Genomic DNA, 56,646 nt, shown 5'->3' with positions numbered 1-56,646 from the left:
AGCAAAGACCGCCTGCAGGAAGAGCGTGACGACGCGGAGTCTGATCGACCTGTGGATTGATTACAAGATCCCGCGCAATCGATTAAGGGCTCAGGCCTATTGGGTCGCTTGAGTTCTCGGTAGCACGATCGGTACGACGAACTCCTCGAGCATCGCGCGCTCGTCGTCCGCGTCGTGTCCGGGGAACAGCATCAGTGACGTCATCACCCGCACCAGCCAGCGGGCCCGGTGCGCGACCAATTCGGGGTCGTCGGGCCCGAGCGAGATGACGAATGCCTCCGTCAGCGCCTTGATTACCTCGGACTCTTCGGCCATCTCAGCGCCGATCGGCCGCTGCGCGGTCGAGAACCACGATGCCAGGGCGGGGCTTTCGCGCACGTTGCGCAACGACGCGAGCATGCCCTCAATTAGGCGCTCGCGCGGATCGACCAACGAGCTGATCTGCTCGGTCATATCACGGTAGAGGCGGTAGCTCTCCCGGTGTACGTAAGCGGTGTACAGGGCTTCGCGGTTCTCGAAGTACCGATACAGCGTGGCGCGCGAACATCCTGCGGCCGAGGCGATTTCGTGCATGCCGACGGTGGCCGCTTCCTGCTGGGCGAACAACTCGCCCGCAGCGTCCAGGATTCTGTCGGCGGCCACCTCGGTGCGCCGCGCGGCCAGCCAGTCGCCGGGCATCAGGAGCTCACCCGGAACGGCACCGACAGCGGCCGCCGTACGTAACTGCCACCGGCCCAGACGATTCCGGACTCATCGACCTCGAAGTCCGGACACCGCGCCAGCAACTCGGTCAACGCGACGCGCGACTGCATGCGGGCCGCCGCGGCGCCCAGGCAGAAATGCGCGCCATGGCTGAACGTCATGATGTTGCGTGGCCGCCGCTGCACGTCGAGTTCGGCTGCGTCGTCGCCGAATTCACGCTCGTCGCGGTTGGCTGACCCGTAGAGCAGCAGCACCTTACGGTCGGCGGGAATCGTAGTGTCGCCGATCGTGACGTCGCGCGTGGTGGTGCGTGCCAGGCCCTGCACCGGCGACGTCAGCCGAAGGAACTCGTCGATCGCGTCAGGAATCAATCCCCGCTGCGAGACCAGCAGTCGCCGTTGATCCGGCCGCTGATGAAGCAATTGCGCTGTGCCGCCGAGCATTCCGGTCGTCGTGTCGTTGCCGCCGGTGACCATCGTGAACGTGAACGCCAGGATCGACAGCACGCCCGAGACGTCGCCGTCGGCGCCGACGCCTGCGGCCACCAGATGCGAAACGGTGTCGTCCTCGGGTTCGGAGCGACGCCGTTCGATCAGCGACGTGAAGTAGGCCATCATCTCGCCGAGCGCGTCGCCGAGTCCGCCCAGTGCTCCCGCGACGCCGCCGGAGGCGGTGTTCGCCGCGACGATCGCCTCGGTCCAGCCGTCGAATTGGTTGCGATCCTCCTCGGGCACCCCGAGATAGTGTGCGACCACCATCGAGGGCAGCGGCTTGAACAACTCGGCGACGATGTCGCCACCGCCGTTCGCACGCAACCGTTCAATCCGCTCGACGACGAAGTCGCGAACCTTCGGTTCGACGGCCTCGACCTGCCGCGGCGTGAAGCCACGCGACACCAGCTTGCGGAACTCGGTGTGCACCGGCGGGTCCTGCATCACGAACGGCGGATTGTCCTGCAGACCGATCAGTTCGAGTTCGCCGTAGTTGACGGTCAGGCCCTGCGCCGAGGAGAACGTCTCGTTGTCGCGGGCCGCCTCCCACACGTCGGCGTGCCGCGACAGCACCCAGTAGTCGCGGTCGGGCTGCTCGGCCGGAACGACGTGGTGAACGGGGTCGTTGTCGCGCAGCGCCTTGTACATCGGCCACGGGTTGGGCCAGGTGTCAGCGTCAGCGAGCTGGAAGCGGACCGGCGAGCCGTGAGACAGAGTGGCTGTCATGTCTCATTGGTACGACAGCGCCCCTAAGTGTGTCAATAGGCAAAGCGGGCGAGCAGACGCAAAAGGCCCCGACACGCCGCGAAAATGGGGCACTTTGCGTCTGCTCGCGCGGCCTAGATTGCCGCGCCCGGGTTGAGGATGCCGTCGGGATCGAGCGCCCGCTTGATCCGCTGGTTGAGTTCCATCGCCTCCGGGCCGAGTTGGCCCGCCAGCCACGGGCGCTTCAGCCGACCGACGCCGTGTTCGCCGGTGATCGTCCCGCCGAGCCCAACGGCCAGATCCATGATTTCGCCGAACGCCTTCTGCGCGCGCTCAGCCATCGCGGTATCGGCGGGGTCGTACACGATCAGCGGATGCGTGTTCCCATCGCCGGCATGCGCGATCACCGAGATCATCAGGTCGTGGTTTGCGGCGATCTTGGACACGCCGCCGACCAGGTCAGCCAGCGCGGGCAGCGGAACGCCGACGTCCTCGAGCAACAGTGAGCCCTTGGCCTCCACCGCGGGGATCGCGAAGCGGCGGGCAGCCACGAACGCCTCACCCTCTTCCGGGTCGGACGTCGAAAACACTTCCTTCGCACCATGTTCGGTGAACACATCGGCCATGAATCCGGCATCCTCGATGCCCGACGGCCCGCGGTCGTCGGTGGCCGCAACCATCATCGCGGCGGCGTTTCGGTCCAGGCCCATCCGCAGCTTGTCCTCGACGGCGTTGATCGCCGCCGCGTCCATGAACTCCAGCATCGACGGCCGGATCTTGCCGGTGATCGTGACGACAGCGGCCGCCGCCGATTCCACAGAGTCGAAGGTCGCGACGACCGTCGAAGCCACGTGTTGCGGCGGCAGCAGCCGCAGCGTCACCTCGGTGATGATCCCGAGCGTGCCCTCGCTGCCGACGAACAGCTTGGTCAGCGACAGCCCCGCGACATCCTTCAGCCGCGGGCCGCCCAGGCGTACCGCGGTCCCGTCGGCCAGCACTACCTGAAGGCCCAGCACGTAGTCGGTCGTCACGCCGTATTTCACGCAGCACAGCCCGCCTGCGTTGGTGGCGATGTTTCCGCCGATGCTGCAGATCTCGAACGACGACGGATCCGGCGGATACCACAGCCCGTACTCGGCGACAGTCTTCTTCACCTCGGCGTTCAGCAGCCCGGGCTGTGCGACGGCGGTGCGTGTCACTGGGTCGACGGTGATATCGCGCATCTTCTCCGTGCTGAGCACGATGCCGCCGTTCAGGGCCGTCGCTCCGCCGGACAACCCGGTGCCCATGCCGCGCGCCACCACGGCAATGCGATGCCGCGACGCCCACCGCATCACGGTCTGCACTTCTTCGGTGCGACGCGGCCGCACGACGGCCAGCGCCGTGCCCGCACTCGGGTCGAAGGCACGGTCCTGGCGATAGGACGCCAGGATGTCGGGGTCGGTGACGACGACGCCGTCGGGCAGTTCAGCGATCAGACTCGCCACAGCCTCACTCATGCCTCGATGCTACGAGCCTCTTCCACCGTCCCGGTCGGGGAACACCATCCTGATCAGTTCGTCCCGGTTCGCCGCGCCCGTTTTCGTCATCGCCCGGTACACGTGACCTTCGACGGTGCGCGCCGAGACGCACAAGCGGTCGGCAACCTCGCGCGTCGTGGACCCGGAGCCGAGCAGGCTGACGATCTCACGCTCACGCCCGGTGAGCGGCAACGGTTCGCTGACCTCGCGCAGCGCGGGCGTGCTGACGCCACCGCAGCGCTGCGCCAGCGCCTCGGCCCGCGACGAACACCAGAGCGCCGATCCCCGCAGATCGCCCTGTCGGAACGCAAGACACGCATGGGCGGCCGCGTCGACGGCGGCGATGAGATCGCCCATCTTCTCGAATTCTTCTGATACCGCACTCAATTCGGAGCCATCTGCGTCAGCGAGTGCAGCCGCGAATCGGGCCACGAGCGGTGCCCGAGGCCCTTCAACCATCGACGCGAGCTCATTCAGTCGCGACACCGCAGAGTGATCCCCCAACTGGGTCGCGGTCTGCAGGCACAACACCTCGGCGGCGAATTGGCCTTTGTCCGCTGCCGTTTCGGCCGCCGATAGCATCGTGGCGATCGCTTCGGTGACAGCGCCCTGCGCGGCCGCCAGCCATGCGCGGGCCAGTCTGCGCTCGTAGTCCAGGCTGCGAAATGGGCGCCGCGTCTTCTCGAGCGTTGCGAGCACCGCTGCGGCCTGGTCCTTCTCACCCCGCATCGCCAAGGCGATCGCGTACGGGATGTGATAGCGGTAGCCCCAGCCCATTTCGTTTCCCGACGCGGAGAACCCCGGCGCCGCGGTGCCTAACAACGCACACGCTTCGTCCAGCCGGCCCGCGAACAGCGCGGCACGACCCGCGATCGCAATGCCGACCAGTTGAGTGGCCCCTGGCATTTCGGCCCCTTGCTGGCGCACGCGCTGCGCCTCCGCCAGCCCGTCGCCGAACTCGCCCGCCAACAGCAGGGCGCTGACGTGCGCGTCGGCGATGTTGAACCGCATCTGGGGCGAATCGAAGAAGCGTGAAGCAATGGCATATCCGGCGTTGGCTGCGGCTACGGCCTCGGCCGTCTGTCCGGCTTCCGCGAGTATCACCGCAAGAGCCCACGCCGTCTCCGTGCCCGCGACGGCCGGCAGCTCTTCCAACACAAGGTTTTTCGACGTCTTCAATGCTTCCTGGGGCTGGTCGAGCGCAAACCAGTACACAGTGAGGAAGGCATCGACCCATAGTCGCGGCGAAGTACCACGTGCGGCTTCGTCGATGATTTCTTTCGCACGTGCGGCATCGCCCGACGCCCACAGCATGTTGAGGCCGCGCATGTAGGCGAGTCGGCCGCGGTCATCGTCGGTCAGCTCCATGTCGGCCAATTCCGCCAGCACAGCCTCGGCCTCCTCGCCTGCGGGGAACCATGACAACGCATGCGCGCGAAGGAAATACGCGCGCGGCGAGCCCCGAGCGCGGATCGCTGCCTTGGCGAGTCGATCGGCCAACCGGAGATCACCCGCCCATACCGCGCCACCTGCCGCCTTGAGCAGCAGATCGGCGTCGGGCGACAGGTCGGAGTCGAGGATCAACGACGCCCGCCGCACCACGGCGCCCATCTCGTCACTGCCCGGCGCCGACGCGAGTTCGGCGGCGACCTGTCCGCGAAGTCGACGCAACCTGGTTTCCGGCGATCGGGACCGCCGCACCTCCCCGTAGAGCGGATGCGCCAGCCGCACTTCGAGCTCACTGTCGAGTTCGTCGACGGTGATCAGGCCGCGGACTTGAGCTTCCTCGATGGCCTCGAGATCGACGATCCGCCGCAGTGTCTTCATCTCGAGCGGCTCTCCGACAGCCAGCGTGTCGATCACTTCACCAACGGGATGCGACAGTCCGCTGAACCGGGACTCGATCAGTTCGACCAAACCCCTCGGCATTGTCGGTTCGCCGATCCACTGCCAGTACCCGTTCTGCTGCTGAATCCGGCCGTCTGCGATTTCCTGCTCGACGATGTTGCGCAGATACAACGCATTGCCCCGAGTCAACTTCCACAGCCGGGTTGCGGCCTCGGGATCCACCGGCCCGCCCAACGACGCCGCCAACAGCGCGCCCACGTCGTCGGCCGAAAGCGGTTGCAGGTCCAGTCGGTCGAATTGGCCGCCGCGCCATATCTCGTATATCTCGGTCGGAACGCGTTCGCCCTCACGCACCGTCAGCACCACCTTGGCGGCCTCGCGCTGCACGATCTGGTGCACCACGAACGTCGACAGTTCATCCAGCAGATGCACATCGTCGACACCGAGGACAACCGTCTTACCGGCGGGCGCGTCGGTTACGGAGTCGATCACGCCGCGGACCAGCTGTAGGCGGTCGGTGCTCGCCGCGCCCGTCCACGGCGTAAACGCACCGAGGGGAAGCTTGCGTGCCGACATCGTGCCGACCGCCCAGCGCGGTTCGAAGCCCTTCGCCGCGACCGACGCCAAGCCTTCACGCACGATCCGGCTCTTACCGACGCCCGCGGGCCCGCTCACCAGGATTCCGGCCAGCCCAGGCTCCGTTATCGCGGCGACGATGGTTTGCATCTCTTCCGAGCGACCGATCAATGGCCACGTCCCCCGCACAGAAAGAGGGTAGAACGCCGAAACGGCTCGTCAGGGCAAACCCGCCCGATCCAATTCCTGCAGCGCTGGCAAAAAAACGGCAACCAGGCCGAGTACCAGCATCGGCAGCGACAACGCCAGGAATGTCGCGTGCAATCCGGCGGCGTCGGCTAGCGGTCCTGCCAGGATCAGGCCGAGCGGTCCCGCGGCGTACGCCAGTGACCCCATGACGCCGACGACTCGGCCGCGCAGGTGTTGCGGCGCGCGCGTCTGCATCACGTAGTTGTAGATCGGCGCGATCGGCCCGTAGACGAACCCGACCACCGCGCACAGCACGAGGATCACCGGCAGCGGCGGCAGGAAGGCGATGATCGTCATCGCCACACCAAGGGTGATCACCGCTGTCAGCATCACGGTGCGTCTGCGCGAATACTTCGACAGCACCGCATAACTCAGCGCACCGATGAGACCGCCGACGCTCAACGCCATCAGCACCCAGCCCAGCTGAGCCGGTTCGTTGCGGTCCGTGAAGTATTTCGGAAAGAGCACCGACTCCATCGGCATGTACAGACCCGTTGCCGTCAGGTCGACGATGGCAAGCGTGCGCAGCACCTTGTTGTGCCACACGAACTTCAGCCCCTCGACAATGCCCGGCAAGACGCCTTGCTTCAGAGCGGTGCGGTCGGGTTTGCCGGCGCCCTCCAGTCGAAGCGCCGAAATGGCGACGATCGAGAACCCGAATGCCGCCGCCGTCACCCACATGGTGTTGATGCCGCCCAACGTGGCGATCAGCAGGCCGCCGATGCCGGGGCCGACGATGTAGGCCAGGTTGAAAATCGCCTCGTACACGCTGTTGGCGTGGTCAAGCGTCCAACTGGCGCGGGTGGCCGCCTCGGGCAGCATCGTCTCGCGGGCTGTCATTCCGGCCGGGTCGAAGAACGCGCCAAGCGCGGCCAGCCCTGCCAGCACGGCGACGTTGATGGCGTGTGCCCCGAACGTGAGTGCCAGCACCGGGACCGCGGCCACCGACACTGCCGACAACGCGTCGGACATCATGGCGACCCGTCTGCGGCCGAGGTAGTCGACGGCGGCACCGGCGATCAAGGTGGCGGCCAGCAGCGGCAAAGTGCCCGCCATCGCCACAATCGAGGCGTACAGCGCAGAGCCGTTGCGCTGCAACACAAGCCAGGGAAACGCGACGAGTGAGATGCCGTTTCCGGCGCCAGCCATCAGCGCGGCGAACAGGATCAGCACCAGAGGGCCGCGCTTGGAATTGGTCATGGGTATCGCGGCCGAATCTAACAGCGGCCGAGCCCGCGCGGCTACGCATTTGCCGGGCCCGCGCGGCGTCGAGTTCGGCCCGCGTGCACAGTGGTGGGATGAAGCTGGCCCATCCGCGAACCGGCGAATTGTTCGATTCGCCCGTGCCTCCCGGCGTCGGCTGGCCGGGTGATCCGGCCACCTCGCGCACAGCGGTGGCGGAGACTCCAGCGCAGGTCACCGCTATGGCGGAGGCGGTCAAAACCATCGATGAACTTGACGCGGAGGTGTCGGTGTGCCGCGCTTGCCCGCGGCTGGTCGAGTGGCGCGAAGAGGTCGCCGTCGTCAAGCGCAAGTCCTTCGCCGATCAGCCTTATTGGGGACGGCCGATTCCGGGTTGGGGGTCGGCGCGGCCGCGCATCGTGATCGTGGGGCTGGCACCCGCCGCGCACGGCGGCAACCGAACCGGCCGGGTTTTCACCGGCGACCGGTCCGGCGACTTTCTGTTCGCCGCATTACATCGCGCGGGGCTGGCGAACCAGGCCGAGTGTCTCGATGCCGCGGATGGGTTGGCGCTCAACGACACTCGAGTGGCCGCGGCGGTGCGCTGCGCGCCGCCGGGCAATGCGCCGACACCGGCAGAGCGTGCTACGTGTGCGCCGTGGTTGGATGCCGAGTGGCGCCTGATCAGTTCCCACGTTCGGGTGATCATTGCGCTCGGGGCGTTCGCGTGGCGGGCGGCGCTGCAGATGATCGGCAGCGTCCCGACTCCCGCGCCGAAGTTCGGGCACGGCGCGGCGGCCACCCTGGACAATGTGACGTTGATCGGCTGCTATCACCCCAGCCAGCAGAACACGTTCACCGGCAAGCTGACGCCGCAGATGCTCGACGACGTCTTCCAGCTCGCGCGGGAACGCGCGGGGGAGAAGAGGCGTTGACGTAGCCATGCGACTTTCCGTTCTCGACCTGGTGCCGGTGCGCACCGACCAGACGACGTCCGATGCGCTGGCGGCGACGACGCACCTCGCGCAGACGGCCGATCGCCTCGGCTACACCCGCTACTGGCTGGCCGAACACCACAACATGCCGGCGGTGGCGGCCACCAGCCCGCCGGTGCTGATCGCGCATCTGGCCGCGCAGACGTCGCAGCTGCGGCTGGGTTCTGGCGGCGTGATGCTGCCCAATCACGCGCCGCTGGCCGTCGCCGAGCAGTTCGCGCTGCTGGAGGCCGCGCACCCAGGCCGCATCGACCTCGGCATCGGCCGCGCGCCGGGCTCCGACCCGGTGACGTCTCTTGCACTGCGCGGAGCCGCCGGTCGCGACGACCGCGACATCGAGGCGTTCCCGCAGTACCTCGACGACGTGGTGGCGCTGATGAGCGCGCGCGGGGTGCGTGTGCCGTTGCCGCGGGATCTGATGCGGGAGAATTACATCCTCAAGGCGACCCCGTCGGCGACGACGGAGCCGAAGATGTGGCTGCTGGGCTCATCGATGTACTCCGCGCACCTGGCCGCGGCCAAGGGCTTGCCGTATGTGTTCGCGCATCACTTCTCGGGTCAGGGCACCGCCGAGGCGCTGGACGTGTATCGCTCAGAGTTCCGGCCCAGCGACCTCGCTTCTGAACCGTTGACGTTCCTGACGGTCAACGCCGTCGTTGCCGAAACCCGTCACGAGGCAATGGCATTGCTGCTGCCTAACCTGCAGATGATGGGGCGGCTGCGCACGGGTCAGCCGCTTGGCGCGCTCGATCTGGTCGAGGATGCCGAACTTCAGGAGATGACCCCGCAGGCGCAGCGGGTGGTCGAGGGCGCGCTGCGGCGGGCGGTCGTCGGCACCCCGGCGGAGGCGGCCGATCAGGTGCGCGCGCTTGCCGAGGAATTCGGTGTCGACGAGGTGATGGTCAACCCGGTAGCTTCGGCGCGCCGCGGCACGGATCCGGCGACGGCCCCCGCCCGCGACACGACGTTGGAACTGCTTGCCAAGGAACTGTTTTAGTCGCTGGCGCGCAGGACGACCACCGGAATCGGTCGCGACGTCCGTTTCTGGTAGTTCGCGTACCGGTTGGCGTTGTTCTTGTTGACGATTTCCCACAGTCGCGCGTAGTCGGCGTCATCGGGCAGCACAGGCCGGGCTACCACTCCGAATCTCTTTGGCCCGACATTGATTTCGACCTTCGGGTTGGCCTTGAGGTTGTGATACCAGCCCGGTGCCTTGGGATCACCGCCCTTAGACGCGACGATCAGGTAGGAGTCTCCGTCTTTGGCGTACGTCAGTGAATTGGTCCGCTGGATGCCGGTCTTGGCGCCGACGGTGTGCAGCAGCAGGTTGGGCGGTGTGCCGGGCAGGATGCGGTGCCCGATCCGGCCGTTGGTGCCCTTGTAGATCTTGTCATGCAGCATCAGCAACGGAAGGCCGATGTACTTCTCCCACGCAGGCATTCCACTCATGAGGCTCAGTCTTGCGTAGCCGAGTCCAGTTCCGCTAGGGCCTCGCGCAGCAGCCGGCCCGACTTCTCGCGGTCCGGGTCTTTGCGCAGCAGCATGCCCTTGGCGAACGACAGCTTGTCGCCGCTCTGACGCGGCAGTACGTGCAGGTGGATGTGGAAAACGGACTGGAAGGCGGCCTTGCCGTCGTTGATGACGACGTTGTTGCCGTCGGCGTGCAGTCCCGACTGACGGGCGGCCCTGGCGATGCGCTGGCCGATGCGCACCATCTCGGCGACCGTGTCCGACGGCGTGTCGGTCAGGTCGACTGTGTGGCGCTTGGGGATGACAAGGGTGTGGCCGCGGGTGAACGGCCGGATGTCGAGAATGGCCAGGTAGTCGTCGTCCTCGTAGATCCGGATAGCCGGGGCCTCACCGGCGACGACGGCGCAGAAAACACAGGACATTCCGCCACGTTAGCTACCGACATTCTCCTTGGCCCACTCGGCCATGCGGCGGTCGCGTTCCTCTGGCGAGACGTCCTCGACGCGGGTCATCACGGTCCAGCGCTGGCCGAAGGGGTCAAGGATCGACGCGAACCGGTCGCCGGTGACGAAGGTCTGGGCCGGTTCACGGATGGTGGCGCCTGCCTGCTCGGCCTTGGCCACCACCGCGTCGACGTCCTTGCAGTAGAACCCGACGGAGTGGGTGGCTGGGGCTTTCGGATCGGGCGCGGCGATCTGATAGGCCTCGGCGGGATCACCGAGTTGCAGGCGGCCATTGCCGAAGTCCAGCTCGGCGTGTGCCACCGTGCCGTCGGGACCGTCCATTCGGTCGACGAGTTCGGCGCCGAACACCGAAACGTAGAAGTCGATCGCGGCTGCAGCGCCGTCGATGCACAGGAACGGGGTCAGGCTGGTGTAGCCCTCCGGAATTGGTTTCGCACTCATGTCCACCACTGTTGCTGGTTGCCTGAAGCACGTATTGGAGAAACGCGTCAGCCCGGAACCACCGGTCCCGGCTTCGGTTTCAGGATCACGCTGAAGATCAGTGCGACGATGCCGATCGCGACACACGTCCACAGCGCAGTCTGAAAGCTCGCGACAGTACCGGTACCGACAACCGGTCCGGCCCAAGCGAATCCGGCCGCGCCGCCAATGCCGAACGCGACGCCGTTGATGCCGGGCAGCGAGCCCGGTTCGTCGTCGGGAGCCTGGACGACGGCCAATGTGCTGACGGCGGTCAACAGCACGCCGGTGCAGGTGAACCCGAACACGATCATCAGCGTGACGATCATGCTCAAGTTCTGGACGAAGAGCGCAAGAAGCGCCGTGACGACGATGGAGGACGCGACGCCCGCGCGCAGCACCGTCACGAAGCCAATCCGCACCGCGAGCCTGCCTGCCAAAGGGGCAGTGATCAATTGGACCACCGCGGCGGGGGTCAATAGCAGCAATGCCGTCGTCGTGCCGTCGAGGGCGAAGCCGGAGTCGTCGTCCTCGCCGATCGACGGGACGATGAACGTGAGCACGGTCATGAACGACGCGATGCACAATGTCGTCGCGACGATAAGCGGCCACGCCTCACGCGAGCGCAGGTGCTCGATTGCCACCAACGGGTGGTGCAGCCTGCTGTCGACAACGACGAGCGCAACCAAAGCCGCGGTTGCCGTGACGATCCAGCCGAGCGCAAGCGGGGACAGCCAGCCCTCGCGTGCGCCATGGGTCAGAAACAGATTGGCTCCAATAGCAGTCAGCGACAACAGGATTGCGCCCCACCAGTCCATTCGGTCTCCGCCCACCGGTAACCGATGATCGGCAGGGACGGCTTTCCACGCGAAGGCAAGTGCTGCGATGCCGACGGTCAGGCTCAGTACGAAGATGGACCGATATCCCAACCGATCGACCATCACGCCACCAAGAAGGGAGTCGAATCCGGCGACGCCGCCGTTGATCGCGGTGACAAGCCCGCAGCACGTGCCGAACGCCGGACCGCTGAGGTGTTCGCGCATGATCAAAAACGCGAGTCCGAACGTGATCACACTGCCACCCTGCAGAATTCGGCCAACGACCATGAGTCCCAATGTCGTGCTCACGATGCACAGCACGGTGCCCACGCACATGACGACCATGACGCCGAGCAGCACGCGTTTGCGGCCGACGTAGTCGCTCCACCGGATGAGCACGACGCTGGAGACCGCGCCGGCCAGTGAGAAGTACGTGGACATCGTCGCGAACGCGTCGCCGCCGAACTCCTCGTTGATGGTGTGGATCGCGGGGATCAGCATCGTGGTGTTGAGCTGAAACGCGACCACGGACACGATCAGCGCCGACACCATGAGGGCGGTCTGGCTTCGTGACAGGACTGCATGGGTCACCGCGATCGCCCCCTGCCGTCACGCTGTCGGCATCGTATGCCGTCTGGCCGCATGGTTAGGCTGATCCGCGTGTCCGACTACCTAGACCTTGACGATGACCTGGCCGACGAGACCGACGACGACGGGACAGAAGAGGACGAAAACGGTCACACGCTCTCGATTCGTCGCACCAACGGGGAAGAGGTGCTCAGCATCTTTTCGCCGAGCGAGGAGTGGAGCGTCTACCTGGCGCCCGGCGGCGGAATGACGAATGCATTCATCGGTACCCCTGGCGACCCGGTTGTCTGGGTGAATGCGACCGATCGGCCGGTTGAGCGCGACGTAGATGGCACGTACATCATCCGGATCGACTAACAGTTTCGTAGCCTGACTTCCATGGGCGCTCGTCACACCGCGACACAAGCCGCGCCCATTCGCGGCGTGGTCGGTCGGGCCGGTAGCGCCGACGCGTTCGATCTCGATCGGTGGGCGCCCTCGGACGCGACTGCGCGGTTCGTCGAGCACTTCTGGTCGGTCAGCTGGGACCTGCGCGAACAGGGGCCGTTCGACAGCACCGTCATCACCTTTCCGTCGGTGCACCTGACCCACGAGTGGGGCGATGACGGTCCGCGCCACGGTTTTCCGTTGCCCAACACATTGCTGCACGGTGTGGTGCAGCGCGTGTTCCACACGACGATCAGTGAGCGCGGCAAGGTGGTCGGTGCGCGGTTCCGGCCGGGCGGCTTCACCGCGCGGTTCGACCGCAACGCAGCTGAGCTGACCGGGCGTATCCAGCCGATGGACGACGAATTGTTCGGCCGCGCAATTCATCTCGATGACGACGTGGATGCCGCATCGAGCCGCATGGATGCACTCATCGCTGACTACCCGGGTGAACTGGACCCCACGTTTGTGGCACTTACGCACCTTGTCGACCGGATCCGCGACGACGATCGACTGCACCGCGTCGAGCAGGTGATGCAGCATTCGCCGTGGAGCGCGCGCACCACACAGCGGGTGTTTCGCCGCTACGTCGGGGTACCGGTCAAGTGGGTGCTGTGCCGCTACCGGCTGCAGCAGGCGGCTTTGGAAATCGAGAGCCAGCCTGGGGTGGATCACGCCGACCTCGCCGTCCGGCTCGGCTGGTATGACCAAGCGCACTTCATCAACGACTTCCGCGACATGCTGGGCACCACACCGGGCGAATACGCCTCGGCCCACGGAAGTTAGGAGATTGCGTGGACACCCGTGAGCTCGTATTCGCCGGAGCCGCCGCGCAGGCCCGGATGCTTGCCGACGGCGTCATCACAGCGCCTGCGCTGCTCGACGCCTACCTGGAGCGCATCGGCCGCGTCGACCCCGAACTGAGGTCGTATCGGGTGGTGCTGGCCGACAGTGCGCGGCAGGAGGCCGCCGCCGCGCAGGCCCGATTGGATGCGGGGCAGCGGCTGCCGCTGTTGGGTGTGCCGTTCGCCATCAAGGACGACGTCGATGTGGCGGGCGAGTTGACGACGTATGGCAGCGCGGCGCACGGGCCGGCCTGTACGCAGGACGCAGAGGCGGTGCGGCGACTGCGTGATGCCGGAGCAATCATCCTCGGCAAGACCGCCGTGCCCGAAATGATGCTGTGGCCGTTCACCGAGACGCTCGCGTTCGGGGCAACGCGCAACCCGTGGAACACCGATTACACACCCGGCGGGAGCAGCGGGGGCAGTGGTGCGGCAGTGGCAGCGGGTTTGGCGTCCATGGCTTTGGGATCCGATGGCATGGGATCGATCCGGATTCCGTCGACGTGGTGTGGGTTGTTCGGTGTCAAGCCGCAGCGCGACCGGGTGCCGCTGGCACCGCACGACGATGCGTGGTGCGGGTTGAGTGTGAACGGCCCGATGGCGCGGACGGTGGAGGATGCCGCGTTGTTCCTGGATGTGACGGCGCCGGGCAATGGGTTCGTCGCTGCAGCCAAACAAGAACCAGGACGGTTGCGAATCGCGTTGAGCACCAAGGTGCCTCCGCCATTCAAGGCTCGCATCGGCAAGGCGCAACGGGCCGCGGTCGAGGAGGCAGGTGCGCTGCTGCGCGAGTTGGGCCACGAGGTGGTTAGGCGTGACCCGGACTATCCGGCCGCCGGGATGTATGGGCAGGCGCTGCCACGCTACTTCCGCGGCGTATACGACGACGTGAAGACGTTGCCGCACCCGGAGCGGCTTGAGCGTCGCACCCGCGCCTTCGCGCGGATCGGCGGCCTGCTCCCGGAGAGTCGGATGAATGCGATCAGAGGGTCGGAAAGCGAAGTGGCCGAACGTATCCAGTCGATCTACGACGATGTCGACGTGGTGATCACACCCGGGACCGCGATCGGCCCGTCGAAGGTCGGGGCCTACCAGCGGCGCGGGGCGATCGCGACGCTGGCCTTGGTTGCTCAGCGGGTGCCGTTCCAGGCGATGTTCAACGTGACGGGCCAGCCTGCGGCTGTGGTGCCATGGGATCTGGACAGCAATGGCCTGCCGACGTCAATCCAATTGGTGGGCAAACCATTCGACGAGGCTACGTTGCTGTCGTTGGGAGCACAGATCGAGCAGGCTCGGCCATGGGCGCAGCGCCGCCCGCCGGTGTCATGATTCGCCGATGACGCGCCAGGCGGTCAGCTTGTCCTCGTAGCGCATGGTCTGTGCCGGGCTGGTCGACGGCAGTCGTCGGTAGGCGAAATCCGGTGCGACGCGGACCAGGCGGTTGAAGTTCTTCTCCGCGGCGGCGCCGTTGAAGTACACGCGCGAAATGTCGGGATACTGCTCGAATAGCCCGCCAAAGTCGTTGGCCACCATGCTGTCTGGTTCAACGGCCGAATCCAGGCTGCCGACGCGGCGACATGACCGCAGCACGTCCCACACTGCGATGCGATTTGCAATCAGCACCGCCGTCCGCACCTCATAGGGTGCGTCCGCATCGAACCCGAAGATCGCGCCGATGATGCTCCAGAACGCGTTGCGCGGGTTCGCGTAGTACTGCTGCGCACCCAGCGACATCACGCTTGGCATGTTGCCGAGGATCAGTGTCTTGGCGCCGTCGCCGACGATCGGCGGAAAACCGTGGAGCACCTCGGAAGCCATGTATCCGCATATTGCCCTACCTCGGCGGTATACGTTGTGGCCGTGGCCGAAGACTTCGATCTCGAAGCGTCCGGGCTGCTCGACGGCCTCGAGGGCAGGGCGCGCGACGAGCGTGCCGAACTGATCCCGTGGCTGCTCGAGCGCGGCGTCACCGTCGAGCAGATCCGGACCGGTTTCATGCCGGCGCTGCTCGCCTCGCGTCGGCTACTCGGTGACGACGGCGTTTACGTCTCAGCCCGGGAGACCAGCGAAAAGACGGGCATCGACCTGGAACTGCTCCAGCGCCTGCAGCGCGCCATGGGGCTGCCGCGCGTCGACGATCCCGACGCGGCGGTGTATCTGCGCGCCGACGCGGAAGCCGCAGCGTATGCGAAGAAGTCGCTCGATCTGGGCATCGAACCCGACCAGGTCGTGCAGATCACAAGGACGCTGGCCGAGGGCTTGTCGCGCGCAGCCGAGGTGATGCGATACGCCGCGCTCGCCTCGATTCTGGACCCATCCGGTTCGGAGCTGCAGCTCGCGAAGAACGCCGAAGCGTTGGTGCGTGAGATCGCTCCCATGCTCGGCCCGATGATTCAGGAAATGCTGCGCCTGCAGTTGCGGCACCTGATGGAGACAGAGGCGGTCACAGCAAGCGAAAGGGCCGAGGGGCAACGCCTGCCCGGCGCTCGCCTGGTCACCATCGCGTTCGCTGATCTCGTCGGCTTCACCCGTCTCGGCGAAGTCGTGCCGCCCGAAGACCTGGAGCGGCTGTCTCACCGGCTGGCCGACCTCGCCCGCGATGTGGCTGTTGCGCCGGTGCGGTTCATCAAGACGATCGGCGACGAGGTGATGTTGATCAGCCCGGAACCGGTTGCACTTCTGCAGGCCGTTCTGGACCTGGTCGACGCGACCGAGGGTGACGATGACCTCCCCCGTCTGCGCGCGGGTATCGCCACCGGGATGGCGGTGAGCCGGGCCGGGGACTGGTTCGGCAGTCCGGTGAACCTCGCCAGCCGTGTCACGGGCGCGGCGCGGCCCGGTTCGGTGTTGGTTTCCGAGCAGACCTACGAGGCGATCGCTGACGACGAACGGTTCACCTTTTCATTCGCGGGAGCGCGGCACCTGAAGGGCATCAAATCCGATGTCAAGCTGTTCCGTGCGCGAAGGGCCACAGCCGACAGCGACTGATTTCTAACCCCCTCCCACTCTCAATCTATAGCGCATGGGGGGGCTTGCGGCAAGACCCCGGTATTGCCGCAAAATCGCTGCCCGAAGCCAAAACTCGTGGAAATGGGGCAGCGAAAATGCGTGTGTTGTTGTCGACGTGGGGATCACGCGGAGACGTCGAACCGGTGCTGGCGCTCGCGGTGCGACTGCAGGAGCTTGGTGCGAAGGCCCGGGTTTGCGCGCCACCGGACTTCGCCGAACAATCGGCCCGCCTCGGCGTCGAGATGGTGCCAGCCGGTCAGTCGGTACGCGCGTTGGTGCACGGGAACAGCGGAAAGAAACCGTCGACCCCGGCGGACGCGCCACGGGTCGCGGCCGAGTTGGTCGCGGGGCATTTCGAGACGGTGGGCGCGGCGGCCGAGGGCTGTGACGTGGTGGTGGCGACGGGCTTGATGCCTGCCGGTGTCCGGTCGGTGGCCGAGAAGGTCGGCGCGCGCTATGTCTTGGTGGCATTCCATTCGGGTTCGTTTCCGTCACCGAATCAGAGGCCGTTGTCGCGGCCGGGCAAGCCGTTTCCGCCAGGCGAGACCGACAACAAGGTGCTGTGGGACATCGACGCCGAGCGGGTCAATGCGCTGTACGCGGAGCCGCTCAACGCCCATCGGGCGGCGATCGGGTTGCCGCCGGTCGACAACGTCCGCGATCACGTGTTCACGGACCGCCCGTGGCTGGCGACGGACCCGACGTTGGCGCCGTGGCCCGGTTCGCCGTATCTCGACGTCGTGCAGACCGGCGCATGGATCCTGCGTGACGAACGTCCGCTCCCTGCCGATTTGGAGAGATTCCTGGACGCGGGCGAACCGCCGGTATTCGTCAGCATGGGAAGCGTGCGCGCCCCCGAGGACGTCGCCCGGGTGGCAATCGAGGCGGTACGTGCGCATGGCCGTCGAGTGGTCATCGGTCGTGGATGGGCCGCCCTTGCGTTGATCGACGATGCAGACGATTGCTTTGTCGTTGGTGAGGTCAACCATCAGGCGCTGTTCGGCCGGATGGCTGCCGTCGTGCACCATGGCGGCGCGGGCACCACCACGACGACCGCTCTGGCCGGCGCGCCTCAGGTGGTGGTGCCTCAGATCGCGGATCAGCCGTACTGGGGTGAGCGCGTGGCCGATCTGGGAATCGGTGCGGCACATGAGGGTTCGACGCCAACCGTGGAATCGCTGTCGACTGCGCTCGAGACGGCGCTGGCTCCCGAGACCCGCGCACGGGCTCGCGATGTGGCGGGCATTGTCCGCACCGACGGCACGACGGTGGCCGCCAAACTGCTGATGGAGTGAGTGCGCAGTGTAGGCAGCGTCACCGACGAAAGTGGGCACTTATCCCCAGCGACGAATTGATCCACAGCCTGCGGGTGACCTGCGGCGTGTGGTCGCGTGATCGAACTAGTGTTCGAAGTATGTCGTCGGGTGCGGTGTCGGATCGCGAGGTGATTCTCGCGACGGTGGCGCGCTGGGAACGGGTCCAAGCCGAGATGGCGGGGCTGTCTTTTCGCGCGTTGACCGGACCCGAGGTGCTGGGCATCCAGAAGCGGCTCGAGGACGGGTATCGGCGCCAGCCCGCCGTCGATCACAAGTTGATTCATCAGCTCACTTCGCAGTGCACACCGACCGAGTTGGGCGCTACGTCGTGGGCCAAGGTGCTCTGCGCGGCGCTGCGGATCTCTGAGGGCGAAGCCAAGCGGCGGGTCACACAGGCCGGGTTGCTGGGGCCGCGCACCGCGTTGAGTGGTGAAGCGTTGCCCCCGGCGTTGCCGAATGTGGCTGCGGCCCAAGCGCGTGGTGAGCTCGGGCCCGAGCATGTGCAGATCATCGAGAAGTTCTTCAAAGCCCTGCCCAGCCACATTGACGGCCAGACCCGAGAATTGGCCGAGGCCGATTTGGCGGGTATTGCTACCGGGTTGGGGCCCACCCAGTTTCGTGCTGCTGCGGATCGGTTGGCGCTGCTGCTCAACCAGGACGGTGAGCTGGCCGATGACGCTGATCGGGCGCGGCGGCGATATTTCACCGTCGAAAAGCAAGGCGTCGATGGGTTGAGCCGCGTCCACGGTCTACTCGACCCCGAAGCCTGCGCGACGCTGGATGCGGTGTTCGCGAAATTGGCGGCGCCGGGGATGTGCAACCGCGACGACGAAAACCCATGTGTGGACGGCGAACCCAGTGATGAGGCGGTCCAAGCGGATGTGCGCTCGGCGGGGCAGCGGAACCACGATGCGCTGACCGCGATGGGTCGCTCGGTGTTGGCGTCGGGGGAGTTGGGTAAGCACAACGGGCTGCCGGCCACCATCATCGCGACGACCTCGCTGCAAGATCTGCAATCGGCTGCGGGTGCCGCGGTCACCGCAGGCGGCACGCTGCTGCCGATGCGCGACGTGATCCGGTTGGCCTCGCAGGCCCACCACTATCTGGTGATCTATGACAAGCACACCCGCGAACCGCTGTACTGCGGGCGCGCCAAACGGTTTGCGACGCCGGGGCAGCGCATTGTGCTGCACGCGCTTGAACGGGGCTGCACCCGGCCGGGTTGCACCGCGCCCGGTTATTGGTCCCAGGTTCACCATGTGGATGGCTGGGCCAACAACGGCAAGACCGACATCACCAAACTCACCCTGGCCTGCGGCCCGGACAACCGCCTCGTCGAAGCGGGCGGCTGGATCACCCGAAAACGCGAAGACGGCCGCACCGAATGGATCCCACCACCACACCTGGACACCGGACAATCGCGCGTCAACGATTACCACCACCCCGAGAAATACCTGGCGTCCGTAGGAGAAGACCGGGACGAAGAGGACGACTGCGAAGACGACCCGTAGCTATTGGGACGCGCTGAATCGGCGCAGCCGCAGGCTGTTGCTGACAACGAATACGGAGCTGAAAGCCATTGCAGCGCCGGCGATCATCGGGTTGAGCAGTCCAGCCGCGGCCAACGGCAGCGCCGCGATGTTGTATGCGAATGCCCAAAACAGGTTGCCCTTGATTGTCGACAACGTCTTACGTGACAACCGAATCGCGGTAGGCACAGCGCCTAGGTCGTCGCGGACCAAGGTCAGATCGCTCGCCTCGATCGCGACGTCGGCGCCCGTGCCCATCGAGAGGCCGAGATCCGCCTGGGCGAGCGCCGCAGCGTCGTTGACGCCGTCGCCCACCATTGCGACCACGCGCCCCTCGGTCTGCAGCCGTTTGACCGCCGACACTTTGTCTTCGGGCAGTGCCTCGGCGATCACCTCGTCGATCCCGACCTGCTTCGCAACGGTTCGGGCAGCGGCAGTGTTGTCTCCCGTCAGTAAGATCGGCATCAAGCCCAGCTGCCGCAACTCTCGGATGGCCTCGGCCGACGTCGGCTTGACGGCATCGGCGACAACGAGCACACCGCGCGCCCTCCCGTCCCAACCGACTGCCACCGGCGTCCGGCCATGAGATTCGGCCTCCTGCACGGCATTTGCAAGTTCGTCGGGCATATCGAGTAGTCGGCGTCGACCGATTAACACCGTGAGACCCTCAACGACGCCCTGTACGCCGAGTCCCTCGAGGCTCTTGAAGTCATCGACGCTCGGTAGGTCGCCGACCTTGTCGCGCGCACCGCCCGCGATCGCCTTGGCGATCGGATGCGCCGACGCATCCTCGAGCGCTCCGGCCAACCGCAACACCTCATCCGGTTGTTCACCATCAGGCGTGATCACGTCGAGCAGCGTCATCGTGCCGGTGGTCACCGTGCCCGTCTTGTCCAACACGATCGTGTCGATGCGGCGGGTCGACTCAAGCACTTCCGGCCCCTGGATCAAGATGCCCAGCTGTGCTCCGCGGCCCGTTCCGACCATCAGCGCGGTCGGTGTGGCCAGCCCCAGCGCACACGGGCAGGCGACGATCAGCACCGCCACCGCGGCCGTGAATGCCGCCGCAACCGACCCGCTCGTCCCGAGCCAAAATCCCAACGTCGCCACCGAAAGCGCAATGACTATCGGCACGAAGACCCCGGAAATCTGGTCAGCCAACCGCTGCGCCTTGGCCTTGCCGTTCTGCGCCTCCTCGACAAGGCGGGCCATTTGAGCTAGCTGTGTTTCCGAGCCAATGCGGTTGGCCCGCACCACAATCCGACCGTCGACATTGACCGTCGCGCCGACAACTGGATCACCGGGCCGAACATCCACCGGCACCGATTCGCCGGTGAGCATCGACGCATCCACCGCTGAACTGCCCGCCACCACCACGCCATCAGTTGCGATCTTTTCGCCGGGGCGCACCACGAATTCATCGCCGACTGACAACCGCTCGATCGGAATGCGTTGCTCGACGCCATCTCTGAGCACCGCGACGTCCTTCGCGCCGAGTTCCAGCAATGCCTGTAGCGCCGCACCGGCCCTGCGCTTGGCGCGGGCCTCGAAATAGCGGCCGGCGAGGATGAACGTAGTCACCCCCGCCGCGGCTTCGAAATAGACGTTGCCGGTTCCGTCGGTGCGCGCGATCGTCAGCTCGAATGCGTGCTTCATTCCCGGCATGCCCGCGGTGCCCCAAAACAACGCATAGACCGACCAGCCGAGCGCGGCGAGCGTGCCCATTGAGATCAGCGTGTCCATCGTTGCGGTGCCGTGCCGCAGATTCATCCACGCCGCTTGATGAAACGGCCAGGCACCCCAGATGACCACCGGTGCCGCCAACGCCAGCGACAGCCACTGCCAGTTGGTGAACTGCAGGGCGGGCACCATCGCCATCGCGATCACCGGAACAGTCAGGGCCGCCGAGATCAGCAGCCGTTGCCGAAGCGACGACGTCGGATCCTGTGCCGCTTCGGCAGGTTCTTCGGGGAGGTGCGCCTGGTAGCCGGCGTCTTCGACGGTCGCGACCAGCTGGTCGGGCGTCACGGAATCGCCGTATTCGACATGGGCCTTCTCGGTGGCGAAGTTGACCGTGGCGGTCACGCCCTCGAGCTTGTTGAGTTTCTTCTCGATTCGATGCGCACATGACGCGCATGTCATGCCGTCGATCGAGAGCTCAACGGACGTCATCGTGTTTCCCCGTCGCCGACGGTCACGGTGAACTCTGCGGTGCGCACTACGCCAGCATGCTGGAAATCGAGGAACAACCGGTAGTCGCCCCCGCTTGGGAAGGTGGCATGGAAGCCGATGTCCGGTCCGGATGCCGTGACTCCGTCGCCCGGCTCACCCATCGGATGGACGTGTAGGTACGCCAAATCCGCCGCGCGCAACGCCACCAGATGGCCGTATGCGCCAAGGTAGGGCTGCAAATCCGTGACCGGGTTGCCGCCACGGCTCACCGACATCGTCAACATCGATGGCTCGCGCGCCTTGGCCGACCCGCTCAGCGTCACCGTGTATCCATCGACCACCGACGTCGCTGCGACCGGCGGCAGTGGCTGCGGGTCGTATTCGCCGCGCACGTGTACGTTGGCGCCCAACGTGACCGGTCGGCCACGGCAGGCGTGAAGTCGGCGAACACGCGGTAGTCGCCGCCGCGGCTGAGATCGACTGGTACACCCCATGTTCCATCGGAACCAAGCGTTGGGTGCACATGCTGGAAACCAGCCAAATCATTGCGAACCACGATCAAATGCAAGAGTTTCTCGTGGTTTTCGATGTACCCCGTCACCGGCGCGCCATTAGCGTCGAGTATCCGGAACCGCAGGGGCATGTCGTTGGCGGCCTCGAATCGATCACCCGCCAACTCGAGTGTGTAGCCGTCCTGCACGGACGACAGACCACCGAGCAGCTCGGCCGTTCCGGTGTCGTGTGCTCCGTGGCCGTCCTCGTGCGCGGGTGCCGATTGCACCACGGCGCCGCCCTCGGGCCCGATGGTCCTGCCGACGAAGAGCGCGACGGTGAACACCACTGCCAGGCCGACGGCGAACACTGCGATTTTCTGGGCGGCGTTCATCAGCCGGCCAGCTGGTAGCCGGCGGCCTCGACGGCGTTTTTGATCGCGTCGACGGCGAGCGGGCCTTCGCTCTCGATGACCACCGTTCCGCTGCCCAGGTCCACATCGACGGTATGGACGCCGGGGATATCGCCGATTTCTTCACGCACCGTTAAGGCGCAGGAACCGCAGCTCATACCCACGACGGTGACCTTGGTTGTGCTCATGAATCATGTGTACCATACCCCCCTAGGGTATGAGAAGTAAGTAGAAAGGACTCATGACTATGTGGAAGCGAACGACCCTGATCGGCGTCGGTGCCCTCGCGGCGCTGGCCATTTCGACCGGCTGTAGCAGCTCCAACGAACCCGAGCACCCGGCGGCACACTCCTCGTCGGCGAGCGCTACCGCCGCCCCCACCACGAGCGCAGTGGCCGAGGCCCACAACGACGCGGATGTGATGTTCGCCCAGCACATGATCCCGCACCACCAGCAGGCGGTCGAGATGAGCGACATGGTCCTTGGCAAGCAGGGCATCGATGCGCGTGTCACCGAACTCGCCAATCAGATCAAGGCGGCCCAGGGGCCCGAGATCCAGCTGATGCAGGGTTGGCTCACTCAATGGGGCACTCCGGCTATGCCAGCTATGTCCGGTCACGACATGCCGGGGGTGAGCGGCATGATGTCCAACGCAGACATGACGGCACTGACGAACGCGCAGGGTGTCGAGGCGAGCAAGCTGTTCCTGACGCAGATGATCGCGCATCACGAAGGCGCAATCACGATGGCGCAGAAAGAAATCAAGGATGGTCAGTATCCCGCCGCGATCGAACTGGCGAAGTCGATTGTGACCGCCCAGCAGAAGGAGATCGACACCATGAAGGGCATCGTGGCGACGCTCTAACTCTTGCGCGCCGCCCCGACAAACAGCGCACCGCCGAAGTGCTTCTCGATTCGGCCGGTGCCGTGTAACCCGTGGCGTGCCAGTTCGGTCGCGAATTCGTCTGCCTCGAACCAATTTTCGCGCGGGTGCACGGTCAGCGTGCGAAAGATCCAGGTGTCGAGCATGTGGCGGGGTATCTCCTCGAATAGCAGCAAGCCGCCGGGCCGCAGCACGCGGGCGATCTCGCGGATCGACTCTTGCCAACTCGGTACGTGGTGGATGATCCCGAAGTCCACGACGGTGTCCACGCCGCCGGTCGTCAACTCGATGTCGCAGACATCGCCGACCGACAGCGATACCGGCCGGCCGTGCAATCGTCGTTGTGCCAGTTCGACCATGGACTCGTCGAGGTCGAACGCCGTCACATTCGCAGCGCCCAGTCGGTCGAGGATGACTTGGGCACCCACGCCCTGCCCGCAGCCGACTTCGAGCACATGCTGACCAGCCAGGTCGCCGCCTGCCAGTCGCTTGAACCACGCCGCTTCGCGGTGGTGCTGATGGGCGGCCCGTACTGGGTTGTTCACAAAAGCTCGTTCGATGGAGTTGAGCTTCATGTCGCGGACAATACCCCTTGGGGTATGACCCGATAGGTCTACGCATAGCGCGCATGGCAGCATCTGCGGTCATGCGCATCCTCGTGCAACGAGTGACGTCGGCATCCGTGAGCGTCGACGGTGAAATCGTCGGCGCCGTCGCCCCGAACGGTCAGGGCCTGCTCGCGCTCGTCGGCGTCACACATACCGACGATGCCGCGAAGGCGCAGCGGCTGGCCGAAAAGCTCTGGCAGTTAAGGATTCTCGACGACGAAAAGGCCGCCGCAGACGTCGGCGCGCCGATACTGGTGGTCAGCCAATTCACGCTCTACGCCAACACCGCGAAGGGCCGACGCCCGACGTGGAACGCTGCGGCTCCCGGCGCCGTCGCCGAACCGCTGGTGACGGCCTTCGCCGAAGCACTGCAACGCCTCGGCGCGCACGTCGAAACCGGTGTGTTCGGCGCCGACATGCGGGTCGCGCTTGTGAACGACGGCCCGGTGACGGTGCTGCTGGAGGCTTAGTCCGTTGGGACACCGAATCGGTCGACCGCTGGCATCCTTGACCCATGGCAAAGGAAATCGACCGGGTCCGGGCGCAGAGCGCTCTGGCGGTCATCAAGCAGCACCCGGGCATGGTGCTGTTCGCCGTCTCGCCGGTCCTCATCGGAGTAGGGCTGGTGTGGTGGTTGGTCAGTCCGGCCCTGGCCGTGCTGCTGCTGATCGGGGCGGTCGTCGGCGGCGGCGCTGTCCTGCTCATGAAGCGCTAGCCACCGGCTGACCCTGATCGGCGGCAAGCTCTTCGAGAGTGACGCCGCCCAGTCGCTTGTCGAGCACCCTCGATCATGTGGGGGCATTCCTCGACCGGGTGGTCGGCGGGGCAGGCCAGCGCATGTTTGAGAAAGTCGCGGCCGCCGCCCTGGCGTCACCAGACCCCTGTCCTGGTAGTAGCGCAGCGCCGACGTGTTGAGTCCGAGGGTCTTGGCGGCTTCGCTGCCAGCGTCGAGAGCATGGAAAATCCCTTCCCACCTCCGCGCGGGCTAGCCGGCCGGATCATGCTGTGGACCAACAAGCATGACGAACTGCAGGCAGTTCTTGACGTCCAGCCGGGGAATCATGTCCTCGAAGCCGGTTATGGCCCAGGCGGACTCATACAGCTGCTCACCGAACGCATCGATGCCGCGAACATTCTTGGCGTTTGACCCGTCGCCCGAGAAGCGCGACCAGGCGAGCCGCCTCAACCGCGACGCTAGTCCGTCCGGGCGGCTCCGTCGTCATCGCCTGGCACGGTGGCACCGCGCCTAACCGGGTCGCCAGGTCGCTGCGCCTGCCGTGGAGGTCGCATCGAGCGAGTGGTTCGGATCGGCTCGGAGCAGTCACCCGCGACCAGGTCAGGAGCCTCGAGGTGGTCAAGGCCGTTCGCTGGCGGTGAAAGGCCTCCCATCAGTGTTGTAACGATGTAATCATGTAATCATGCGACATCATCACCTTCATGGCCGACGGCCAGGCCGCCCCGGCGGTTGGCAGCAGGCCGAGCAACCCCACGCAAGCGACGCCGCCGACTGGTTCGCCGGTCGGCTACCCGATGGCTGGTTCGCCGGCGACCCGACGGTCGTCGTCGACCGCGAAGAAATCACAGTTATCGGCCACCTCCCGGTGGCCGACGGCGAGGAGAGCGAGGCCCGCGCGTCAGGCAGAGTCTCCCGCTTCCGCGAAGAGACTCGCGGTGAACGCATGCACATCGCCGACGAGGCCGAGGCCCGATACGGGCGCAAGGTCGCCTGGGGCGTCGAGGTAGGAAGCGGCGACAATGCCGAGCGAATTCTGTTCACGCACATCGCTGTTCCGGTGATGACCCGGCTCAAGCAGCCGGAACGTCAGGTGCTCGACACGTTGGTCGACGCCGGCGTGGCGCGGTCGCGATCGGATGCATTGGCGTGGTCGGTCCGGCTGGTCGGCGAGCACGCCGACGAATGGCTGGGCAAGCTGCGGGACGCCATGAGGAACGTCGACGACCTGCGCGCCGAGGGCCCTCAGCTCTAGGCTGGCGGGCAGAAGCGCAGCAGGTCCGCCGGCGGATCAGGCCAAGCGTTCGATCCCGACGTACGACGAACTGAGTGCGGCGGTCTGCGACAGCGGGTCAACAGGACCGCCGTCAATCAGTAGGTTGCGGTTAGCGCCGTAGGACTCCGGTTGCGCGCCGCCGCGCGGGTCGAAAATCCGTGAGCCCCAGCCATGGTCGATGACGAGCACACCGCGCCGCGGCCGCTCGTCGACTGAAGCCGACAGTTCGATCGCACCGACAGGGGAGAAGACCTTCACCCTGTCGCCGTCGTTGATGCCCAGCGCGGCCGCATCGTCGGGATGGATTACCACCTCGTTGTGCTTGCCGGACGGATGCAGACCGGGCAACTCATTGAGCCATGAGTTCATCGAGTGTCGGTTGCGCCGGTTGGCCAGCTGGAACGGATACTCCGCAGGTGCCTGCGGGCCCGGTTCGGCCAGCAACTCGCGCGCCCGCTGCACGAACTCCACCGGCGCCGCGTGCACCTTCTTGTCGTCGGTCCTCAGCGCCTTTCTGAAGTGGCCGAATTCGCGAGGGCCCAGCACCCAGCCGTGCGGGTGCGCCATCACGTCGCGCCATTTGATCCTGCGGCCGTTGACCTTTCGCCCGGTGGCGACGACCAGCCGGTCGACCCAGTGCGGCCCGAACTCCACCGCCGGCTTGCGCGACAGTCGCGCCAGTCGGCGTGTCGCCTTGATGAAACCGTTCAGACCCATTGCGCCGAACAGCGGTTTTCGCATGGCGATCGCGAGGTCGACGAAGATTCGCCATTCCTGACGGGCGCCCGGCGGCGGTTCGGCCGCCTTCGATCCGTACTGCAGGTACGGCTCGTCGTGCATGTTGCTGGTGAACGCGAGTAGGTCGTCGCGTTCCAACCAGTGCACAGCGGGCAGCAACCAATGTGCGTGACGGTGGCTCTCGCGTTGCACAAAGTCGATGGCCACCAACAGATCCAGTTGCTGAAATGCCTCGTCGAGTTTGGCGCCGTCGGGCCCCGAGACCACCGGATTGCCACAGTTGATCAGCATCGCCTTGATCTGCCCCGGCCCCGGAGTCGTTATCTCCGAGGGCAATTCGCTCAGCGCGTGGGCGCCCGCGACCATGCCGCGACCCGCAACGCGACTCCGATGCGGTGACTCCTTGATCATGCCGGACAACCGGAGCGCGTCGACGTACCCTGGCTCGTACCTGCGACCGCCGGGACGGTCCATCCGACCTGTGATGACGTTGAGCACGTGGCCCAGCCACTCCGCGACCGTGCCCGCGAGGTGCAGCGAAACCCCGGTCCGCGTCACGACCATCGCGGCGCGCGCGGCGGCGAAATCGCGCGCCACCTGTTCGATCCGGGCCCGCGGGATGTCACATCGCGAAGCCAGATCGTCGAGGTCGGCATCGGCGACAAGCGCCCTCAGATCGTCTATACCCGTAGCTAATTCGATGCAGTCCTCGCGGTGTTCCAGCCCCTCCTCGAGAATCACTTTGACCATCGCAAGGAGCAGCGCCCAGTCTTGGCCGGGCCGCACCGCCAGATGGACGTCGGCCTTCTCGGCGGTCTCGGTCCGCAGTGGGTCGACGACGACGATCGTCGCGCCCTGCTTCTGCCGCTCTAAAGCGCGCCGCCATCCGCCCGGCACCGTCTCCAGCCAATTCCACGCGCTGACAGCGGGATTGGTGCCGACGAGCAGGAAGTAATCGCAATTGTCGATGTCAGACACAGGTGCCATCAGCATCGAGCCGTACATCTCGGATGCGACGACGTGCATCGCGTTCTGGTCCACTGAGCCGACGAAGTACCTGTTGTGCGTGCCGACCGCGTCCAGCCACGCGTTCATGAAGATGATGTTCGACGAGGAGAACCCGGACGGATTGCCGTAATAGATGCCGACCGCATCGGGGCCGTCGGCGTCGATCAGCGCGTTCATTCGGGCGGCGATGTCACTGATCGCCTCATCCCAACTTGCCTCGACGTAGGTGTCGCCCACGCGGCGCATTGGATTCAGAATCCGCCGCGGATGCTCGACAAGCTGGTTCGCGGTGCGGCCCTTGGCGCAGAAGTCCTGCCAGGTGTGGGGATTCTGCTTGTCTGGTGAGATCTTGGTGACCCGGTTGTCCTCAACCGTCACTTCCACACCGCAACAGGCCAGGCAGTACCGGCAGAAGGTGTGCACCGTGGCGGTCATGGACGCACCCTAGCCCGTTAGACCTGCGTCATCTCCCAATAAGCGCCATGCTTAGCCAACAGTTCCTGATGGCTGCCGCGCTCGACGATCCTGCCAGCCTCCATCACCAGGATCACATCGGCATCGCGGATCGTCGAAAGCCGGTGCGCGATGATGAAACTCGTTCGATCTCGGCGCAGTTCGCCCATCGCGTGCTGGATCAGCAGCTCGGTCCTGGTGTCCACCGAACTGGTTGCTTCGTCGAGGACGAGCAGCTGCGGGCGGGCCAGGAAGGCGCGGGCGATGGTGATCAGCTGCTTCTCGCCGGCGCTGATGTTGCCGCCGTCGTCACTGACGATCGTCTGGTAGCCGTCGGGCAGCGTGTGCACGAATCGGTCGACGTATGCGGCTGTGGCGGCCGCGATCACATCGTCTTCACTCGCGTCCGGCCTGCCGTAGGCGATGTTGTCGTAGATCGTGCCGCCCAACAGCCAAGTGTCCTGCAGCACCATGCCGATCTGGGACCGCAGCGATTGCCGGTCAACAGTCGAGATGTCTACGCCGTCAACGAGAATGCGCCCGGAATCGACGTCGTAAAACCGCATCAGCAGGTTCACCAGCGTCGTCTTACCGGCGCCCGTCGGCCCGACGATCGCGACGGTGCTGCCCGGTTCCGCCACCAGCGACAGGTCTTCGATCACCGGCGTACCGTGCTGGTAGCTGAAGTCGACGTGCCGGAACTCGACCCGCCCACGCGGACCACCGTCCACAGAGGGCAGCGTCACACCCGGGTCCGGGGACTCCTCCTCGGCGTCCAGCAGATCGAATACCCGCTCGGCACTTGCCACTCCGGACTGCAGCGTGTTGTACATCCCCGCGACCTGACTCAGCGGCTGATTGAACTGGCGGACGTACTGGATGAACGCCTGAATGCTGCCCAGCGTGATCTGACCCGTCGCCACCTGCACGCCGCCGACCACCGCGACCGCCACGTAGCTCAGGTTTCCGACGAACGTGGTGGCAGGGCCGACCAACCCGGAGAAGAACTGCGCGCCACGGCTGGCGTGGTAGACGTCGTCGTTGAACTGCTCGAACTGCTCGAGCGCCCTGGCCCGGTGACCGAACGTCTTGACTACGGTGAAGCCGCTGTAGGTCTCCTCGATGTGGGCGTTGAGCCGGCCGGTGTTGCGCCACTGCGCGACGAACAGCCGCTGCGAGCGACGGGCGATCGCGCGTGTCACCCACAGCGAGAGCGGCACGGTGATGACGGTCAGCAACGTCAGCAGTGGCGAGATGGTCAGCATCATCACCAGTACCGCCACCACGGTCAGCAGCGACGTCAGCAGCTGGCTGATGGTCATCGACAGCGACTGCTGAAGGTTGTCGATGTCATTGGTGACCCGGCTCAGCACCTCACCGCGTTGCCGAGAGTCGAAGTAGCGCAACGGCAGTCGATGCACCTTGTTCTCGACGTCCGCGCGAAGGCCCACCATGGTGCGCTGCACCACCACGTTGAGGATGCGGGCCTGCAGCCAAACCATCAGCGCGGCAACCAGATACAGCGCAAGCGCCAACAACAGCGTGCGGCCGATCGCGCCGAAGTCCACGCCCCGGCCCGGCACCACGTTCATCCCCGACAGCAGATCGGCGAAGGTGTTGTCGCCGCGCGCCCGCGCCGCCGCGATCGCCTGCTCTTTCGTCAGCCCGGCCGGCAGTTGGCGCCCGATCACACCGTTGAACAGCAGATCGGTCGCATGGCCCAGGATCCGCGGGCCGATCACCCCGATGGCGATGCCGCCGACCCCCAGCAGGATCACCACGGAGGTGAGCCCACGCTGCGGGGTGAGCCGTCTGACCAACCGAACGGCCGACCCCTTGAAGTCGCGCGACCGCTCCGTCGGTGCCTGCAGGACGCCGCGGATCGGCCGCGTCATCGGTCCGGCGGTCATCGAACGCTCACCGCTTGCGAGTCGGCGAATTCTGCGTAGGTCGGACAGGTGGCCAGCAGCATGTCGTGCGTGCCGATACCCACCACCTGACCGTCATCGACCACGACGATCTGGTCCGCCTCGGCGACGGTCGAAATACGCTGCGACACAATCACTACCGCGGCATCCGCCGACACGTCGCGCAGCGAGGCGCGCACTCGGGCGTCGGTATGCACGTCGAGTGCGGAGAACGCGTCGTCGAACAGGTAAATGGCCGGACGGCGGATCACGGCACGCGCGATCGCCAACCGTTGCCGCTGGCCGCCCGAAAAATTGATGCCGGCCTGGGCGACCAGCATTCCGAGACCGTCCGGGTGGGCGCCGACGAAATCGCTGGCCGCCGCGACCCGCAACGCCTCCCACATCTCCTCGTCGGTCGCATCGGCCTTGCCGTATCGCAGGTTGTCGGCGACCGTGCCGGAGAACAGGTAGCCCCGCTGCGGCACCAGCCCGATCGCCGACCACAACTGCTCGGTGTCGTAGTCGCGCACGTCGACGCCGTCGACGCGGACCGAGCCGCCGGTGACGTCGTAGAGCCGGCAGATCAGCGCGATCAGCGTCGACTTGCCCGAACCGGTCGAGCCGACAATCGCCGTCGTGGCGCCGGGCATGGCGGTGAGCGAAACATCCTGCAGCACTGGGCGGTCCGCACCGGGGTAGCTGAATGTCGCGCCGTCCAACTGGATTTTGCCTCGAACGGCGTCGGGCTGCACCGGCTCCGGCGGGCTGGCAATACCGGGTGTCGTGGACAGCACGCCGGTGATCCGTTCGGCGCAGACCGATGCGCGCGGCAGCAGCACCAGCATGAAGGTTGCCAGCAGCACGGCCATCAGGATCTGCATGAAGTAGGACAAGAACGCGATCAGCGAGCCCACCTGCATCTGGCCTGCGTCAATTCGCAAGCCGCCGTACCAGATCAGCGCGACGCTGGAGATGTTGATCACCAATGTGGTGACCGGCAGCATCAGTGCCTGCAAGCGTCCCGCTTCCAGCGCTGAATCCGACAGGCCCTGATTCGCGACGCCGAACCGGTTGCGCTCGAACGCTTCCCGCGCGAAGGCCCGGATCACCCGGAGGCCGGAAAGCTGCTCACGCATCACCCGGTTGATGCTGTCGATCTGACGCTGCACCCGACGGAAGATCGGCAGCAGGCGCGACACGATCAGATAGTTGGCGAGCGCCAACACCGGCACGCTGATCAGCAGCAGCCACGACAGGCCGGCGTCCTGATGCACCGCCATGAAGATGCCGCCGATCGACATGATCGGCGCCGTGATCAGCATCGTGCAGGTCAGCTGGACGAACTGCTGGATCTGCTGAACATCGTTGGTGGTCCGGGTTAACAGCGACGGGGCGCCGAACCGCGCCGTCTCCTCCGCCGAGAAGCTCGTGACGTGGCTGAAGATCGACCTGCGTAGGTCGCGTCCGACGCCCATACCTGCCCGCGAGCCGAAGTACACCGCGCCGACCGCGCAGACCACCTGCATCCCGGTGACGGCGAGCATCACGCCGCCGAGTTCGACGATCCTGCGCAGATCGCCTTGTGCGACGCCGTCGTCGATGATCGCGGCGTTGACGGTGGGCAGATACAACGACGCGAGCGTGCTGATGAGCTGAAGCCCGGCCACGATCGCGAGCAGCGAGCGGTACGGGCGCGTATACCGTCGCAGCAACGCCCAAAGCATCCCGTTACTGTCGCATACCACCCCGGCCGAAGTTGTGTTCGGCAGGGCCACCTGAGAATTCGCTAAATGAGCTGGTCAATCGGCATGTCGGTGGTTGAGGTGTTGGGGTGCCGCTACAGTGCATGGCGTGACCCTCAGGAAGTGCGCGACCGGCAAGCCACGGTCCGCGAAGGCGCTGGCCGTGGCGGCGGCGGCCTTGATGCCGCTGTTTGCCGCGTGCTCCAGCGGTTCCAGCGGGTCGACTTCGCCTAGCGTGCCGCAGTCACCTGGGCCGTCGCAGAACGCGTCGCACGGCCCGATGTTCCGCGAGTGTGGCGGCGTCACTGACCAAACATTGGCCGAACAGACCCGCGTCACCGGCCTGGTGAACACGGCGCGCAACTCGGTCGGCTGCCAGTGGCTGCAGGGCGGCGGCATCCTCGGCCCTCACTTCTCCTTTACCTGGTATCGCGGCAGCCCGATCGGGCGCGAACGCAAGACCGAGGAGCTGTCGCGCGCCAGCGTCGAGGACATCAACATCGAAGGGCACAGCGGGTTCATCGCCTTGGGCACGGACCCCACGATCGGCAACAACCTGTGCGAGGTCGGCATCCAATTCCAGGACGATTTCATCGAGTGGTCGATCAGCTTCAACCAGCAGCCGTTCCCGGATCCGTGTGAGGTGGCCAAGGAACTGACCCGCCAATCGATTGTGAACGCGAAATGAGCCGCCTCCGTCGTCGGGCACTGGCCGGCGTGGTCGCCGCGATGTCTGTCGTGGCGCTGCTGGCCGGTTGCACTTCAACGGTCCAGGGCACCGCGACCAAGTCGGGATCCGGTAACGTGCCCCGCAACAACGACTCGGCTAAGCAGTACCCCAACCTGCTGAAGGAATGTGAGGTGCTGACCGAGGACATCCTCGCCAAGACCGTCGGCGCCGATCCGCTGGACATCCAGAGCACGTTCGTCGGCGCGGTGTGTCGCTGGCAGGCGGCCAACCCTGCTGGCCTGATCGACATCACCCGGTTCTGGTACGAGCAGGGCAGCCTCGACAACGAGAAAAAGGTCGCCCAAAGCCTGAACTATCAGATCGAGAACCGCTCGATCGCGGGCGTGCCGTCGATCGTGATGAAGCCCAACGATCCCAACGGTGCGTGCGGAGTCGCCAGCGATGCCGGCGGCGTGGTCGGTTGGTGGTTGAACCCGCAGACGCCGGGCATCGACGCGTGCGGCATGGTGATCAAGCTGATGGAGCTGACGCTGGCCACCAGCTCCTAGCGCCGACGAGCGGTTGGGCGAACGCTTGCGCGTGGAGCCAACTATCTGGGTACATGGAAGCCCACCAGCGCGGCGCCGCTGAGCGTCAGCTGGTCCCATGGCTCGCCGGTCCGCAGCACCGCGATGGCTGACGTCGGAAACTTTGTCGAAATGCGTTCGGCCGCTGTGTTATTGCTGTCTTCCGCGGCTGCCAGCCCCAGCGCCAGCGCCGACATCGTCGGCTCGTGTCCGATCACCAGCAGGGTTTCGACGTCGGGCCCAACTCGATTGATCTCCTCGATCACCGCGCCGGGCGTCGCGTCGTAGAGCCGGTCGAGATAGTCAACCGGCGCCTCGACGCGGGTCCGGGCCAGGGTTTCGCGGGTGCGGGTGGCCGTCGAGCACAGCACCGCGTCTATCGCGGGCGCGTTGGCCCGCAGCCAGTCGCCGGCCAATCCGGCCTCGCGCTTTCCCCTCGGGGCCAGCGGCCGCTCATGGTCGGCCACCCCCGTGGGATAGTCCGATTTGGCGTGCCGAAGCAAGAGCAACGTGCGGTACCGGTCGGTCACGGTGTCCACCGTAAGCCCCGGCAGTGTGCTGCAGAGTGCGGCCCGGTTGGCCGACACTACGGTTTCTGGCGGCCCGGCGGGCCGATTCCCATCACAGTCCGTAGTCTCGGCGCCTGTCGGTTTGCCGGCGCACATGCCGAACGACGTCCACCGACTTGTCGGCGCCCGGACCTACACTCGCGATGCCGAGGAGATACAGCGACGAGAGAGGGCCGAGATGCGATTCGTGCACACCGCCGACTGGCAACTCGGCATGACCCGATACTTCCTGAACGGCGAGGCCCAGCCACGGTATTCGGCTGCCCGCCGCGACGTCGTCGTCGGCATCGGACCGCTCGCGGTTGACGCAGGCGCCGAATTCGTCGTCGTGGCAGGAGATGTCTTCGAGGACAACCAACTTGCGCCGCGCGACGTCAGCATGTCACTGGAAGTCATGCGCGCCATTGGCATTCCGGTGTACCTGCTGCCGGGCAACCACGATCCGCTCGACGCGGCATCGGTGTACACCAGCGCGCTGTTCACCGCCGAATGCCCCGACAACGTCACAGTTCTCGACCGGGCAGGGGTGCACAAGGTGCGGCCGGGGCTGGAAATCGTTGCCGCGCCGTGGCGCTCGAAGAAGCCGACCAGCGATCTGGTCGCTGAGGTGCTTGACGGGCTGCAGGCCGACGGCGTTACGCGAATCGTGGTGGGCCACGGCGGCGTCGACATCTTCGAACCGGACAAGGACAAACCGTCGCTGCTCCGGCTCGGCGCGCTCGAGGCGGCCATCGATCGCGGCGCTGTTCACTATATTGCGTTGGGGGACAAGCATTCTCGCACTCAGGTGGGTGCGACGGGCCGCATCTGGTACTCCGGCTCACCGGAGGTCACCAACTACGACGACATCGAGCCCGATCCCGGGCACGTGCTGCTGGTGGACATCGATGAAGACGACCCGCATCGGCCGGTTCGGGTAGACGCACAACGTGTCGGAAGGTGGCGCTTCATCACGCTGTGCCGCACCGTGGACAGCAGTCGCGACGTCGCCGATCTCGACATCAACCTGGACTTGATGCCGGACAAGGAGCGCACCGTCGTGCGGCTGGGGCTCAACGGATCGCTGACGGTGACCGACAAGGCCGCGCTCGATGCGTGCCTCGACAAGTACGCCCGGCTGTTCGCAGCCCTGGTGCCGTGGGACAAGCAGACCGATATCGCGGTCATCCCTGCCGACGGTGAGTTCGACGACCTCGGCATCGGCGGGTTCGCCGCGGCCGCGGTCGACGAATTGGTCAGCACCGCACGGGCCGACGGTGCAGACGCCGACGACGCCCGCGCAGCGCTGGCGCTGCTTTTGCGGCTGGTGGACCGAGGTGTGGCATGAAACTGCACCGCCTCGTGCTGACGAACTACCGCGGTATCACCCATCGCGAGATCGAGTTCCCCGACCGCGGCGTTGTCGTGGTCAGCGGCGCCAACGAGATCGGCAAATCGTCGATGATCGAGGCGCTCGACCTGCTGATCAACTCCAAGGATCGGTCGAACAAAAAGGATGTCAAGCAGGTCAAGCCGACGCACGCCGACGTGGGCGCCGAGATCACCGCCGAAATCTCCACCGGCCCTTATCGATTCGTGTACCACAAGCGGTTTCACAAGCGTTGCGAGACGCAGTTGACGGTGCTGGCGCCGCGTCGCGAGCAGCTCACCGGCGACGAAGCGCATGAGCGGGTCCTTGCGCTGCTGGACGAGACGGTCGACATGGAGTTGTGGCAGGCGCAGCGCGTGCTGCAGGCGACGTCCACTGCGGTGGTGGATCTTTCGGGGTGCGACGCGCTGTCCCGCGCGCTGGATGCGGCGGCGGGTGAAGCCGTTCAGCTGTCCGGGGCCGAGCCACTGCTGATCGACCGCATCGACGCCGAATACCTGCGGTACTACACGCCGACCGGCCGTCCGACCGCCGAGTGGGCCGCTGCCATCAAGCGGTTACGCGACGCCGACGACGAGGTGGCGCGTTGCGCGGCCGCGGTAGCCGAGGTCGACGATGCGGTGCGCAGGCATGCCGGGCTGACCGAAAGCCTGTCGCTGCTCGCCCAGGAGCGCGCCGATGCGGCGAAACGGCTCGCTGACGCCCGCGCCGCGGCGGAGGCCGTCGCCGCACTGACGCAGCAGCTCAAGCAGGCCGAGGTGGTCGCCACTGCTGCGGATGCAACCCTCACCGCGTCCGTCGCCGCGCTGACGGAACGGCGCCGGCTTCGAGCCGACATCGACCAGCGCACGGCCGCCATCGCCGAGCTCGAGGCAGCGTCGGCAGAGGCTGTCGAGGAGCTCGCCACTGCGACCGAAGTCCAGGAGGCCGCCGAGGCCGCAGCGGAGCAGGCACGCGCCGCGGTCGAGGCATCCCAGGCTCGGGTCGAGGACGCCCGGCGCGCTGTCGAGCGGGTGTCCGACCGGGACGAGGCCGACCGGCTTGAAAGCCGCCTCGCCAAGCTCGACGCCGCGCGCCGCGAACTCGACCGCGTTGTGCGCGAGCTCCCAGGCATTGCGTTGACCGAGGACACCATGCGGGCGATCGAATCCGCGGCCATCGCGGTCGACCGGGCCGCAGGCCAAGCCGAACTCGCTTCAGCCCATATCGAACTCGTCGCGCTTTCCGACGTCGAGGTACGCGTCGAGGGCGAAGAGGTTGCGCTTCAGGCGGGTGGCAGCTGGGCCGCCAGTGTTGGCGCGCCGACCGACATCGAACTGCCCGGCCTGCTGCGTGCGCGCGTCGTACCGGGAACTCCGGCATCGGATTCGCAGGCCAAACTCGAAGCGGCACAAGAGCTTCTGGCGGGTGAGCTGGCGAACGCGCGGGCCGCGGATGTCGGCGAGGCACGACGGTTGGACGAGCGCCGCCGCGAATTGATCGCTGCGCAGACGAAGCTGAGCGCTACGTGCGAAGCGCTGACAGGCGACGACATCGTCGACCAATTACGAACGCGTCTAGCCGAATTGCGCGCGGGTGAGCCCGCCGACCTCGGGCTGTGGGACGATCCGACCGCTGCTCGCGCCGAGCTCGACGCCGCGGTGGCCGCGCACAAGCAGGCCATCGCGGACTGCGAGACGCATCGCAAGGTGGCAGAGGCCGCCGCGAAGCGGCTGGGGGAGCGGACGGCGCACGCCAACGTCGCCCGCTCGACGTTGACCGCCGCACAGACCGAGCTGACCGCAGCACAGGAGCGGTTGATTCAACAGCGGGCGGTGGCGACCGATGATGCGCTCGCGGTCAAGGCAGAGGCCGACGGTGAGGCAGCGCGACGCGCGACCGGACTTGTCGCGGAGCTGGGGGCCGAGCTGGCGAAGAGCGCACCGGACACAGTCAGCGCCGCGCTGAACGATGCGGTCCGCCGGGCCGACTCGCTGGACAGCCGACACGGGGAAGCGTCTGAGGCGCTGCGCGAGGTGACGACGCAACTCAAGGTCTACGGCACCGAGGGCCGCAAGGGTCAGCTCGATGCCGCGCAGATCGAGCGCGAGCACGCAGAGGCCGAGTATCTGCGTATGCATCGCCGTGCCCGCGCTGCGCAGCTGCTGCGCTCGGTGATGGCGCGACACCGCGACGCCACCCGGCAGCGCTACGTCGACCCGTTCCGAAACCAGGTGGAGCGGTTGGGCCGCATCGTGTTTGGCGACAGCTTTGAAGTCGAGATCGACAGCGCGCTCCGGATTTGCAGCCGGACACTGGCGGGCCGCACGGTGCCGTACGAGTCGTTGTCCGGCGGCGCCAAGGAGCAGATGGGCATCGTCGCGCGGTTGGCGGGCGCGGGGTTGGTGGCCGCCGACGACAGCGTGCCGGTCGTCATCGACGACGCGCTCGGCTTCACCGACCCCGAACGGCTCACCAAGATGGGCGCGGTGTTCGACGCCGTCGGCGGCGACGGTCAGGTGATCGTGCTGACCTGCAGCCCGGAGCGCTACGCCAGCGTGACGGATGCCCACCACATCGTGCTGACGGCCTGACCTCCTTTCCGCGAACAGACGCAAAGTGCTCCATCTCATCGGCGTGTCGGGGCAATTTGCGTCTGTTGGGCAGTGCACATCCGCAGATTCATCCACAGATCGGCCGCAGGGTATGTCGGGTTGTGATTGCGGCAGACAATCCTCGGTTTGTGTTCATCGACGAGTTCTTCGCCTCGAGAGGTGACTTGGTCACCCGCGAACAGTTGTTGACGGTGATGTCGCGGAAGGCGCTCGACGGTCATCTGAGAGCCGGCGCAATTATTCGGGTGTGGCACGGCGTCTACTCGCTGACCCCACCCGACACAGTCGGCCAACTCGCGGGACTCGACCGGCTCACTAACAAGGCAATTGTCGCTTGTATGGGCACGGCCGCACATTTGTTTGACTTCGACACAGAGCAGGACGACCGCATCCATATCCTCGATCCCGGCGTACGCATGCGGCCGAGCTCGCGCTTGATGGTGCATCAACGGATCGACGCGCCGCTACAACGTGTTCGCGAGCGTTTGGCGACCGCCCCGGCATGGACTGCCGTCGAAGTCGCACGCACACTGCGGCGACCACGCGCTCTGGCAACGCTTGATGCCGCGTTGCACTCTGGAGCGTGCACTGCAACGGAACTCGATGTAGCCATCCGTGCCCAAAAAGGGCGGCGGGGCATCATCAAAGTGCGTGAGCTGATTAGGCATGTTGACGGTCGTTCCGAGTCACCAATGGAGAGCGAGGCGCGATTGGTGTTCATCGACGGCGGCTTGCCGACGCCGGAGTTGCAGTACGAAATAGTCGACCGCTGTGGTGATCGCTGGCGGGTTGACTTCGCTTGGCCTGAGGCGATGGTCGTCGCCGAGTACGAAAGCATGGAGTGGCATGTCAGCTCAACGGCGCTGAAGCACGATCGCACGAAGACTTCGAGGCTGCAGGAGTGCGGCTACACCGTGGTACCGATTGTCGTCGACGACGTCCGGCTCAGGCCATTGGATCTCGTAGCGCGGATCTTCTACCACCTAAGCAGCGCTGAACTGGCCGGCTGAACAGACGCAAACTGCCCCATTTCGTCGGCGTGTCGGGGCAATTTGCGTCTGCTCACGTAGGGGGTCTACGCCGCCAACAGGCCAGGGTCGCCCGTGAGCGCGAACACCCGTCGCATTGCGTCGACCGCATCGCCGTGGCCGTCGAACTTCACCCGCCGCAGCGCGGCCTTGCGTTCTGCGGCGGTCGCGCCAAGCCGCGCCGCAATCAGGTCCGCGGCTGTCGCCGTCACGGTGACGACGGGCGGACCCAGCGCGGCATTCAGTCCATCGCTGTCGACGGCGAACTCGAACCGGCGGTCGTCGATGTCGACGCGATACGAGGCTCGGACGTCACCAACGTTGCCGGGCTCGATGCCCAGCAGGATGCCGGCCAGGAATCCATTGAGCGGCGTCAGCGCGCTCTCGTCAGGCACGACCATGTCGAGGCCGAACGTCGCGATCGCCTTCACCACGGGTAGTACCTTCCGCCAGCCCGTCTGGCTCAGGGTGTACACCGTCCGCGCGACGGGCGGCGGCAGCTCCTCGCGGTCGACCAGACCGGCCTCCTCGAGCTCGCGCAGCCGGTCGGCCAGCAGGTTGGTCGCGATGCCGGGCAGCTGTCCGCGCAGGTCACCGTAGCGGCGGGGGCCACCGACGAGCTCCCGCAGGATCAGCAACGTCCATCGCTCGCCGAGCACGTCGAGGCCCTTGGCGATGGGGCAGTTCTGCTGATAGCTCCGTGGCATGGGAATAACCCTACCACTTAGACAAGTAATACGTCATATTACTTGAGAAACTTGTCTGAAAGGTTTACGGTTTTGCCCATGAGCATCCCAGTCTTCAAAGATCGCCCGATCGTTGCGCTCACATTCATCTGCCTGAGCGTCTTCGTCATCAGCGTCGACGCCACCATCGTCAACGTCGCGCTGCCCACGCTGTCGCGGGAGTTGGACGCCGACACCGCTCAACTACAATGGATCGTCGACGCATACACCCTTGTGATGGCGGGCCTGATGCTGTCGGCAGGCAGCCTGTCCGACCGCTTCGGCCGCCGCGGTTGGCTCAGCGGAGGACTCGCACTCTTCGCGATCACCTCCGCCACTGCCGCACAAGTGACCTCGGCCGACGCGCTGATCGCCGCGCGCGCAGCGATGGGCATCGGCGCCGCTGTCATCTTTCCGACCACGCTGTCATTGATCACGAACATCTTCACCGACCCCGTGAAACGCGCGAAGGCGATCGGGTTGTGGGCCGCGATGGTCGGCGTCGGGGTGGCGGCGGGTCCGATCTCCGGTGGCTGGCTACTCGAACACTTCTCGTGGGGTTCGGTATTCATGGTCAACGTGCCGGTGGCCGTGCTGGCGATCATCGGCGGCGTCCTGTTCGTCCCGACATCGCGCGACCCCGCGGCACCACCGGTCGACGTGCCTGGCCTGGCGCTGTCCTCTGTCGGCATCACCGCGCTCGTCTACACCGTCATCGAGGCGCCGAACTGGGGATGGCGCAGCGCGCACACCGCGGTTGGCTTCGCAAGTGCCGTCGGAGTGCTCGCAGCCTTCGCACTGTGGGAGCGGCGCACCCCGCACCCGATGCTCGACGTGACCGTGTTCTTCAACCGGCGGTTCTCCGGCGGAAGCCTCGCCGTGACCGCTGGATTCCTGACCTTGTTCGGCTTCATCTTCGTCATCACCCAATACTTCCAATTCATCAAGGGCTACAGCGCATTTGAATCCGGAGTACGGCTATTGCCCGTCGCAATCTCGATCGCGGTCGCCAGCATCGTCGGCCCCCGCATCGTCGAACGGATCGGCACCACCGCAGTGGTCGCAGGCGGGTTGGTCACCTTTGCGGCAGGACTCGCGTGGGCATCCACGGCCGACGCGGCAATGCCGTACACCGAAATCGCTGTGCAGATGGTGCTTCTCGGCGGCGGCCTTGGTCTGACCACGGCGCCGGCGACCGAGGCGATCATGGGCTCGCTGTCCGTAGACAAGGCCGGCGTCGGCTCGGCCGTCAACGACACGACACGCGAACTCGGCGGCACCCTTGGCGTCGCGATCGTCGGCAGCGTGTTCGCATCTGTCTATTCGAGCCGGCTGTCCGCGAGCACCGCGTTGGCCAATCTGCCCGCCGATGCCCGCGCAGCCATGGAGCGGTCAATGGCCGCCGCGCAGCGAGTGATCGGTCAACTGCCGCAGCCCGTGATTCCCGACGTTCGCGCGGCCGTGAACACGGCGTTCCTCGACGGCCTGCAGATCGGATCACTGGTCAGCGCCGGTATCGCGTTGGGCGCCGCGATCGTCGTCGCCTGGTTGCTTCCCGCCCGGGCACGCCACCCCGAGCAGCTCCAGGCCGAGGCGGTGTCGGCATGAGCACCTACACCGATAACCGGGTGAACAGATTGCCTCGTTCGAGCGCGCTGGAACGACTCAGCGAGCTGGTTAGGATCCTGCGGCGATCGAATTGACCGTGCGACGGCCGCCGGGCTCATAGACTCCGGCAGGTGGATGCCGACTACATCGTGGTGGGGACCGGTTCGGCCGGCTCGGTGGTGGCCAGCAGGCTCAGCGCCGATCCGTCCGTTCAGGTCGTGGTGCTCGAGGCGGGCCCGCGGGACAAGGACAAGTTCATTCACATCCCTGCGGGCTTTGCGAAGTTGTTTCGTAGCGCCATGGACTGGGATTACCTGACCGAGCCGCAGAAGGAACTCGACGGCCGCGAAATCTATTGGCCGCGAGGCAAAGTGCTCGGCGGCTCGTCATCGATGAATGCGATGATGTGGGTTCGCGGCTTTCCCGCCGACTACGACGAGTGGGCCGAGCACGCCGGCGACCAGTGGAGCTACGCCAACGTCGAGAAGTACTTCCAACGCATCGAAAGCGGTCCGCTCATCATCTCCCCGCAGCGCAGCCCGCGCACCTCGACGGCGGCCTGGCTGGAAGCCGCCCGCGAATGCGGTCACCGGGGATTCGTCGAAACCCTCGTCACGCAGCGTCGGGGAGCGCGGTGGAGCACCGCCGACGCGTATCTCAAACCGGCGCTGCGGCGGCAAAACCTGACGCTGCATACCGAGGCCACCGCGACGCGCGTGATATTCGACGGAAAGCGCGCCGTCGGTGTGGAATTCGAGCAGCTCGGCGCCCGCCGTGTTGTCACAGCCCGCCGCGAGGTGGTGCTCTGTGGCGGTGCAATCAACAGCCCGCAACTGCTGATGCTGTCCGGCATCGGTGCGGGCGACCACCTCGCCGAGCATGGCATCGATGTGGTGGCCAACATACCCGACGTCGGCACCAACTTGCTGGACCACCTGGTGGTTCCGCTTGGATTCGATGTTCCCAACGACACGTTGTTAACGGCAGAGAAGCCGCTCGAACTTCTGAATTACTTTGTCCGCCGGCGCGGCATGCTCACCTCGAACGTCGGTGAGGCCTACGGGTTCGCCAAGAGTCGCGACGATCTCGAACACCCCGATCTGGAGCTGATTTTCGCCCCGGCTCCCTACTTCGAGGAGGGGCTCGGCGACCCCTACGACCGCCACGCCGTTGTGATGGGGCCGATCTTGCTCAAGCCGCACAGCCGCGGCACCATCACGCTGCGGTCAGCGGATCCGAAGGACAAGCCGATCATCGACCCGCGCTATCTGACCGACGACACCGGCGCCGACCGCGCTGCGCTGATGTCCGGGCTGCGGATGTGTGCCGACATCGCCAAGGCTGCCGCGCTCAAGGGGATCATCGGCACGATCGCCCGGCCGCTCGAGGCGACACAGCTCGACGACGAGACACTCGAACGGGCGCTGAACTCGTTGTCGCACACGCTTTATCATCCGGTTGGCACTTGCAGGATGGGTAGCGACGACGCCAGCGTCGTCGACGCGGACCTCCGCGTACGCGGTGTAGACGGGCTGCGGGTGGCCGATGCGTCGGTGATGCCGACGATCGTCCGTGGCCACACTCACGCGCCAAGCGTACTGATCGGGGAAAAGGCCGCGGATTTGATCCGCGAAGCTTGCTAGGCGCGTGCGTCAGCCGGAACCAGTTGGCCCAGTTCGTCCAGCAGCGACTCCGCGAGCGCGATATCCCCACGGAGGTCGCGATCGTCGGCGTCTCGGGGCAGAACCTCGGCTAGCTTCAGTGCGTCACCGACCTCGCCGCTGATCTGGTCGTCCAGCCCGCGCTGACGCAAAAGCCTCACCGCGCCAACAAGTTCGCAACACAGTAAGACCCGATACGCGGCGATCGACCGCTCGAGTTGCTGCGCGCCCTGAGAGGCAAAGGTGGCGTCCTCCTCTGCACCCCGCGACAGCACGAGCGTGCCCGCCGACGCTGGCTGCGCGGCGTTGCGAATCTCCGCGATCGCGCCTGCGGCGACATACTCGACCATCATCAGCCCGGATGATCCGGCCGCGTCTGCGGCGAGAAAAGGATTGCCGCCGTTGGTATCCGGATCGTTGATCATTCGGATGCGGGAATGGGTGATGGGTGCGGTGAGCGCGAGCGCCAGCGTGGTGCCATCCAATTCGAGTGACAGCGATGCTTGATAGAACGCACCGTGATGGACGACCGCTTCCTTGTCGACGTCGAACAGAGGGTTCTCCTGCGCGGCGTTGAGTGTCCGCTCGAGTTGTCCCTCCAGTGAATGCAGGGACGCCAGCACGGCCGCCTGCGCTACCGGATACACCCTCAGCCCGTACGGATCCTGGATGCGAGCAGGTTGCCGATCTCGCCCGCTCGCCAGCAGTGAGCACAGGCGATCGGCGACGGTGGCGACGTACGGGGCGGCCGACGCTTGCGCGGCGACGGAAGACAGCGCCTCGGGATTGCCGTCGAGTGCGATGAAACTCAGCGCGTAGATCATGCTCGACGCTCGCTCCAGACGTGAAAGCTCGTCCAGTGCAAGGCAACCACGGCCAACGGTGAGCGCGCTGCTGCTCATGAACGGCAGCGCGCTGTCGGCGCCCCACGGCGCCATGGGCGTCAGTGGTTTCGACGCTGGCCGCTCACCGATCAGTGTCAATGCGGTGCCCGCGAGCGGGGCGAGGTCACCGGTCCCGATCGACGCGTACTGACGAAGCTCCGGCAGCGCGTCGTCGTTGAGCATCGCCGCCAGCCCGGACAAGATCTTCGGATCGAGTCCCGCGCCCGGTACGCACAACTGGGCAAGCCGGACGGCCAGCATCGCCCGCACCGTCCTGTTGTCGAGCGGATCGCCCGCATCGACGGCGTGGCTGCGCAGCAGTCGCATGCCGTACTCAGTGTCCGACGGCGACACGGACGTGGTCCGATTCGCGCCGACACCAGTGGTTCGCCCGTAGATGGGGAAGCGGGTGCTGAGGTTCGCCGCCATGCGGTGCGCATGGTCAACGGCTTCGACAACGCTCGGCGAAACAGAGACCTGCTCGCGGCGGTCCGCGAGCGCCACCACGTCGGCGATACTCGCGGATCCGTTAAGTACAAGCATGGAATTCTCCTCATTCGCTTTTCCCGCCGCGCGACGAGTCCTATCATCACCGAAACTCGGTATTGCCGCTAGATGGAATTTGATTTTTACTTAGTGGAAATCCACGAGGCGTTGATCGCAACAAACCCCTCGTAGATTGCATGCCGGTGAGAGGAGGTCACGGTGGCCGAACCGTCCACGCGCACCGTGGAGCGTGCACTCGCCCTGCTCGCCACCATCTGCGATCGGGGCGGCGCGAATCTTGCCGACAGCGCCAGGGAATGCGACCTCGCGCCGAGCACCGCACTGCGGCTGCTCCGCACGCTGGAGAACACCGGGTTCGTCACCAAAGAAGACGGCGGCGGTACCTACCGACCCGGCAGTCGGCTGATCCAGCTCGGCGCGCAGGCATTGTCCAACGAATCGCTGATCGACTTCGCAAAGCCCGTGATGGAGAAGCTGGTCGCCGATGTGGGGGAGTCCGCGTATCTGAGCGTCGAGGGACACGGCGGCACGGCGCTCTACATCAGCATCGTCGAAGGCACCCATTCGGTGCGCCACGCCAGCTGGGTGGGTCGCACGGTCCCATTGGACAAATCAGCCGCGGGACACGCGTTGTGCGGCCGGGTGCCCGAGCAGGGCTACGTGATCGTCGAACGCGGCGTCGAAGCCGACGTCACCGCGATCTCGTCCCCGATTTATTCGGAAGCGCGCATTGTTGCGGCCCTGAGTCTGGTGATCCCCAGCTACCGGCTCAGCGCCTCCCAAGCGGCTAAGTGCGGCCGAAAGCTCGGTTCAGCAGCGGCCACCCTGTCCGCAGGCCTGAGTCGTATTCCACTGCGCCAGAAAGATAGTCATGATCACATTTGACAACGTCTCCAAGGTATACCCCGACGGCACCGTCGCGGTCGACAAGCTGACGATCACTGCTCCCAACGGCAAGATCACCACCTTGGTCGGCCCGTCGGGCTGCGGCAAGACCACCTCGATGCGGATGATCAACCGGCTCATCGAGCCGACCTCGGGCAGCATCACACTCGACGGGGTCGACACCCAGACGCTCGACAAGGTGGCCCTGCGCCGACGGATCGGCTACGTCATCCAGAACGCGGGCCTGTTCCCACACCGCACAGTCGTCGACAACGTGGCCGCGTTGCCGCGGCTGCTCGGCGGCAGTAAGAAGGAAACCCGTTCCAAGGCAATCGAACTCCTCGAACGCGTCGGACTGGATGCGAAGTTCGCCCGCCGCTATCCGTGGCAGTTGTCCGGGGGCCAGCAGCAGCGGGTGGGCGTGGCGCGGGCGCTGGCCACGGACCCGCCGTTCCTATTGATGGACGAGCCGTTCAGTGCCGTGGACCCGATTGTGCGCAACCAGCTGCAGGATGAGTTCCTGCGCCTGCAGGCCGACATCTCCAAGACCATCGTCATGGTCACGCACGACATCGACGAGGCGCTGAAGCTCGGGGACCAGGTCGTGGTGCTTCGCCAGGGTGGGACTCTGGCTCAAGCCGCGACTCCGGCCGAATTGCTTGCAGCGCCCAACGACGCCTTCGTTGCGGACTTCGTCGGCTCCGCTCGCGGCTACCGCGCATTGGGTTTCCAGACCTCGGATGACCTTCTCAAGCTCAACGAGGAGCCGACTATCACTGTCGGACAGCCGGTCTCGAACATCACTGCGCAAGGGCGCTGGGTTCTGGTGGTCGACGAGAAGCGGGCGCCGATCGGCTGGGTCGACACCCAAAGCGTGCGCGGCGACTGCGTTCAGGACAGCGACGTCAACCTCAGCGCCACGTCGGCGTCACGCACCGATCCGCTTCGCGACCTGTTGAACTCGGCTCTGTCCAGCCCGAGCAGCCGCTGCGTCGTCACCGATGAGAACGGCGCGCTGCTTGGCACCGCATCCGACCATGACGTCATCGAGGCGATCCGCCGAGCGAAGGACGCGAGGACCGCGGCATGAACTGGATATCGTCGAACATCGATCGAATCGTGTCACTGACGATCAGCCACGCCTGGCTCACGCTGGTACCGACGATCCTCGGGCTCATCATCGCGCTGCCCCTTGGGTGGTGGGCGCATCGATTCAAGCGCGGGCAGGCCGCGATCGTCGGAACGGCTGGACTGCTCTACACGATTCCCTCGCTCGCCTTGTTCATCATCCTGCCGGTCATTCTCGGCACGAAGATCCTCGACCCACTGAACATTGTTGTCGCCCTGACGCTTTACACACTGGCGCTGCTCGTGCGGGTGGTCGCGGACGGACTGGACTCGGTGCCACACGACACGGTCGCGGCCGCGGAGGCCATGGGCTATCGGGGATGGCAGCGACTTGTTCTCGTCGAACTGCCAGTCGCGGTGCCCGTCATCGCCGCTGGTTTGCGCGTGGCGGTCGTGTCCAACGTCAGCATCGTGACCATGGCGGCCCTGCTGGGTATCCCGCAGCTCGGTTCGCTGTTCACCCAGGGATTCCAACTGCGGCTGTACGTTCCGCTCGTCACCGGCATTGCGCTGTGCGTGGTTCTTGCCGTCGTCTTCGACGGCGTGATCATCTGGCTGAACAGACTCTTGACCCCGTGGCGGCAAAGGACGGTCACGTCATGAACATCGTTGGTGGCTGACCGATCCAGTGAATTGGTCGGGCTCTGGCGGCATTCCGGCCCAAGTCGGCTACCACCTGCTGTACTCCGTGATCGCGCTGCTGGCCGCGCTGGTCATCGCGGTGCCTCTGGGAATTCTCATCGGCTACACCGGACGCGGAGAGGCGCTGGTCGCAGGATCGGCCAACGCGTTGCGCGCACTGCCGTCGCTGGGCCTGCTCGTGCTCCTGTTCTTGGTCATCTCCCCGGTCGTCGCAGGCAAGCTGGTCTACGTCCTGCCGACCATCGTTGTGCTTGTGCTGCTTGCGGTCCCGCCGATACTCACCGGAACCTATGCCGGCATCCAGACCGCCGACCCCGACGCCGTCGGCGCAGCCAGGGGCATGGGGTTCACCAAGAGCCAGATTCTGTTGCGTGTGCAACTTCCCTGTGCATTGCCGCTGATGGTCTCTGGAGTCAGGAGCGCCACACTGCAGATCGTCTCGACGGCCACCATCGCCGCCTATCTGGGTCTGCAGGGCCTGGGCCGATTCATTCTCGACGGCAGGGCGCAGGCGAGCTTCAGCGAAATGGCCGGCGGGGCAATCCTGGTCGCAATCTTGGCGATCGTCCTCGAGTTCACGTTCGCCTGGCTTGGCCGCGTCATCGTGTCGCCCGGCCTGCGCCGCACCGCATCCAAATCCAGCTCACCGATATCCACCACCGTGCTCGAGCCGGCCACCACCTAGGAGATACACCATGAAGAAACGCACACTACTGTCGGCACTGGCCGCCGCTTCCGTTCTCGCGTTGTCCGCGTGCGGCGGTGGGGGTGGCGATCCGCTCTCCGGCGGCGGGAACAACAGCGGATCGTCGGGCTCGCAAGTCATTGTCGGTTCTGCCGACTTCACCGAAAGCCAGCTGATCGCAAGCATTTATTCGCAGGCCCTGCAGGCCAACGGCGTAGGCGTCAAAGAGCAATTCAACATCGGCAGCCGAGAGGTCTATCTTCAGGCACTCAAGGACGGCTCCATCGATCTGGTACCCGAGTACACCGGTGCGCTGTTGAGCTACCTGGATCCGAAGTCGACGGCCGCCACTCCGCAAGCCGTGCAAAGCGAGCTCGCGACCAAGTTGCCCGCGGGCACCGCGATGCTGACGCCGTCGCCGGCCGAGGACAAAGATGTCGTGGCCGTGACACAGGCAACGGCCGACAAGTACAAGCTGAAGACCATTTCCGACCTCAAGCCGGTCGCCGGTGAACTCGTTCTCGGCGGGCCGCCGGAATGGAAGACGCGCACCCAGGGCGTGGTCGGCCTTCGCGACCTGTATGGGCTCAACTTCAAGGACTTCGTCAGCCTGGATGCCGGTGGCACGTTGACGATGACGGCGCTGACGAACGGGCAGATCCAAGCCGGCGACTTGTTCAGCACCGACCCCGGTCTGCACGCGAATCACCTTGTCGCGCTTTCCGATGACAAGAACTTGTTCGCTGCGGAGAACGTCGTCCCACTGATCAAGTCCGGCAAGCAGAACGACAGCATCACCAAGACGCTGAACGCCGTGTCGGCCAAGCTCACCACCGATGACCTGATCTCGATGAATGCCGAGGCGGCCAAGGGCACCAACCTGTCCGACATCGCCAAGAAGTGGCTCGCCAGCGCAGGCATATCGAAGAGCTAGCTGTCACTTGTAGAGCCGCGCCCGCGCCCAGCGCGGGGTAGCGCTCCGCAATGGCTCAGAAGTAGGCGTTGGCCGGAACCGGCGTGCCGTGCAACAGGTTCTGGCCGATCACCCGCGCCTTGTACGCCACCGGGTTGTGCAGCGTAATGGTGCGGATGTTGCGCCAGTGCCGGTCGAGGTTGCGCTGCCTGCTGGCCGCGCTGGCACCGCCGAGTTCCAGCAGTCGGGTGGCGGCCTCAGGGGCGACGCCGTCGAGATGCACCTTCACCTTGGCGACCTTCAGCTGCGCCTCCGCGGCCAGCTGCGCGTCGGGCACCCCGTCGGTCACAGTCGCCGCGGCGATCGCCTCGGCGGCGTCGAGCACCACGGCCCGCGCGATGTAGGCCGTCGCGGCCAGTTCGCCCAGCTGCTTCTGGTACAGCGGGTCGTCGGTCGGCCGTTCGGAGAGCGCGTGGCTGAAACTGCGGTCGCGCGAACGCAGTAGCGCGACACCGTCATCCACGACGCTGGCCAGAATGCCCGCCACGACCGCGTGGATGTACAGCTGCAACGACGCGTACTGCACTGTCGGAACCGGGTGGGCGTCGTACGGGGTATCGGAAAGGATCTCATCTGCGGACACCGCGACGTCGGTGAACACCGTGGTGCCGGTGCCGGTACGGCGTTGGCCGAACCCGTCCCAGTCGTCGATCAGCCGCACGCCGTCGCGGTCGGCAGGCACCACCACGGTGGCGACCGAGTCGTGGTCGGTGGTGGTGGCGACGGTCAGATAGTCGGAGAACAGCGTGCCGGTGCTGTAGAACTTCTCGCCGTTCAGCCGGTAACCGCTGCCAGGAAAAGCGGCGTCGGGCAGCAAGCGGGTGTTGAAGACCAGGCTGCCGACGGCCAGTGCGCCCTTCTCGCTGAACGCGTTGCCGAAAATCTTGCCCGCAGCGACCTTGTGCAACCACCGCGCAGAACTCGGGTCATCAACAGTGCGTAGCCGCTCCTCGACGAACCAGAAGTGCGTCCGGAAGATGTGGGCCACAATGGGATCGGCTCGGGCAACGTCGATTACTGCTGAGAACAGTTGCGGGACAGTCAGTCCCGCACCGCCGAGATGCTCGGGCAGCCGAAGGGTGCCGAAACCGGCGCGTTTCAACGCCGAAACCTGATCAAATGGATTCTCGTCGTTGAGATCTCGGTCCTTAGCGCCAGCGCCGATCTGGGACAGCAGGGCTGCCCATTCAGGCGAACCGGGCAGGGTGCGGGTCACGCGGTCAACGGAGGTCATGGCTTGGTTCTACCGACACGCGACCGCGGCAGCACTGCTTTGGATCATCCGGAACCAAAGAGCAATCGACGGGGCACAATGTGTGGTGATGACGATGAACGCCAAGCGTCGCCGGGCGCACGACAAGCTGGCTGCGTTGCCTGGCGTGCGTGCGGTGCGCAGGCCGATCCGGCCGGGCTCCCATGTCGCCGGCCAGGCGGCTCTGGAAGGCGGCGAGGACTTCGACCTGTTCTATGTGCGAACTGGCCGCAAATCGGCACATCCGCTGGTCGTCATCCCCGGCGGGCCTGGCGCCGCATCGATCGCCCTCTACCGGGGATTCCGGCGTCGCGCTGCCGCTCAAGGCCTCGACGTGATCATGATCGAGCACCGCGGCGTCGGCATGTCTCGGCACGACGACGCCGGCACCGATCTGCCGCCGGAGGCATTGACCATCGACCAGGTGGTCGACGACGTCGCCGCTGTCCTTGACGATGCTCGGGTCCTTACTGCCACCATCTACGGCACGTCGTACGGCACCTATGTCGCCGCAGGAGTCGGTGTGCGACACCCGAATCGGGTGCACGCGATGATCCTTGACTCGCCGGTGTTGTCGGCCGACGATATCGACGCTGTCCGCGAGGCGACCCGCCGGCTGCTGTGGGACGGGGACACCCCGGAGACCGCTGACCTGGCCGCCAAGGTGCGCCAGCTCGTGGGCCAGGAGATGTTGAGCCCGACGGCCACGCAGCTGGCCGCTGCGGTGTACGGCTTCGCAGGGCCCGCGGTGTTGCAGCGTCAACTCGACCTGTTGCTGGCTGGGCGCCGGGCGCTGTGGTCGGCGCTGGACCGGGGCGCGCGCTTCCTGTTCGAGCGCAAGGCGCCCTACCGCCATGAGCCTGATTTGGTCGGCAGGATCGGGTACCGCGAACTGAACTACGCTGCTGTTCCCGACGGAAAGCCGCTGGATCCCGCCGCTGCTTACCGCGAGTTCGACCTAGGCGCAACGGAATTCGAAGCCGAGCCGTTCGATCTCGTCGACGCGATGCCCAAGTTCAGCTGGCCGACTGTTGTCATCTCCGGCGGCCGCGACCTGATCACCCCGCCCGCCGTTGCCGACCGGATCGCCTCACTGATCCCCGGCGCGGTGCTGGTCAAGCTCGCTACCGCGGGGCATTCGGCCATCGACCTACGCGAGCGCGCCGCGCTGGACATCATCAAGGCCACCTACGACGGCGCGACCGCAGGGCTTCCCGCGCGAGCCAAAAAGCTGGACTCGACGCCCGGGGGCCTCGGGGTTCGGCTGTTGATCTGGGGCATCGCCGCCGCCGCTGCGGTGGAGCAGGCCGTGCCTGCCGCGGTTCCCCGTGCCGTGCAACGGGTTACGGCTTCATGAAACCGATCTTGCTATAGTCGGCATCGGCAAGACCGAATGCGCCGAAGTTCGCCAAAGTGCTTCGCACCGCGACGTTTCCGGGAGACTGCGTCAGTGGCAGGCTGAATCCTTCGGCCCAGAGCAACTTGTCGACCTCATTGGCCAGCTCGCGCGCCTTGGCCGGGTCGAGCTCCTGTAGCGTCTGCTCGATCTTCGCATCGATCTCCGGGGTGCCGATCTTGCCGAAGTTGCTTTCGCCATCGGACGCATAGATCTGCGGCAGGCCCGAGAGCGGGAATGCGTCTGCCACCCAAGAGAATTGAGCGATATCGAAGTCGCCGACGTTGATGTGGTTCGAGAAGAACCCCGCGCCGCCCTTGGTGTCAAGGTCCAGCTTGACCCCGACCTGGGCCAGGTTGTTCTGGGCGATCTGCCCGAACTGACGCGTGGAAAGCGAATCGTAGAGCACGTCGCGGATGACCAGCTGCTTGCCGTCTTTCTCGCGGAACTGGCCGTTGAGTTTCCACCCAAGCGCATCGAGTTCCTGCTTGGCCTTTTCGGGGTCAAACGCCACGACCCCGCTGTTGTCCTGATAGCCCTCCTGGCCCGCGACGTAGACGTGGTTGTTCAGCGGCACGGGATTGTCCGCCAGTCCGCGCTGGGTGACGTTCGCAATCGTCTGCCGATCGATGGCCCTGGCGATCGCGAGACGCAGATTCTTGTCGGCAAGGATGGATCCGGGCGCACCGTTGAAGGTGAAGTGATACCAACTCAGGCCGGGCGCACGACGAATCGCAACGCCGTTGGTGCCGCGCGCGATCGTCAGCTCGTCAAGCGTGGCCAAGCCGGTGGCGTCAATGGTGTTGTTCTGCAGAGCGGGGATGCGCGCGGCGTCATCAAGCACCAGGTACGTAACGCTGTCCAGCAGTGTGGGGGCACCCCACCATTTCGGATTGCGGGTCAACGTAATTCGCTGTGCGGTGCGATCGACGGTGGAGATGATGAACGGCCCGGCTGACGGACCGGGACCATTGAGCTGACCCTTGTTGAACGCTTCGGGTGTCGAGGTCATGCTCTTCGGCAGCAGCATTGTGTTGCCGGACAACATCCCCCGCCACTCTGCATAGGGCTTGGCGAACTTCATGATCGCCTGGCGGTCGTCGACGCCGCGCGTCACCGATTCGACACGGTCGGACCCGTTGGGGCTGGCGGCGGCGAAGGCCTTGTCCTTGCCGCTGGTGGCGTGAATCTGCGAGGCGATGTCCTCCCAGGTGATCGGTGTGCCGTCACTCCAGACCGCTTTGGGGTTGATGGTCCAGGTGACCACCTGCGGGTTGGTGCCGGTCAGTTCCGCGCCGGTGAAGTAGTCGGTGTTCAGCGTCATCGACCCGTCGGCGGCGATCCGGAACGCCCGCGGCATGCTCGACTTCAGCATGCCCGCCGAGTCGGCGGAGTTGCCGTCGATGTGCAGCGGATTGAAGTTCTCGGGAAACGCGGTGAGCGCCAGCCGGAGGTTGCCGCCCCGCTGCAGCTTCGAGACATCCTGGGGATTGATGTCGTTGGTCGTCCCGACCTCGGCGGATCCGCCCGCCTGCGGCGTTTCCTTCTTGCCGCCGGAGCATCCGGTGAGAATCAGACCTGCGATAAGGGCAACTACGGCGAAGCGTCGGAACTTCATGGCGACAGACGTTACCTGCGATTCAGTGTCCGGCGGGCAGGACGCAGCGACGGGGAATTACAGGGGTTGAGGAACTGCGGCAAGCAAGCGGCGTGTGTACTCCTGCTGCGGATTGGTGAAAATCTCATCGCCGTCGCCCTGCTCGACGATCTTGCCCTCGTACATCACGACGACGCGGTGGGCCAGATGTTTGACGACGGACAAATCGTGCGAGACGAACAGGTAGGACAGGCCGAACCGCTCCTGCAGGTCCAGAAGAAGGTTGATGATGCCGGCCTGGATCGACACGTCGAGCGCCGAAACGGGTTCGTCGAGCGCGAGTATCTTCGGCTGCAGCGCCAGGGCCCTGGCAATGCCGATCCGCTGCTTTTGCCCACCGGAGAACTCGGCGGGATAGCGACTGGCATCCTCGCGACGCAGACCAACTATGCCCAGCAGCTCGGCGACTCGCTCGTCCGTTCGGTTCTTGTCGAAACCGTTGGCCTGCAACGGTTCTGCCAGCACATCGAATACCGGCAAGCGCGGATCGACCGCGGCCACCGGATCCTGGAACACGACCTGTAGGTCGCCGCGCAGCGCTCGACGGGAATGGCGGTCGAGTGTGGCGACGTCGGCGCCGAGCACCTCGATGGAACCGGACTGCGGCGCGGCCAATTCAAGAATCTGGTGCAGTGTCGTCGACTTGCCCGAGCCGGATTCGCCGACGATGCCCAACGTACGGCCCTGCTGCAGCTCGAAGCTGATGCCGCCGACCGCATGCACCTCGCCGACCTTCCGGCGAAGCACGACGCCCTTCGTCAACGTGTATGTCTTGGTTAGGTCCGTCACCCGTAGCACCACAGGCGCGTCGCGGTCGGCTACTACCGGGGGTGCTTCGGTGGACACGCGATAGATCTCCGCCGCGCTTCGGCCCGCCACCTGGTCGGTGCGGATGCAGGCGGCGCGGTGACCTGGGGTCAGCTCGATCAGCTCGGGCTCGGCGGCACGGCAGTCGTCGATCGCCAGGGGGCAGCGCGGGGCGAACGGGCAGCCGGGTGGTAGCGCGGCCATCGAAGGCGGGGCGCCGGGAATCGGTACCAACCGGGTGCCCTGTGGCGCGTCCAACCGCGGGACCGAGCCGAGTAGGCCAGCGGTGTAGGGCATTCGGCGATCGCGGTACAACGCATCGACGCCGGCCGTCTCGACTGCGCGACCCGCGTACATCACCAGTGCGCGGTCGGCGAATTCGGCGACCACCCCGAGATCGTGCGTGATGATCAGCACGCCCGCCCCCGTCACGTCGCGCGCGGTCCGCAGTACCTCCAGGATCTGCGCCTGCACCGTGACATCCAGTGCCGTCGTCGGCTCGTCACAGATGAGAAGGTCGGGATCGTTGGCGATCGCGATTGCGATCACTACGCGTTGCCGTTCGCCACCGGAGAGTTCGTGCGGGAACGAGCGGGCCCGGCGCTCGGGTTGGGCGATGCCGACCAGCTCGAGCAGTTCGGTGGCGCGGGTGCGCGCGGCGCGCTTACCGATGTCCGGCCGATGGATTTCCAATGCCTCGGCGATCTGGTCACCCACCGAGTAAACGGGCGTCAGCGCCGACATCGGATCCTGGAACACCGTGCCAATGGCTCTGCCGCGAATCTGTGACATCTCACCGTCGGACAGTCCGAGCAGCTCCTCGCCGCGCAGCCGAATCGATCCGGACACATCCGCGTACTCCGGCAGTAGCCCGATGATCGACATGGCGGTGGCCGATTTGCCGGAGCCGGATTCGCCGACGAGCGCGACGACCTCACCCGCGTCGACGTCAAAGTTCATGCCGCGCACCGCGTTTACCTGCTCCGCATCAGTTGGGAAGGTCACGGTCAGACCACTTACCTGCAGCAGGCTCATCGGCGACGCTTCCGCAGCGGCCGGGCGCTGGGATCCAACGCGTCGCGCAGGCCGTCGCCGACCAGGTTGGAGCACAAGATGATCAGCACGAGCACGCCGGCCGGGAACAGGAACACCCACGGGAACGTCGTCACCGATTTGGTGCCGTCGGCGATCAGCGTGCCGAGTGACACGTCGGGCGGCTGGATGCCGAATCCCAAGAAACTCAACCCGGTTTCGGCGAGCACCGCGACGCCGACGTTCAGGGCGGTGTCGATGATGATGATCGACGCGACATTCGGCAGGATGTGGCGCACGATGATCCGCCAGCTGCTCACGCCCATATAGCGTGCCGCAGAGACGAATTCGCGATCGCGCAGACTCATCGTCATGCCCCGCACGATTCGGGAGCTGATCATCCAGCTGAACACTGCGAGTAGCACGATGAGCCAGACGATGTCGCCCTTGGTTCGCTGTACGACGATGGTGATCAGCAAAAAACTGGGTACCACGAGCATGAGGTCGACGATCCACATCAGCGTGCGGTCGCGCAATCCGCCGAAGTAGCCGGCGATTGTTCCCACCGTGGCGGCGATGATCGTCGAGATGAAGGCCACGCAGACGCCGATCAGCATGGATTTCTGCATGCCGCGCAGGGTTTGGGCGAGCAGGTCTTGGCCTAGTGCGTTGGTGCCGAACCAGTGGTCGGTGCTCGGCGGCTGTTGCAGCGCATAGAAATCGAGATCGGTGTAGCTGTAGGGCAGCACGGGCGGCAGCGCATAGCAGGCGATGAACAGCGCCACAAGCAGCACCAGCGAGACCACGGCCGCCTTGTTGCGCAGGAATCGGCGCCACACCAGTTCGCGCCGCGAGGCGAAGCGTGCGACGTCGACGCCGGACTTGGCGGTTGTTGCGGTGTCTGTGGTGATGGGTTCGCTCATTGCACCCGGACCCTCGGGTCGAGTGCGGCGTAGATGACATCAGAAAGCAGGCCCGCCAACAGAATCGTCACGCCAGAAAACAGCGTGATCGCGACGACGATGTTGACGTCCTGGGTCGCAATGCCTTGCACGAACCACTCGCCGATGCCGTGCCAGCCGAAGATCTTCTCGGTGAAGACCGCGCCCGTGAAAAGGCCGGCGAGGCTGTAGGCGAACAGTGTGGCCATCGGGATCAGGGCCGTGCGCAGACCGTGCTTGAACAGCGCGCGGCGCCGGGTCAATCCCTTCGCGCGGGCGGTGCGGATGAAGTCCTGGCCGAGCACATCGAGCATCGCGTTTCGTTGGTAGCGGCTGTAGCCGGCGATGGCTCCCAACGCCAAGGTGAACGTCGGCAGCACGAGATGCTGCAGACGATCGACGAATTGGTTCCACGCGCCACCGACCGCGTCCGGTGACGTCTCACCCGTGTACTCGAACAACTGCACACCGAGCACCGAGTTGACCCGCAACGCGGCAAGGATCAACAGGTTGGCGATCACGAAAACCGGTGTGCTGATGACCAATAGCGACAGCACCGTGATGACGCGGTCCGAAAGACGGTACTGCCGGATCGCCCCCCAAGCGCCGACCACGACACCGATCACGGTGCCGACGACCGAGCCGATCACGAGCAGCCGCAGGCTAACGCCGATGCGTCGCCACAGTTCGCCCGAAACGGGTTGGCCGCCGATGGTGGAGCCGAAATCGCCATGCACGACGCCGGATACCCAATGGCCGTACCGGAGCGGAATGGGCTTGTCGAGGTTCAGTTCGGCAGCCTTCGCGTCGATGACGGCCTGCGGCGGGCGCGGGTTCCGCTGAATGAGACTGTCCAGCGGCCGGAACGTCAGCGAGGCCAGCGAGAAGGTCAGGAACGAAGCCACGGCCAGCAGCACGAGGTAGTTCAGCAGCCGCCGCACGAGGAATCGCGTCATCGGCGACGTCCCAGGGCGGCGTGCATGAGGCACAGGGTAAGAGATGGTTCCTGGATAACCGCCGCGAAGGGCCCGCGCGCCGTAAGCCGCCAATGACTCTCTGACTGTGAAAACAGTGACAGCACGCGCGCAAGCACTTCGCACGCTCGATCCAGTGTGTTCACAGAATTCTCGATTCACTCGCCCCGACCTGCGCGTTTGTCGATCCGCCGCATCGAAGGGGCGGCTCGGCTCACGGTCAAAACCAGCAAACACAATGCACGCAACCAGGCGAACCAAGGTGAAGATGCTGTCGGCCGTCATCGGCGGCAGCGCGGTAGTGGCGGCGGGGGCGCTGACCATGGCGATCAGCCAACAGCAGGCGACGCCCGCGACGATCACCAGCTCGGGGATGACCGTCGGTGCGACCAGCACCCAGGAAACGCCTCCCACTTCGCCGGAAACCACTATCGCAGTGCCGCTCGTCAAGGC

Annotated in this window: 52 protein-coding genes and 1 pseudogene (2 of these 53 cut by a window edge); 28 read left to right on the top strand and 25 right to left on the bottom strand. The window is 65.7% G+C overall.

What is annotated here, in order from left to right:
* Positions 1-60 carry the 3' end of a formate/nitrite transporter family protein gene (locus MYCSM_RS23280; RefSeq protein WP_041314762.1) on the top strand. 771 nt of this gene lie to the left of the window's left edge, so only the last 60 of its 831 coding nucleotides appear in the window; the start codon falls outside the window, past its left edge; it ends in the stop codon at positions 58-60.
* Positions 61-96: 36 nt separating this feature from the next.
* Here MYCSM_RS23280 and MYCSM_RS23275 read toward each other — a convergent pair whose 3' ends face one another.
* From MYCSM_RS23275 to MYCSM_RS23255, 5 genes are all read right to left on the bottom strand, one after another.
* On the bottom strand, positions 97-678 hold the full coding sequence (locus tag MYCSM_RS23275; RefSeq protein WP_015308620.1) for a TetR/AcrR family transcriptional regulator: 582 nt from the start codon (positions 676-678) through the stop codon (positions 97-99).
* The gene (locus MYCSM_RS23270; protein ID WP_015308619.1) at positions 678-1,919 is read right to left on the bottom strand and encodes a cytochrome P450; all 1,242 of its coding nucleotides are present in this window, start codon (positions 1,917-1,919) and stop codon (positions 678-680) included. Before MYCSM_RS23270 ends, MYCSM_RS23275 begins: the two co-directional genes overlap by 1 nt.
* Positions 1,920-2,032: 113 nt before the next feature.
* A complete protein-coding gene (locus MYCSM_RS23265; RefSeq protein WP_015308618.1) occupies positions 2,033-3,397 on the bottom strand; it encodes an FAD-binding oxidoreductase in 1,365 nt (454 codons plus the stop codon).
* Between the two features lie 9 nt (positions 3,398-3,406).
* Positions 3,407-5,992, bottom strand: coding sequence for a helix-turn-helix transcriptional regulator (locus MYCSM_RS23260; protein WP_198345113.1), 2,586 nt, complete (start codon positions 5,990-5,992; stop codon positions 3,407-3,409).
* 69 nt (positions 5,993-6,061) lie between these two features.
* Complete coding sequence (locus MYCSM_RS23255; protein ID WP_015308616.1) at positions 6,062-7,291, bottom strand: MFS transporter; 1,230 nt, start codon at positions 7,289-7,291, stop codon at positions 6,062-6,064.
* A gap of 98 nt (positions 7,292-7,389) precedes the next feature.
* Between MYCSM_RS23255 and MYCSM_RS23250 the strand changes: the two genes are divergently transcribed.
* Both MYCSM_RS23250 and MYCSM_RS23245 read left to right on the top strand, forming a co-directional pair.
* On the top strand, positions 7,390-8,208 hold the full coding sequence (locus tag MYCSM_RS23250) for a uracil-DNA glycosylase (protein WP_015308615.1): 819 nt from the start codon (positions 7,390-7,392) through the stop codon (positions 8,206-8,208).
* 7 nt (positions 8,209-8,215) lie between these two features.
* Complete coding sequence (locus MYCSM_RS23245; RefSeq protein ID WP_015308614.1) at positions 8,216-9,265, top strand: LLM class flavin-dependent oxidoreductase; 1,050 nt, start codon at positions 8,216-8,218, stop codon at positions 9,263-9,265.
* Here the strand turns inward: MYCSM_RS23245 and MYCSM_RS23240 are convergent.
* From MYCSM_RS23240 to MYCSM_RS23225, 4 genes are read right to left on the bottom strand one after another with little or no spacing between them, the layout of a single operon-like run.
* Positions 9,262-9,717, bottom strand: a complete 456-nt coding sequence (locus MYCSM_RS23240) for a nitroreductase family deazaflavin-dependent oxidoreductase (RefSeq protein WP_157681385.1) — start codon at positions 9,715-9,717, stop codon at positions 9,262-9,264. The genes MYCSM_RS23245 and MYCSM_RS23240 overlap by 4 nt on opposite strands.
* 5 nt (positions 9,718-9,722) lie before the next feature.
* Positions 9,723-10,160 (bottom strand): HIT family protein, encoded by a 438-nt coding sequence (locus tag MYCSM_RS23235; protein ID WP_015308612.1) that lies wholly within the window; start codon positions 10,158-10,160, stop codon positions 9,723-9,725.
* A 9-nt stretch (positions 10,161-10,169) separates the two neighbouring features.
* A complete protein-coding gene (locus MYCSM_RS23230) occupies positions 10,170-10,643 on the bottom strand; it encodes a VOC family protein (RefSeq protein WP_015308611.1) in 474 nt (157 codons plus the stop codon).
* 47 nt (positions 10,644-10,690) lie between these two features.
* Positions 10,691-12,070 carry an MFS transporter gene (locus MYCSM_RS23225; RefSeq protein WP_015308610.1) on the bottom strand — a complete coding sequence of 460 codons (1,380 nt, stop codon included), beginning with the start codon at positions 12,068-12,070 and terminating at the stop codon, positions 10,691-10,693.
* A 69-nt stretch (positions 12,071-12,139) separates the two neighbouring features.
* Between MYCSM_RS23225 and MYCSM_RS23220 the strand changes: the two genes are divergently transcribed.
* The 3 genes from MYCSM_RS23220 to MYCSM_RS23210 are packed head-to-tail and all read left to right on the top strand — an operon-like array spanning position 12,140 to position 14,667.
* Positions 12,140-12,424, top strand: a complete 285-nt coding sequence (locus MYCSM_RS23220; protein ID WP_157681384.1) for a hypothetical protein — start codon at positions 12,140-12,142, stop codon at positions 12,422-12,424.
* A gap of 21 nt (positions 12,425-12,445) precedes the next feature.
* Positions 12,446-13,279 carry an AraC family transcriptional regulator gene (locus tag MYCSM_RS23215; protein ID WP_015308608.1) on the top strand — a complete coding sequence of 278 codons (834 nt, stop codon included), beginning with the start codon at positions 12,446-12,448 and terminating at the stop codon, positions 13,277-13,279.
* Positions 13,280-13,287: 8 nt separating this feature from the next.
* Positions 13,288-14,667, top strand: a complete 1,380-nt coding sequence (locus MYCSM_RS23210) for an amidase (RefSeq protein WP_015308607.1) — start codon at positions 13,288-13,290, stop codon at positions 14,665-14,667.
* Here the strand turns inward: MYCSM_RS23210 and MYCSM_RS23205 are convergent.
* On the bottom strand, positions 14,662-15,156 hold the full coding sequence (locus MYCSM_RS23205) for a DNA-deoxyinosine glycosylase (protein ID WP_015308606.1): 495 nt from the start codon (positions 15,154-15,156) through the stop codon (positions 14,662-14,664). The two genes, MYCSM_RS23210 and MYCSM_RS23205, sit on opposite strands and share 6 nt — an antisense overlap.
* Before the next feature lie 42 nt (positions 15,157-15,198).
* Here MYCSM_RS23205 and MYCSM_RS23200 point away from each other — a divergent pair, with 42 nt between their 5' ends.
* From MYCSM_RS23200 to MYCSM_RS23190, 3 genes are all read left to right on the top strand, one after another.
* The gene (locus MYCSM_RS23200; protein WP_041314756.1) at positions 15,199-16,326 is read left to right on the top strand and encodes an adenylate/guanylate cyclase domain-containing protein; all 1,128 of its coding nucleotides are present in this window, start codon (positions 15,199-15,201) and stop codon (positions 16,324-16,326) included.
* 116 nt (positions 16,327-16,442) lie between these two features.
* Complete coding sequence (locus MYCSM_RS23195) at positions 16,443-17,642, top strand: glycosyltransferase (RefSeq protein ID WP_015308604.1); 1,200 nt, start codon at positions 16,443-16,445, stop codon at positions 17,640-17,642.
* Between the two features lie 119 nt (positions 17,643-17,761).
* Positions 17,762-19,174 carry an HNH endonuclease signature motif containing protein gene (locus MYCSM_RS23190; RefSeq protein ID WP_015308603.1) on the top strand — a complete coding sequence of 471 codons (1,413 nt, stop codon included), beginning with the start codon at positions 17,762-17,764 and terminating at the stop codon, positions 19,172-19,174.
* Here the strand turns inward: MYCSM_RS23190 and MYCSM_RS23185 are convergent, their stop codons facing one another.
* The 3 genes and pseudogenes from MYCSM_RS23185 to MYCSM_RS23175 form a co-directional block, all read right to left on the bottom strand.
* Positions 19,175-21,364 (bottom strand): heavy metal translocating P-type ATPase, encoded by a 2,190-nt coding sequence (locus tag MYCSM_RS23185; RefSeq protein WP_015308602.1) that lies wholly within the window; start codon positions 21,362-21,364, stop codon positions 19,175-19,177. It abuts the gene before it with no gap.
* Positions 21,361-22,250: pseudogene (locus MYCSM_RS23180) on the bottom strand (hypothetical protein). The gene MYCSM_RS23185 and the pseudogene MYCSM_RS23180 overlap by 4 nt, the downstream one beginning before the upstream one ends.
* A complete protein-coding gene (locus tag MYCSM_RS23175; protein WP_015308601.1) occupies positions 22,250-22,456 on the bottom strand; it encodes a heavy-metal-associated domain-containing protein in 207 nt (68 codons plus the stop codon). Before MYCSM_RS23175 ends, MYCSM_RS23180 begins: the two are co-directional and overlap by 1 nt.
* 59 nt (positions 22,457-22,515) lie before the next feature.
* Here MYCSM_RS23175 and MYCSM_RS23170 point away from each other — a divergent pair, with 59 nt between their 5' ends.
* Complete coding sequence (locus MYCSM_RS23170; RefSeq protein ID WP_015308600.1) at positions 22,516-23,133, top strand: DUF305 domain-containing protein; 618 nt, start codon at positions 22,516-22,518, stop codon at positions 23,131-23,133.
* Here MYCSM_RS23170 and MYCSM_RS23165 read toward each other — a convergent pair.
* Positions 23,130-23,726 (bottom strand): class I SAM-dependent methyltransferase, encoded by a 597-nt coding sequence (locus MYCSM_RS23165; protein ID WP_015308599.1) that lies wholly within the window; start codon positions 23,724-23,726, stop codon positions 23,130-23,132. The two genes, MYCSM_RS23170 and MYCSM_RS23165, sit on opposite strands and share 4 nt — an antisense overlap.
* 71 nt (positions 23,727-23,797) lie before the next feature.
* Between MYCSM_RS23165 and dtd the strand changes: the two genes are divergently transcribed.
* From dtd to MYCSM_RS23145, 4 genes are all read left to right on the top strand, one after another.
* Positions 23,798-24,229 carry a D-aminoacyl-tRNA deacylase gene (gene dtd, locus MYCSM_RS23160; protein WP_015308598.1) on the top strand — a complete coding sequence of 144 codons (432 nt, stop codon included), beginning with the start codon at positions 23,798-23,800 and terminating at the stop codon, positions 24,227-24,229.
* 44 nt (positions 24,230-24,273) lie between these two features.
* Entirely contained in the window at positions 24,274-24,474 is a 201-nt protein-coding gene (locus MYCSM_RS23155) for a hypothetical protein (protein WP_015308597.1), read from the top strand.
* A 240-nt stretch (positions 24,475-24,714) separates the two neighbouring features.
* On the top strand, positions 24,715-24,906 hold the full coding sequence (locus tag MYCSM_RS37330) for a hypothetical protein (protein ID WP_157681383.1): 192 nt from the start codon (positions 24,715-24,717) through the stop codon (positions 24,904-24,906).
* Positions 24,907-25,177: 271 nt separating this feature from the next.
* Complete coding sequence (locus MYCSM_RS23145; protein WP_015308596.1) at positions 25,178-25,747, top strand: hypothetical protein; 570 nt, start codon at positions 25,178-25,180, stop codon at positions 25,745-25,747.
* A gap of 36 nt (positions 25,748-25,783) precedes the next feature.
* Here the strand turns inward: MYCSM_RS23145 and MYCSM_RS23140 are convergent, their stop codons facing one another.
* From MYCSM_RS23140 to MYCSM_RS23130, 3 genes are read right to left on the bottom strand one after another with little or no spacing between them, the layout of a single operon-like run.
* Positions 25,784-27,949, bottom strand: a complete 2,166-nt coding sequence (locus MYCSM_RS23140; protein WP_015308595.1) for a molybdopterin-containing oxidoreductase family protein — start codon at positions 27,947-27,949, stop codon at positions 25,784-25,786.
* A 17-nt stretch (positions 27,950-27,966) separates the two neighbouring features.
* Entirely contained in the window at positions 27,967-29,877 is a 1,911-nt protein-coding gene (locus MYCSM_RS23135; protein ID WP_015308594.1) for an ABC transporter ATP-binding protein, read from the bottom strand.
* Entirely contained in the window at positions 29,874-31,601 is a 1,728-nt protein-coding gene (locus MYCSM_RS23130) for an ABC transporter ATP-binding protein (protein WP_015308593.1), read from the bottom strand. Before MYCSM_RS23130 ends, MYCSM_RS23135 begins: the two co-directional genes overlap by 4 nt.
* Positions 31,602-31,800: 199 nt before the next feature.
* Between MYCSM_RS23130 and MYCSM_RS23125 the strand changes: the two genes are divergently transcribed.
* Both MYCSM_RS23125 and MYCSM_RS23120 read left to right on the top strand, forming a co-directional pair.
* Positions 31,801-32,307 carry a DUF3558 domain-containing protein gene (locus tag MYCSM_RS23125; RefSeq protein ID WP_051073933.1) on the top strand — a complete coding sequence of 169 codons (507 nt, stop codon included), beginning with the start codon at positions 31,801-31,803 and terminating at the stop codon, positions 32,305-32,307.
* Complete coding sequence (locus MYCSM_RS23120; protein WP_015308591.1) at positions 32,304-32,858, top strand: DUF3558 domain-containing protein; 555 nt, start codon at positions 32,304-32,306, stop codon at positions 32,856-32,858. Before MYCSM_RS23125 ends, MYCSM_RS23120 begins: the two co-directional genes overlap by 4 nt.
* 41 nt (positions 32,859-32,899) lie before the next feature.
* Here MYCSM_RS23120 and MYCSM_RS23115 read toward each other — a convergent pair whose 3' ends face one another.
* Positions 32,900-33,406 carry a SixA phosphatase family protein gene (locus tag MYCSM_RS23115; RefSeq protein WP_041314748.1) on the bottom strand — a complete coding sequence of 169 codons (507 nt, stop codon included), beginning with the start codon at positions 33,404-33,406 and terminating at the stop codon, positions 32,900-32,902.
* A 217-nt stretch (positions 33,407-33,623) separates the two neighbouring features.
* On the opposite strand from MYCSM_RS23115, the gene MYCSM_RS23110 reads away from it, so the two are divergent.
* The 3 genes from MYCSM_RS23110 (at position 33,624) to MYCSM_RS23100 (ending at position 38,418) form a co-directional block, all read left to right on the top strand.
* Positions 33,624-34,772, top strand: a complete 1,149-nt coding sequence (locus MYCSM_RS23110) for a metallophosphoesterase family protein (protein WP_015308589.1) — start codon at positions 33,624-33,626, stop codon at positions 34,770-34,772.
* On the top strand, positions 34,769-37,387 hold the full coding sequence (locus MYCSM_RS23105) for an AAA family ATPase (RefSeq protein WP_015308588.1): 2,619 nt from the start codon (positions 34,769-34,771) through the stop codon (positions 37,385-37,387). Before MYCSM_RS23110 ends, MYCSM_RS23105 begins: the two co-directional genes overlap by 4 nt.
* Before the next feature lie 149 nt (positions 37,388-37,536).
* Positions 37,537-38,418, top strand: a complete 882-nt coding sequence (locus MYCSM_RS23100; RefSeq protein ID WP_041314746.1) for a type IV toxin-antitoxin system AbiEi family antitoxin domain-containing protein — start codon at positions 37,537-37,539, stop codon at positions 38,416-38,418.
* Positions 38,419-38,483: 65 nt separating this feature from the next.
* On the opposite strand, the gene MYCSM_RS23095 is transcribed toward MYCSM_RS23100, so the two are convergent.
* A complete protein-coding gene (locus MYCSM_RS23095; RefSeq protein WP_015308586.1) occupies positions 38,484-39,143 on the bottom strand; it encodes a winged helix-turn-helix transcriptional regulator in 660 nt (219 codons plus the stop codon).
* Between the two features lie 78 nt (positions 39,144-39,221).
* Between MYCSM_RS23095 and MYCSM_RS23090 the strand changes: the two genes are divergently transcribed.
* Entirely contained in the window at positions 39,222-40,769 is a 1,548-nt protein-coding gene (locus tag MYCSM_RS23090) for an MFS transporter (RefSeq protein ID WP_015308585.1), read from the top strand.
* A 131-nt stretch (positions 40,770-40,900) separates the two neighbouring features.
* Entirely contained in the window at positions 40,901-42,412 is a 1,512-nt protein-coding gene (locus MYCSM_RS23085) for a GMC family oxidoreductase (RefSeq protein WP_015308584.1), read from the top strand.
* Here MYCSM_RS23085 and MYCSM_RS23080 read toward each other — a convergent pair.
* Complete coding sequence (locus tag MYCSM_RS23080; RefSeq protein WP_015308583.1) at positions 42,409-43,857, bottom strand: aromatic amino acid lyase; 1,449 nt, start codon at positions 43,855-43,857, stop codon at positions 42,409-42,411. The genes MYCSM_RS23085 and MYCSM_RS23080 overlap by 4 nt on opposite strands.
* A gap of 162 nt (positions 43,858-44,019) precedes the next feature.
* Here MYCSM_RS23080 and MYCSM_RS23075 point away from each other — a divergent pair, with 162 nt between their 5' ends.
* The 5 genes from MYCSM_RS23075 to MYCSM_RS23055 are packed head-to-tail and all read left to right on the top strand — an operon-like array spanning position 44,020 to position 48,095.
* Positions 44,020-44,706, top strand: a complete 687-nt coding sequence (locus MYCSM_RS23075; protein ID WP_015308582.1) for an IclR family transcriptional regulator — start codon at positions 44,020-44,022, stop codon at positions 44,704-44,706.
* Positions 44,693-45,796 carry an ABC transporter ATP-binding protein gene (locus tag MYCSM_RS23070; RefSeq protein ID WP_015308581.1) on the top strand — a complete coding sequence of 368 codons (1,104 nt, stop codon included), beginning with the start codon at positions 44,693-44,695 and terminating at the stop codon, positions 45,794-45,796. The genes MYCSM_RS23075 and MYCSM_RS23070 overlap by 14 nt, the downstream gene beginning before the upstream one ends.
* Positions 45,793-46,437 (top strand): ABC transporter permease, encoded by a 645-nt coding sequence (locus MYCSM_RS23065; protein ID WP_015308580.1) that lies wholly within the window; start codon positions 45,793-45,795, stop codon positions 46,435-46,437. Before MYCSM_RS23070 ends, MYCSM_RS23065 begins: the two co-directional genes overlap by 4 nt.
* A 25-nt stretch (positions 46,438-46,462) precedes the next feature.
* Positions 46,463-47,161, top strand: a complete 699-nt coding sequence (locus MYCSM_RS23060) for an ABC transporter permease (RefSeq protein WP_015308579.1) — start codon at positions 46,463-46,465, stop codon at positions 47,159-47,161.
* A 10-nt stretch (positions 47,162-47,171) separates the two neighbouring features.
* Positions 47,172-48,095 carry an ABC transporter substrate-binding protein gene (locus MYCSM_RS23055; protein ID WP_015308578.1) on the top strand — a complete coding sequence of 308 codons (924 nt, stop codon included), beginning with the start codon at positions 47,172-47,174 and terminating at the stop codon, positions 48,093-48,095.
* A gap of 55 nt (positions 48,096-48,150) precedes the next feature.
* Here the strand turns inward: MYCSM_RS23055 and MYCSM_RS23050 are convergent, their stop codons facing one another.
* A complete protein-coding gene (locus MYCSM_RS23050; protein ID WP_015308577.1) occupies positions 48,151-49,368 on the bottom strand; it encodes an acyl-CoA dehydrogenase family protein in 1,218 nt (405 codons plus the stop codon).
* Positions 49,369-49,456: 88 nt separating this feature from the next.
* Here MYCSM_RS23050 and MYCSM_RS23045 point away from each other — a divergent pair, with 88 nt between their 5' ends.
* Positions 49,457-50,743, top strand: coding sequence for an alpha/beta fold hydrolase (locus tag MYCSM_RS23045; RefSeq protein ID WP_015308576.1), 1,287 nt, complete (start codon positions 49,457-49,459; stop codon positions 50,741-50,743).
* Here MYCSM_RS23045 and MYCSM_RS23040 read toward each other — a convergent pair.
* Genes MYCSM_RS23040 through MYCSM_RS23025 form a run of 4 tightly spaced genes read right to left on the bottom strand, consistent with a single transcriptional unit; the run spans position 50,730 to position 56,175 of the window.
* Positions 50,730-52,400, bottom strand: coding sequence for an ABC transporter family substrate-binding protein (locus MYCSM_RS23040; protein WP_015308575.1), 1,671 nt, complete (start codon positions 52,398-52,400; stop codon positions 50,730-50,732). The two genes, MYCSM_RS23045 and MYCSM_RS23040, sit on opposite strands and share 14 nt — an antisense overlap.
* A gap of 57 nt (positions 52,401-52,457) precedes the next feature.
* A complete protein-coding gene (locus tag MYCSM_RS23035) occupies positions 52,458-54,281 on the bottom strand; it encodes a dipeptide ABC transporter ATP-binding protein (protein WP_015308574.1) in 1,824 nt (607 codons plus the stop codon).
* Entirely contained in the window at positions 54,278-55,201 is a 924-nt protein-coding gene (locus tag MYCSM_RS23030) for an ABC transporter permease (RefSeq protein ID WP_015308573.1), read from the bottom strand. The genes MYCSM_RS23035 and MYCSM_RS23030 overlap by 4 nt, the downstream gene beginning before the upstream one ends.
* A complete protein-coding gene (locus tag MYCSM_RS23025; RefSeq protein ID WP_015308572.1) occupies positions 55,198-56,175 on the bottom strand; it encodes an ABC transporter permease in 978 nt (325 codons plus the stop codon). The genes MYCSM_RS23030 and MYCSM_RS23025 overlap by 4 nt, the downstream gene beginning before the upstream one ends.
* Before the next feature lie 256 nt (positions 56,176-56,431).
* Between MYCSM_RS23025 and MYCSM_RS23020 the strand changes: the two genes are divergently transcribed.
* Positions 56,432-56,646: the 5' portion of a hypothetical protein gene (locus MYCSM_RS23020; protein ID WP_041312568.1), read on the top strand. It continues 67 nt past the right edge of the window; the window shows 215 of its 282 coding nt (coding positions 1-215); it begins with the start codon at positions 56,432-56,434; its stop codon lies off the right edge, out of view.

Source organism: Mycobacterium sp. JS623 (assembly GCF_000328565.1).
In the GTDB taxonomy this organism is placed as follows: domain Bacteria; phylum Actinomycetota; class Actinomycetes; order Mycobacteriales; family Mycobacteriaceae; genus Mycobacterium.
The sequence above is the reverse complement of the archived record's forward strand: the minus strand, read 5'-3'. Positions and strand labels throughout refer to the sequence as shown.

Bases quoted from the DNA above. Each gene is read 5' to 3' on its own strand.
- MYCSM_RS23275 (WP_015308620.1), bottom strand. From the start codon at position 678: ATGCCCGGCGACTGGCTGGCCGCGCGGCGCACCGAGGTGGCCGCCGAC.
- MYCSM_RS23270 (WP_015308619.1), bottom strand. From the start codon at position 1,919: ATGACAGCCACTCTGTCTCACGGCTCGCCGGTCCGCTTCCAGCTCGCT.
- MYCSM_RS23265 (WP_015308618.1), bottom strand. From the start codon at position 3,397: ATGAGTGAGGCTGTGGCGAGTCTGATCGCTGAACTGCCCGACGGCGTC.
- MYCSM_RS23260 (WP_198345113.1), bottom strand. From the start codon at position 5,992: ATGCAAACCATCGTCGCCGCGATAACGGAGCCTGGGCTGGCCGGAATC.
- MYCSM_RS23255 (WP_015308616.1), bottom strand. From the start codon at position 7,291: ATGACCAATTCCAAGCGCGGCCCTCTGGTGCTGATCCTGTTCGCCGCG.
- MYCSM_RS23250 (WP_015308615.1), top strand. From the start codon at position 7,390: ATGAAGCTGGCCCATCCGCGAACCGGCGAATTGTTCGATTCGCCCGTG.
- MYCSM_RS23245 (WP_015308614.1), top strand. From the start codon at position 8,216: ATGCGACTTTCCGTTCTCGACCTGGTGCCGGTGCGCACCGACCAGACG.
- MYCSM_RS23240 (WP_157681385.1), bottom strand. From the start codon at position 9,717: ATGAGTGGAATGCCTGCGTGGGAGAAGTACATCGGCCTTCCGTTGCTG.
- MYCSM_RS23235 (WP_015308612.1), bottom strand. From the start codon at position 10,160: ATGTCCTGTGTTTTCTGCGCCGTCGTCGCCGGTGAGGCCCCGGCTATC.
- MYCSM_RS23230 (WP_015308611.1), bottom strand. From the start codon at position 10,643: ATGAGTGCGAAACCAATTCCGGAGGGCTACACCAGCCTGACCCCGTTC.
- MYCSM_RS23215 (WP_015308608.1), top strand. From the start codon at position 12,446: ATGGGCGCTCGTCACACCGCGACACAAGCCGCGCCCATTCGCGGCGTG.
- MYCSM_RS23205 (WP_015308606.1), bottom strand. From the start codon at position 15,156: ATGGCTTCCGAGGTGCTCCACGGTTTTCCGCCGATCGTCGGCGACGGC.
- MYCSM_RS23195 (WP_015308604.1), top strand. From the start codon at position 16,443: ATGCGTGTGTTGTTGTCGACGTGGGGATCACGCGGAGACGTCGAACCG.
- MYCSM_RS23190 (WP_015308603.1), top strand. From the start codon at position 17,762: ATGTCGTCGGGTGCGGTGTCGGATCGCGAGGTGATTCTCGCGACGGTG.
- MYCSM_RS23185 (WP_015308602.1), bottom strand. From the start codon at position 21,364: ATGACGTCCGTTGAGCTCTCGATCGACGGCATGACATGCGCGTCATGT.
- MYCSM_RS23175 (WP_015308601.1), bottom strand. From the start codon at position 22,456: ATGAGCACAACCAAGGTCACCGTCGTGGGTATGAGCTGCGGTTCCTGC.
- MYCSM_RS23170 (WP_015308600.1), top strand. From the start codon at position 22,516: ATGTGGAAGCGAACGACCCTGATCGGCGTCGGTGCCCTCGCGGCGCTG.
- MYCSM_RS23165 (WP_015308599.1), bottom strand. From the start codon at position 23,726: ATGAAGCTCAACTCCATCGAACGAGCTTTTGTGAACAACCCAGTACGG.
- dtd (WP_015308598.1), top strand. From the start codon at position 23,798: ATGCGCATCCTCGTGCAACGAGTGACGTCGGCATCCGTGAGCGTCGAC.
- MYCSM_RS23155 (WP_015308597.1), top strand. From the start codon at position 24,274: ATGGCAAAGGAAATCGACCGGGTCCGGGCGCAGAGCGCTCTGGCGGTC.
- MYCSM_RS37330 (WP_157681383.1), top strand. From the start codon at position 24,715: ATGGAAAATCCCTTCCCACCTCCGCGCGGGCTAGCCGGCCGGATCATG.
- MYCSM_RS23145 (WP_015308596.1), top strand. From the start codon at position 25,178: ATGCGACATCATCACCTTCATGGCCGACGGCCAGGCCGCCCCGGCGGT.
- MYCSM_RS23140 (WP_015308595.1), bottom strand. From the start codon at position 27,949: ATGACCGCCACGGTGCACACCTTCTGCCGGTACTGCCTGGCCTGTTGC.
- MYCSM_RS23135 (WP_015308594.1), bottom strand. From the start codon at position 29,877: ATGACCGCCGGACCGATGACGCGGCCGATCCGCGGCGTCCTGCAGGCA.
- MYCSM_RS23130 (WP_015308593.1), bottom strand. From the start codon at position 31,601: ATGCTTTGGGCGTTGCTGCGACGGTATACGCGCCCGTACCGCTCGCTG.
- MYCSM_RS23125 (WP_051073933.1), top strand. From the start codon at position 31,801: ATGCCGCTGTTTGCCGCGTGCTCCAGCGGTTCCAGCGGGTCGACTTCG.
- MYCSM_RS23120 (WP_015308591.1), top strand. From the start codon at position 32,304: ATGAGCCGCCTCCGTCGTCGGGCACTGGCCGGCGTGGTCGCCGCGATG.
- MYCSM_RS23110 (WP_015308589.1), top strand. From the start codon at position 33,624: ATGCGATTCGTGCACACCGCCGACTGGCAACTCGGCATGACCCGATAC.
- MYCSM_RS23105 (WP_015308588.1), top strand. From the start codon at position 34,769: ATGAAACTGCACCGCCTCGTGCTGACGAACTACCGCGGTATCACCCAT.
- MYCSM_RS23095 (WP_015308586.1), bottom strand. From the start codon at position 39,143: ATGCCACGGAGCTATCAGCAGAACTGCCCCATCGCCAAGGGCCTCGAC.
- MYCSM_RS23090 (WP_015308585.1), top strand. From the start codon at position 39,222: ATGAGCATCCCAGTCTTCAAAGATCGCCCGATCGTTGCGCTCACATTC.
- MYCSM_RS23080 (WP_015308583.1), bottom strand. From the start codon at position 43,857: ATGCTTGTACTTAACGGATCCGCGAGTATCGCCGACGTGGTGGCGCTC.
- MYCSM_RS23070 (WP_015308581.1), top strand. From the start codon at position 44,693: ATGATCACATTTGACAACGTCTCCAAGGTATACCCCGACGGCACCGTC.
- MYCSM_RS23065 (WP_015308580.1), top strand. From the start codon at position 45,793: ATGAACTGGATATCGTCGAACATCGATCGAATCGTGTCACTGACGATC.
- MYCSM_RS23055 (WP_015308578.1), top strand. From the start codon at position 47,172: ATGAAGAAACGCACACTACTGTCGGCACTGGCCGCCGCTTCCGTTCTC.
- MYCSM_RS23050 (WP_015308577.1), bottom strand. From the start codon at position 49,368: ATGACCTCCGTTGACCGCGTGACCCGCACCCTGCCCGGTTCGCCTGAA.
- MYCSM_RS23045 (WP_015308576.1), top strand. From the start codon at position 49,457: ATGACGATGAACGCCAAGCGTCGCCGGGCGCACGACAAGCTGGCTGCG.
- MYCSM_RS23040 (WP_015308575.1), bottom strand. From the start codon at position 52,400: ATGAAGTTCCGACGCTTCGCCGTAGTTGCCCTTATCGCAGGTCTGATT.
- MYCSM_RS23035 (WP_015308574.1), bottom strand. From the start codon at position 54,281: ATGAGCCTGCTGCAGGTAAGTGGTCTGACCGTGACCTTCCCAACTGAT.
- MYCSM_RS23030 (WP_015308573.1), bottom strand. From the start codon at position 55,201: ATGAGCGAACCCATCACCACAGACACCGCAACAACCGCCAAGTCCGGC.
- MYCSM_RS23025 (WP_015308572.1), bottom strand. From the start codon at position 56,175: ATGACGCGATTCCTCGTGCGGCGGCTGCTGAACTACCTCGTGCTGCTG.